This is a genomic window from Streptomyces sp. NPDC037100, assembly GCF_055606225.1.
In genome coordinates, this window is record NZ_JBVJSX010000002.1 from 730,371 (window position 1) to 784,195 (window position 53,825).

Genomic DNA, 53,825 nt, shown 5'->3' on the forward strand with positions numbered 1-53,825 from the left:
CGTGCAGATACGCCCCGACACTCCCCGCATCCACCGCGGACAGCCCCGCCGCCAGCAGCGATCCGCCGAGTCCCGACAGCACGTCCCCGCTCCCGGCGGTGGCCAGCCACCCCGTCCCCGTGGGGTTCACCCGCACCGCGCCGCCTCCCGAGTCGGCCACCAGCGTCGTGGATCCCTTCAGCAGCACGGTCGCCCCGTACCGCCGGGCCAGCTCCCGGACCGCCGTCAGCCGGCTGCCCTCGACCTCCTCCCGGTCCACACCCAGCAGGGCCGCCGCCTCCCCCGCGTGCGGCGTCATGAGCGTCGGCGCGCGCCGCCCCCGCACGACGTCCGCGTCCGCCAGCCGCAGCCCGTCCGCGTCGATCAGCACCGGCACGTCCGCCGCCAGCACCTCCGCCACCGTCACGGCGTCGTCCCCGGCTCCCGGTCCGACGACCCACGCCTGCACCCGCCCGGCGTGCTTCGGCCCCTGGTCCGACACGAGCGTCTCGGGAAACCGCGCGATGACCGCGTCCCCGGCGGGCCCGACGTACCGCACGGCCCCGGCTCCTCCCCGCAGCGCCCCGGAGACGGCGAGCACGGCGGCCCCCGGGTACCGCGCCGACCCCGCGGCGATCCCGACCACACCCCGCCGGTACTTGTCGCTCTCCGCCCGCGGCACCGGCAGCAGCCGGGCCGCGTCCAGGTGCTGCAACGCCTCCAGTTCCGGCTCGGCGGGCAGCTCCAGCCCGATGTCCACCAGCCGCACCGACCCCGCGTACTCCCGCGCGGGGTCGATCAGGAGCCCCGGCTTGTGCGTCCCGAAGGTGACGGTCAGATCGGCCCGCACGGCGATGCCGTGCACCTCCCCGGTGTCGGCGTCGACACCGCTCGGCAGATCGACGGCGACCACGGCTCCCCGCGACCGCCCGGCGGCAGCGGCCAACGGCACCGCGTCCGGCCGCAGCCCGCCCTTCCCCCCGATCCCGACGATCCCGTCGAGGACGAGGTCCGCGTCCTCGACGAGCGCCTCGCCCTGACCGGCCCCCGCGACCCGCCCCCCGGCCCGCCGCAACGCCGCGAGCCCCGCCGCATGCACCCGCTCCGGCGCGAGCAGCACCGCGGTGACCCCGGCCCCCCGCCGGGCCAGCCGGGCCCCCGCGTACAGGGCGTCACCCCCGTTGTCGCCACTGCCGACCAGCAGCGCGACCCTGCTCCCGTACACCCGCCCGAGCAGGTCGGCGCAGGCCGCGGCGAGCCCGGCGGCGGCGCGTTGCATCAGCGCCCCCTCCGGCAGCCGCGCCATCAGCTCCCGTTCGGCGTTCCGGACCGTCTCCACGCTGTACGCAGTACGCATGCGGTCGAGTTTCCCGCAGGACCGCCGGGCCACTCCCCCTCACACGCACCTCCCGCACCTCCCCGCTCTGCGATCCGTGTCGCGTCCATTGACGCTTTACCGGCCCTTTGCCAGACTCCCGGCCGCGCAGAAAGCGCTTGCGCACCCCCCACATCCGACGAAACCGAGGCCCCCATGGGACGCAGAGCCGCATTACTCGCCGCCGTCGCCGCCACCGCCCTCCTCACCGCGGCCGGCACCCTGACCGCCCCCGCCACGGCCGTCCCCACGCGCGCGCTGGCCTGCGGAGACGGCTCCTACCAGGCCGAGGCCGTGCAGAGCGGCGGCACCTGGACCGCCCGGCGCGGCGGCAGCACGGTCTACACCGGCACCGACATGCGCGCGGCCGTCCAGGCCGCGGTCAACAGCCTCACCTCCGGGCGCACGACGAAGGAACGGGTCGTGGTCCGCGGCTCGGGTTCGGTCTCCGCGGGCTCGCGCATCTCCCTGCCGAGTTACACGATCCTCGACGTCTGCGGCACGATCGACGTCACCGGCAGCGGCTCGGGCGACCAGGCGCCGGTCTACTCGCGCGGCACCCGCGACGTCGAGGTCCAGAACCTCAGGCTCACCGGCACCCCGCTGTACGGCATCTTCCTGCGCAACGTCCAGAACGTGGTGCTCGGCCGGATCGACATGCGCCTCTCCCGCGGCCTGGGCGTCCGCATCGACAACCGCGGCGACACCAGCCAGTGGACGCGCAACGTCCGCATCGACGATGTCTACGTCTCCGGCGCGTCCAGCCACGCGGTCGAGACCTACGGCGTCGACGGTCTCACCATCGGCACGGTGACGGCCCGCAACGTAGGCGAGTCGGGTCTGCTGCTCAACCAGACCGTCAACGCCAGTGTCACGAAGGTGGACGCCGAGAACGCCGGCACGGGCACCGGTTACGCCGCCTTCCGCATGGCCAACCGCAACGGCCGGATCGGCAGCGGCTACCCCACCAACATCCGCGTCGGCGAGGTCGTCGCGCGCGGCGGCGGACGCGGCGTGTTCTGCGTCTCGGAGAGCGGCGGGGCCGTCATCGAGAAGGTGACGCTCTCCCGGACCGGCAACAACTCGGTCCTGATCGAGAACTGCTACAACGTCAGCCTCGCGGCCCGGAGCGGCACGATCACGGGCGGCGGCGAGCTGCGCCTGGCCGCCCGCTCGGAGTTCCCCAACAACAGGGACATCACCATCCAGAACCTGACGGTCACCGATGCGGCCATCAGGGAGAGCCCGTGCGGCGAGAACACGACGTTCCGCAACATCACGCGGGTGAACAGCAGCCAGTCGATCTGCTGACCCGGCACCCCGAAGCCCCCGTCCGCACAGGCGGGGCTTCGGGGCACAGCCGGACCCCCCGTCCGCACAGGCGGGGCTTCGGGGCACAGCCGGACCCCCCGTCCGCACGGGCGGGGCTTCGGGGCACAGCCGGACCCTCCGTCCGCACAGGCGGGGCTTCGGGGTGCAGCCGGACCCGTATTCCCCCCGGACCGCGCCCGGGCGTATGATCGAGCCGTGTTTTGAACTCGTTCAAAAAGGGGGACCGGCGAGACATGACCAGTTCGACGACATCCAGGCAAACAGACAGCCCCGCCACCGCCCTGGGCCCCACGGCCCTGGTCCTCGGCACCGTCTCGGCCGTGGGCACCTGGGCGTTCCTGTTCCCGTGGACGGTCCTGGCCGGAGCGCTCGCGATGACGTTCGGCGCGATGGGCCTCCACCACGCCCGCAGGGGCATGGGCCGGATGTGGCCGGCGGCGGCCGGTGCGACCCTGGGCGCGATCGGCTTCATCGGCACGGTCACGCTGATCTGGTCCCTGTCCTAGAGGTGCTCTCACCCCTCCGCGATGACCACCGCGGAGGCGACGCCCGCATCGTGACTCAGCGACACGTGCCAGCTCCGCACGCCGAGTTCGGCGGCCCGGGCGGCCACCGTCCCGGTCACCCGCAGCCAGGGCCGCCCGGTGTCCTCGACACACACCTCGGCGTCGGTCCACAGCAGCCCCGGCGGAGCACCGAGCGCCTTGGCCAACGCCTCCTTGGCCGCGAACCGCGCGGCGAGCGAGGCAGCCCCCCGCCGCTCCCCGCTGGGCAGCAGCAACTCCCGCTCCAGGAACAGCCGCCCGGCCAGCGCGGGCGTGCGCTCCAGTGAAGCCGCGAACCGCTCGATCTCGGCAACGTCGATGCCGACCCCGATGATGCTCATGGGCAGCACCCTACGGTGACGGGCCGGATCCGGCGCGAACGGCTCCCGGGCACCGCCCGGTCGACCCTGTGATCCTCAACTCTACGCCCCCGCTACAGAGTTCGCGCTGACCGCGATGTGCAAACGGCATCGCACCAAACGGGAGGACACCGTCCATGAAGTTCAAGTCGCTGGGGACCGCGGCCAGTGCCATAGCTCTCCTCGCCACGGCCCTCACCGGCACCGTCGCCACCGCCGGGACCGCCGCCGCGGCGACGCGGCCCGACTGCAGCAGCGCGCTGACCAACGTGAAGCCCAAGGCGACCGTCAACCTCCGCAGCCAGCCCAAGACGAGCTCGACCGCTCTCGGCACCTGGGGCAAGGGCCAGAAGGGCGGCATCTGCTTCGGCGGCAGCAAGCCCGTCACGGGCGGCAGCTACACGGCGTGCGGCAAGACGAGCAACAAGTGGTACTTCGGCGGCCCCAACAGCACCAGCGTGGAAGGCTGGGTCCCGGCGACCTGCCTGCCTGTCTGAGCCGTGCGCCTGACGGCCTGACCGGCTGATCCGAGGGGCGAAGGGCATCCGGCCCTTCGCCCCTTCCGCTCACTCCGGCTGCCCGCTCACTCCGGCTACCCGCTCACTCCGGCGGCCCGCTCACTCCACCGTCACCGACTTGGCGAGGTTCCGGGGCTGGTCCACCTCGTTGCCGCGGGCCGTCGCCAGCTCACAGGCGAACACCTGCAGCGGCACCGTCGCGACGAGCGGCTGCAGCAGGGTCGGCGTGGCGGGAATCCGGACCAGGTGATCCGCGTACGGCACGACCGCCTCGTCGCCCTCCTCCGCGATCACGATCGTCCGCGCGCCGCGCGCCCGGATCTCCTGGATGTTGGACACGATCTTGTCGTGCAGCACCGACCGGCCGCGCGGCGAGGGCACCACCACGACCACCGGCAGGTCCTCCTCGATCAGGGCGATCGGCCCGTGCTTCAGCTCCCCTGCCGCGAACCCCTCCGCGTGCATGTAGGCGAGTTCCTTGAGTTTCAGCGCGCCTTCGAGCGCCACCGGATAGCCCACGTGCCGCCCGAGGAACAGCACCGTCTTCTTGGACGCCAGCGTGCGTGCCAGCTCCCGCACCGGCTCCATCGTGCCCAGCACCTCCTCCACCGCACCGGCGATGGATGACAGGTCGCGGATCACCGCCCGGACCTCGTCGCCCCACTTCGTGCCGCGCACCTGGCCCAGGTACAGGGCGACCAGGTAGCACGCCACGAGCTGCGTCAGGAACGCCTTGGTCGAGGCGACGGCCACCTCCGGCCCGGCGTGCGTGTACAGCACCGCGTCCGACTCGCGTGGGATCGTCGAACCGTTGGTGTTGCAGATCGCCAGCACCCTGGAGCCCTGCTCACGGGCGTGCCGCAGCGCCATCAGCGTGTCCATGGTCTCGCCCGACTGGGAGATGGCGATCACCAGCGTCTGCGCGTCGAGGATGGGGTCCCGGTAGCGGAACTCGCTCGCCAGCTCCACCTCGCAGGGCAGCCGCGTCCAGTGCTCGATCGCGTACTTGGCGATCATCCCGGCGTGGAAGGCCGTACCGCAGGCGACGATGACGACCTTGTCGATCTCCCGCAGCGCCCCCTGCGGGATCCGCACCTCGTCCAGCGTCAGCGACCCGGAACCGTCGACCCGGCCCAGGAGCGTGTCGGCGACCGCCTTGGGCTGCTCGGCGATCTCCTTGAGCATGAAGTAGTCGTAGCCGCCCTTCTCCGCGGCCGACGCGTCCCAGTCGACGTGGTACGACCGTACGTCGGCCGGGCGTCCGTCGAAGCCCGTCACGGTCACGCCGTCCCGGCGCAGCTCCACCACCTGGTCCTGCCCGAGCTCGATCGCCGAGCGCGTGTGGGCGATGAACGCGGCGACGTCCGACGCGAGGAAGGCCTCGCCGTCCCCGACACCGACCACCAGCGGCGAGTTACGCCGCGCGCCCACGACCACGTCCGGCTCGTCGGCATGCACGGCGACCAGCGTGAAGGCGCCCTCCAGCCGCCGGCACACCAGCCGCATCGCCTCGGTGAGATCCGCGCAGGCGGAGAACTCCTCGGCGAGCAGGTGCGCCACCACCTCGGTGTCCGTCTCGGAGGACAGCTCGTGGCCGCGCTCCGCCAGCTCGGCCCGCAGCAGGGCGAAGTTCTCGATGATGCCGTTGTGCACCACCGCGACCCGTCCCGCGTTGTCGATGTGCGGGTGGGCGTTGGTGTCCGTCGGCCCGCCGTGCGTGGCCCAACGGGTGTGCCCGATGCCCGTCGCGCCGGTCGGCAGCGGTCTGCCGTCCAGTTCCTTCTCCAGGTTGAGCAGCTTGCCGGCCTTCTTCGCCGTCGCCAGCCCCCCGTCGGCCAGGACGGCGACGCCCGCCGAGTCGTATCCCCGGTACTCCAGCCGCTTCAGACCGGCCATGACCACATCGAGCGCCGACTGCGGCCCCACGTATCCCACGATTCCGCACATGAGCCGCAGCCTACGGGCCGACGCTCTCGGAAAACCCCTTCAGCGTGCCCGGATTCGGAAATAATGCAGCCTTCCGTGACCCGTGCGACGGGGCTCAGACCTTCGCCCGGTAAGCCCCCATGGCCAGCGGATAGAACACCAGCGCGATACCCGCCGCCCACACCAGCGACCACATCACCGGCTCCGCGACCGCCCCGCCCAGCAACAGCCCCCGGAACGCGTCCGACAGATGCGTCACCGGATTGACGTCACTCCACGCCTGGAGCCACCCGGGCATCGTGTCGACGACGACGAACGCGCTGCTGGTGAAGGTGATCGGGAAGATGATCGTGAAGGCGAACGCCTGGACCTTCTCGGCGTCGCCGGCCAGCATCCCGATCAGCACCGCGCCCCAGGACACGGCCGCGGCGAACACCACCACCAGCAGCGTGCCGAGCAGGAATCCGCCGAATCCGCCGGTGATGCGGAAGCCGAGCGCCAAGCCGAGGCCGATCATCAGCAGCAGCGCCCACAGGTGCTTCGCGAGGTCTGCGGTGATCCGGCCGATGAGCGGGGCGGAGCGGGCGATGGGCAGGCTGCGCAGCCGGTCGAAGACGCCCTTGGTGAGGTCGGTGTTGAGTGCCATCGCCGTGTACATCGTCATGAACAGGGTGTTCTGCACGATGATCCCGGGCAGCGCGTACTTCAGATAGGCATCGGGCGAGCCCGCCATCTGCCCGCCCAGCACGTAGGTGAACAGGAACACGAACATGATCGGCGTGATGCTGTAGTCGACCAGTTCGAGCGGGTTGTGCTTGACGGCGACCAGGCTCCGCCAGGCCATCGTGAGGGTCTGCCGCACCCCCGCCAGGGGCGGCACCCGGCCCGACGCGGTGACCGGTGCGGTGAGGCTGGTGGCGGTGGCGGTCATGACCGGCTCACCGCCTTCTCCATCCCGTCGTCGTCACGGACGGAATCGTCGTCGCGGACGGAATCGTCGTCATGGACGGAATCGTCGTCGCGGACGGAATCGTCGTCATGGACGGAATCGTCGTCGCGGACGGAATCGTCGTCGTCACGGACGGCCGCACCCCCGTCCTCCTCGGCCTCGCCCGGCTCCGCACGGTGGCCGGTCAGGGAGAGGAAGACCTCGTCGAGCGAGGAGCGGCGCAGGGCCAGCTCACCGACCGCGATGCCCTCACGGTCCAGCGCGCGCACCACGGCCGGCATCAGCTCGGGGTCCTTCACCGGGGCGGTGACCGTCTCGCCCTCGATCCGGGCCTGAGGCCCCGCGGCCCCGACCACCAGCGCGTGTGCCCGCGCGAGGTCCTGCCCGACGATCGGCCTGAGCTCCAGCACCTGGCCTCCGACCTGTGCCTTCAACTGGTCCGGCGTGCCCTCGGCGATCACGCGGCCCTTGTCGATCACCACGATGTCGTCGGCGAGGACATCGGCCTCGTTCAGATACTGCGTGGTCAGCAAGGCGGTAGCACCGTCCGCGACCAGGCCGCGCAGCATGTCCCACAGCTCACCGCGGCTGTGCGGATCGAGACCGGTGGTCGGCTCGTCGAGGAAGAGGATGCTGGGCCGGCCGACGAGGCTGGCCGCGAGATCCAGGCGTCTGCGCATGCCGCCCGAGAAGGTCTTCGCCGCCCGCCCGGCCGCGTGGGTCAGCTGGAACCGCTCCAGCAGTTCACCGGCCCGCGCCTTCGCCTCCCGCCTCGGCAGACCCAGCAGCCTGCCGATGAGCAGCAGGTTCTCCGTACCGGTCAGGTTCTCGTCGACCGCGGCATACTGCCCGGTCAGCCCGACGAGGGAGCGTACGACTCCGGCCTCCCGGACCACGTCGTGGCCGGCCACCCGGGCCCTGCCCCGGTCCGGGCGCAGCAGTGTCGCGAAGATCCGCACCGCGGTCGTCTTTCCCGCGCCGTTGGGGCCCAGCAGCCCGAGCACCGTGCCCCTGCGGGCCGCCAGGTCGACACCGGCCAGCGCCTCGGTCTCCTTGAACCGCTTGACCAGACCTTCCGCCTCTATCGCGTACGTCATGGATACCCCCAGGCGTTCGTGGACCCCGGACCGGGCCCACTTCTCCCACAACTGTGACGCACACCACTGACATTCCACCGGTATCGGATTTCTCCGGGAGGAAGTGGGGCGAAAGGCTCGGGTGACGGATCCCACCTCACCATCCGTTCGTACGCCCGTAACAATGGACTGTGATCTCTCCGGTCTCCTCGATGCCCCGGAGCGCCCACCGGCCCCGCCCGGAGGCGACTCCCTACGTCGACCTCACCCGAGCCGAGTGGAGCGCGCTGCGTGACAAGACGCCGCTTCCGCTGACGGCCGAGGAGGTCGAGAAGCTGCGCGGTCTCGGCGACGTGATCGACCTCGACGAGGTGCGGGACATCTACCTCCCGCTGTCCAGACTTCTCAACCTCTACGTCGGTGCCACCGACGGCCTCAGAGGGGCGCTGAACACGTTCCTGGGCGAGCAGGGCTCCCAGTCGGGCACCCCGTTCGTCATAGGGGTCGCCGGTTCGGTCGCCGTGGGCAAGTCGACGGTCGCCCGCCTCCTGCAGGCCCTGCTCTCGCGCTGGCCGGAGCACCCGCGCGTCGAGCTGGTCACCACCGACGGTTTCCTGCTGCCCACAAAGGATCTCCAGGCCCGCGGCCTGATGTCCCGCAAGGGCTTCCCGGAGTCCTACGACCGCCGGGCCCTGACCCGTTTCGTCGCCGACATCAAGGCCGGCAAGAACGAGGTCACCGCGCCCGTCTACTCCCACCTGATCTACGACATCGTCCCCGACAAGAGGCTCACGGTCCGCCGCCCCGACATCCTGATCGTCGAGGGCCTGAACGTCCTCCAGCCGGCCCTGCCCGGCAAGGACGGCCGCACCCGCGTCGGTCTCGCCGACTACTTCGACTTCAGCGTGTACGTCGACGCCCGCGTCGAGGACATCGAGACCTGGTACCTCAACCGCTTCCGCAAGCTGCGCGCGACCGCCTTCCAGAACCCGTCCTCGTACTTCCGCAAATACACCCAGGTCTCGGAGGAGGAGGCCCTGGACTACGCCCGGACGATGTGGCGCACGATCAACCGGCCCAACCTGGTGGAGAACATCGCGCCCACCCGCGGCCGCGCCGCCCTCGTCGTGCGCAAGGGCCCGGACCACAAGGTGCAGCGGCTGAGTCTGCGCAAGCTGTGACGCCCGGGGGAAAGACCGGTTAGATGGGCGCCATGCTCCATCTGCGTCTGATCACACCGGCCGCCAGAACCGACGAGGTGGTCCTGCTGATCGAGAAGACGGTCGGCACCACCCACCTCGTCGTACTGCCGGGCGCCGCCCGCGACCCCGCCGGAGACGTGGTGATGTGCGACGTGGCCCGCGAGGCGGGCGACGAACTCGTCACCGGGCTGCGGGAACTGGGCATCGACACCACCGGTTCCATCGCCGTCGAGTCCATCGACCTGTCCCTGTCCGAGCGGGCCGACAAGGCGGAGGCGGATGCGCCGGGCGAGGGGTCCGACGCGGTCCTGTGGGAGCACCTGTCCGACGCGACGCACGAGGAGTCCACCCTCTCCGTCACGTACCTGGCCTTCATCACGCTCGCCACGATGATCGCGGCCTGCGGCGTGGTCCTGGACAACTCGATTCTGATCGTCGGAGCCATGGCGGTGGGCCCGGAGTTCGGCCCCCTCGCGGGAATCAGCACCTCGATGGTCCGCCGCCAGCCGCGCCTCGCCGCGCGCTCGCTCATCGCCCTGCTGGTGGGCTTCGCGGCGGCGATGGCGGTGACGGTCGCCTTCAGTCTCTTCATGGACGCCATCGGCCTCTTCACCGAGGCCCAGCTGGAGGCCGACCGCCCCAACACCGGCTTCATCTACGCCCCCGACCGGCTGTCCTTCGTCGTGGCGGTCCTGGCCGGCATCGCCGGCACCCTCTCCCTGACCTCGGCCAAATCGGGCGCCCTGGTGGGCGTGGCCATCTCGGTGACCACGATCCCGGCCGCGGCGAACGCCGCCGTGGCGCTGAGCTACGGCGACACGAAACAGACGTGGGGCTCCACGGAGCAGCTCCTGCTGAACCTGCTGGGCATCATCCTCGCGGGCACCCTGACACTGGCGGCCCAGAGATGGCTCTGGTCCAGGCAGCCCAAGAACACGCCCTAGGGGCAGCGCCCCCAGGGGCGCGGGGAACTGCGCGACGAGCCACGGACAACCTGCGGCTCACCGACGACCGCAGTCCCCACCCCCTGCCCGTTCACTAACCGAGCGCGGACTTCACCGCATCGGCAAGCCGCCCGGCCACGGACCGGGCCTGCTCGATGTCGGCCGCCTCCACCATCACCCGGACCAACGGCTCGGTCCCGGAGGGCCGCAGCAGCACGCGCCCGGTCGCCCCGAGCTCCCGCTCCGCGTCCGAAACCGCCACCGACAGCTCCGCGGACGTCGCCACCCGCGTCCGGTCGACGTCGGGCACATTGATCAGCACCTGCGGCAGCCGGTCCATGACGGCGGCGAGCTCGCGCAGCGTACGCCCGCTCTGCGCCACCCGAGCCGCCAGCAGCAGCCCGGTCAGCGTCCCGTCGCCGGTCGTCGCGTGGTCGAGGATGATCACGTGCCCGGACTGCTCGCCGCCGAGGGCGAACCCGTGCTCCTTCATCTCCTCGAGCACGTACCGGTCACCGACGCCGGTCTGCACCAGCCGGATGCCCTCGCGCTCCATGGCGAGCTTGAAGCCGAGGTTGGACATCACCGTGGCGACGACCGTCTCGGACCGCAGCGCGGAGCGCTCCCGCATCGCCAGCGCGAGCACGGCGAGGATCTGGTCCCCGTCCACCTCCGCACCGGTGTGGTCGACGGCGAGGCAGCGGTCGGCGTCGCCGTCGTGCGCGATACCGAGATCGGCTCCGTGCTCGACGACGGCGGCCTTGATCTTGTCCAGGTGAGTCGAGCCGCACCCGTCGTTGATGTTGAGCCCGTCGGGCTCGGCCCCGATGGTGACGACCTCGGCACCGGCCTGCTGGAACGCCTCGGGCGAGACCCGGGCGGCGGCGCCGTGCGCCTCGTCCAGGACGACCTTCAGCCCGTCGAGCCGGTTCGGCAGGGCACCCAGCAGATGCGCGACGTACCGGTCGGAGCCCTCTTCGTAGGCGCGTACGCGGCCCACGCCGGACCCGGTCGGCCGGTCCCACGGGGCACCGGTGCGGTGCTCCTCGTAGACGGACTCGATGCGGTCCTCCAGCTCGTCGGCGAGCTTGTGCCCGCCGCGGGCGAAGAACTTGATGCCGTTGTCCGGCATGGCGTTGTGGCTGGCGGAGAGCATCACACCGAGGTCGGCGCCGAGCTCCCCGGTCAGGTACGCCACGGCGGGCGTCGGCAGCATGCCGACCCGCAGGACGTCCACGCCGGCGCTGGCGAGGCCCGCGACCACGGCGGCTTCCAGGAACTCCCCGGACGCACGGGGGTCACGCCCGACCACGGCCTTCGGCCGGTGTCCCTCGAACGTGCCCGCCTCGGCCAGTACGTGTGCCGCGGCCACGGAGAGGCCCAGGGCCATTTCCGCCGTCAGATCCGCGTTGGCGACACCGCGCACGCCGTCCGTGCCGAAGAGTCGTCCCACAGTGGTGTCCTCCGAATTGCTGAAGAGAATGCGGCTCACATCCCCGAGTACACCCCCTGAGACTGTCCGGGGGCTGTAGGGGTTGTGTAAACGAAACCGCCCCGGCAGCACAACCGTGCCGCCGGGGCGATCGTTGCGAAGCCAGTCGCCAGGACGGGCGTCGCGTTTAGCGCTTGCTGTACTGCGGAGCCTTGCGGGCCTTCTTCAGACCGGCCTTCTTGCGCTCGACCGCACGGTCGTCGCGCTTGAGGAAGCCGGCCTTCTTCAGCGGGCCGCGGTTGTTGTCGACGTCCGCCTCGTTCAGCGCACGGGCGACACCGAGACGGAGCGCACCGGCCTGACCGGAGACACCGCCGCCGGAGATGCGGGCGACGACGTCGTAGCGGTCGTCGAGCTCGAGCACCTTGAAGGGCTCGTTGACTTCCTGCTGGTGCACCTTGTTCGGGAAGTAGTCCTCGAGGGTGCGACCGTTGATCTTCCACTTGCCGGTGCCCGGGACGATCCGGACGCGGGCGATGGCGTTCTTGCGACGGCCCAGGCCGGCGGCCGGCTGGGGCTCGCCGAAGCGGGAGGCCATGGACTCCGAGGTGTACTCGCCCTCGACGGGGACCTCGGACTCGGTGGTGTAGCTGTCGATGTCGATCTCTTCGAGCGGCTGCTCGGCAGTGGTCTCGGCCACGATGCTCCTCAGATTCTCTTCAGTCTTAGGGGGTGGCCGGACTTACTGCGCGACCTGGGTGATCTCGAACGGCTGCGGCTGCTGCGCGCCGTGCGGGTGCTGGTCACCCTTGTAGACCTTCAGCTTCGAGAGCATCTGACGGCCCAGCGTGTTCTTGGGGAGCATGCCCTTGACGGCCTTCTCGATGGCCTTCTCGGGGTTCTTGTCGAGCAGCTCGTCGTAACGGACGGAGCGCAGACCACCCGGGTAGCCGGAGTGGCGGTACGCCATCTTCTGGGTCCGCTTGTTGCCGGACAGGTGCACCTTGTCCGCGTTGATGATGATGACGAAGTCACCAGCGTCGACGTGGGGGGCATAGATCGGCTTGTGCTTGCCCCGGAGGAGCGTCGCGGCAGTGGTGGCGAGACGACCCAGGACAACGTCCTGAGCGTCGATGACGTGCCACTGGCGCGTCACATCGCCGGGCTTGGGGCTGTACGTACGCACGGTTCGTAGCCTTCGCTTCGAGTGAATGGTCCATAACTGGTCACCGAAACGATCACGACAGCCTGGACCGCACTGCGGCGACGCATACCGCGTACGTGGGGTCGCTGGTCATCGGCCCGGTGGACCGGTGTAAGGGCCCGTCCCGTGAGAATGAGCAAGCCAATACACAACGAACAAGCAGAATACCGGGGCACACCACAAGGGTCAAAACGCGGTATCACCGCAGCCGCTCGGTCACCGCAAGGTACAGGGCGGCACACAGCGTGACAACCCTGCGCACCGTCCGCCGTCGCGGCCGCCGTACATACGGAAACACCGACGAGACGACCGCGTCCACGGCGACCGCGGCGCACCACCGCAGCACGGACCCGCCTGCGCGCGGACGACGGACCGCCCCCAGCGCCCCCACCACGACCGACGGCCACACCCCGGCCGCGAGGGCCGGCCAGAACGGCAGACACCCCAGCAGCACCACGGTCGGCAGCAGTCGCCCCAACCACCCGCAGATGTCGCTTTTGCCCGTGCGCATAGGAGGAACGCTAGGGGTTCGGGAGCCCAACCGGGCGGACCAGCACACCCCTTGTCCCGTCTAAGATGCGCCCCATGAGCTTTGGGCAGGGGGGACCTCAGTCCCAGTGGGATCCCTGGAAACCGCAGTCGCAGCAGCCCTGGAACAGCGGGGGCGGCCAGTCTCCGGACTGGGCAGCGCTCGCTGAGGCCTCCGAGGCCCGCAACAAGCGACGACGGGTCCTGCTGATCGGCGGCGGCGCGTTCGCCACGGTGGCGATCGGCACCGCCGTCGCGGTGGCCGTCGTCTCGGCGGGCGGCGACAACCAGGGCACCCCGGCCTCGCTGCCCTCGTCCGACATCCCGAGCCAGTCCGCCTCGGCCCCGTCCTTCGCCCCGACCAGCGCCCCGCCGCCGCTGGACCCGAAGGACTTCATCGCCAGCGCGAAGAAGGACAAGGCCCCGCTCAGCCCGGACACTCTCTTCCCGGGCACCCAGCTCACCATGGGCGAGACGGTCTACAAGAAGGGCCCCACGGCGGACACGAGGAACTGCGCCTCGCCGGCCGGCGGCACCCTCCCCAAGATCCTCACCGGGAACGACTGCACCCGTCTGATGCGGGTGACCTACGTCAAGGACGGCATCGCGGTGACGATCGGCGTGGCCGTCTTCGACACCGAGGCACAGGCCGCCAAGGCAAGGAGCCAGAGCACCAAGAAGAGCTTCATCAAGTCGCTCTCCGGCGGCGGCGTGAAGCCCTTCTGCGAGTCCGGCTTCTGCCGCACGACCAGCAACTCCTACGGCCGCTACGCCTACTTCGGCATCACCGGCTTCACCAGCGGCAAGGACGTGACGCCCAAGGACACCGCGGTCTACCGCACCGGGGACGACCTGGCCCAGTTCACGTTCAACCAGATCCGCCGCCGCGGCGAGGCCCAGGCCTCGGCCGCGGCCGACGAGTGAGCCGACGTCAGCAGCATCCGGCCGACGGCAGCGACCGCTTGTTCCGCGCCTCCTTGCTGCGCGCGGCGAGCAGTTCGTCGGCCGGGTAGCCGACCTCCTCCAGCGTCAGCCCGTGCGGCCGTACGACGTGCACCGCCGAGTCCCGTACACCGGCCGCCAGCACTTTCCCCGGCCAGTCGGCCGGACGGTGCCCGTCGCCCACGAACAGCAGCGCCCCGATGAGCGAGCGCACCATGTTGTGGCAGAAGGCGTCGGCCCGCACGGTGGCCGTGATGATCCCGTCGTCACCGCGCACCAGGCTCAGCTCCTGGAGCGTGCGGATGGTGGTGGCGCCCTCGCGCTTCTTGCAGTAGGCGGCGAAGTCGTGCTCGCCCAGCAGCCCCCGGGCGGCCTCGTTCATGGCCGCGACGTCGAGGGGCCAGTCGTGCCACAGCACATGGCTGCGCAGCAGCGGGTCGACGCCCCCGGGGTTGTCGGTGACCCGGTAGGCGTACCGCCTCCAGACCGCCGAGAAACGGGCGTTGAAGCCGCTGGGCGCCTCCCTGAGGGCCCAGACCCGTACGTCCCGGGGCAGCCGGCCGGCCAGCCGCTTCAGCAGCTTCTGGTGGTGCTCGGCCCACACCTCACGCGGCAGATCCACATGCGCGACCTGCCCCCGCGCGTGCACCCCGGCATCGGTACGCCCCGCGACGGTCAGCTCGTACGTCTCACGCGACCGCGTCACGGTCCGCAGGGCGTCCTCGATCTCCCCCTGTACGGTCCGCCGCCCCCCGGCCTGCTTGGCCCATCCGGAGAACTCACTCCCGTCGTACGACAGATCGAGCCGGACCCGGACGTGGCCGGCCTCTACTTCGTCACTCACCCCAGGATCCTCTCACCAACACAAAGGCGGGCCCGCCCCCTGAAAAAGGGAACGGACCCGCCAACACGCCCTTCAGGGGCGCGGGGAACTGCGCGAACAGCCACGACGAACCGCAAGCCGCCTGCGGACAGCCCCCGGCAGAACGCTTACGCGTCCTTGGACTCCTCGGCGTCCTCGGCCTTGGTCGTGTCGACCTGAGCCTCAGTGGCCTCGGCGTCCTTCGCGGCGCGCTTCGTCGCGGCCTCGGCCTCGCCCGTCGCCTCCTGCGCCACCGTCAGCGCCTCGACCAGCTCGATGACGGCCATGGGCGCGTTGTCGCCACGGCGGTTACCGATCTTGGTGATGCGGGTGTAGCCACCCGGACGGTTCTCGTAGCGCGGGCCGATCTCGGTGAAGAGCGTGTGCACGATGCTCTTGTCCGTGATGACCTGGAGCACCTGACGGCGGTTGTGAAGGTCGCCCTTCTTCGCCTTGGTGACCAGACGCTCGGCGTACGGCCGCAGCTTGCGGGCCTTCGCCTCGGTGGTGGTGATACGACCGTGCTCGAAGAGCGACTTCGCGAGGTTCGCGAGGAGGAGCTTCTCGTGCGCGGCGCTGCCGCCCATACGGGCACCCTTGGTGGGCTTCGGCATGGTGTTTCTCCTAGGTGTCTGCCCCGGCCGTATCAGGTACCGGGGTCAGTATCCGAGCGAGCGGTTGCCCGTCGGAGATCCGGACGGAGCCCCGAAGGGGCCCGCCCGGAAGGGGCGCGGGGCGGCGTCGATATGCGACTCCGTCGCGTGGGCGCGACAAGCCACAGCGCACCCGCACCCGAGTACGGACCGTAAAAGCCCGAGCTCTTAGTACTGCTCGGTCTCGACGAACCCGGCGTCCGCGTCGTCGTCCGCACCGAAGGCGTCCGCGGCGGCGGTCGGGTCGAATCCGGGCGGGCTGTCCTTCAGGGCCAGGCCCATGCCGGCCAGCTTCGCCTTGACCTCGTCGATCGACTTCGCACCGAAGTTGCGGATGTCGAGCAGGTCCGCCTCGGAACGGGCGACGAGCTCACCCACGGAGTGGATGCCCTCGCGCTTGAGGCAGTTGTACGACCGAACGGTGAGCTCCAGCTCCTCGATCGGCAGCGCCAGATCGGCGGCCAGGGCGGCGTCCGTCGGGGACGGGCCCATGTCGATGCCCTCGGCGTCGATGTTGAGCTCGCGGGCCAGACCGAACAGCTCGACCAGGGTCTTGCCGGCCGACGCCATGGCGTCACGCGGGCGCATGGCCTGCTTGGTCTCGACGTCGACGATCAGCTTGTCGAAGTCGGTCCGCTGCTCGACACGCGTGGCCTCGACCTTGTACGTGACCTTCAGCACCGGCGAGTAGATCGAGTCGACCGGGATCCGGCCGATCTCCTGGCCGACCTGCTTGTTCTGCACGGCGGAGACGTAACCGCGGCCACGCTCGACCGTGAGCTCCATCTCCAGCTTGCCTTTGCCGTTGAGCGTGGCCAGGACCAGGTCGGGGTTGTGCACCTCGACACCGGCCGGGGGCGCGATGTCGGCAGCGGTGACCAGACCCGGACCCTGCTTGCGCAGGTACATCACGACCGGCTCGTCGTGCTCCGAGGAGACGACCAGCTGCTTGATGTTGAGGATCAGGTCGGTGACGTCCTCCTTGACGCCCGGCACGGTGGTGAACTCGTGCAGGACACCGTCGATGCGGATGCTGGTGACAGCGGCACCGGGGATCGACGACAGGAGGGTGCGGCGCAGGGAGTTGCCGAGGGTGTAACCGAAGCCCGGCTCCAGCGGCTCGATCACGAACCGGGAGCGGAACTCGTCGACGACCTCTTCGGTCAAAGACGGACGCTGAGCAATCAGCATGTGTGGATCAGATCCTTCTTTCGTGGACGCCCGCTATTTGACGCCCGACGGAAACCGCACCGGGAAAAGCGCGGGTACTGCAAGGGTACGGGCGATACGGCCCTTTTACGGAGCCGTACCGCCCGGAACCACGGTCTGCGTGCAGCAGCCTCGCGTCAGACGCGGCGGCGCTTCGGCGGACGGCAGCCGTTGTGCGGGGTCGGGGTGACGTCCTGGATGGAGCCGACCTCGAGGCCCGTGGCCTGCAGGGAGCGGATCGCGGTCTCACGACCGGAACCCGGGCCCTTCACGAACACGTCGACCTTGCGCATGCCGTGCTCCTGGGCGCGGCGGGCAGCCGACTCGGCGGCCATCTGCGCGGCGAACGGCGTGGACTTCCGGGAGCCCTTGAAGCCGACGTGGCCGGCGGAGGCCCAGGAGATCACGTTGCCGGACGGGTCCGTGATCGAGACGATCGTGTTGTTGAACGTGCTCTTGATGTGCGCGTGGCCGTGAGCGACGTTCTTCTTTTCCTTGCGGCGCACCTTCTTGGCAGCGCCCTGACGACCCTTGGGGGGCATCTATAACTCCTACGGGAGGTGGTCGGTCCTACAGCGAAGACCGTGGACAGGCGTCCGCTGTGGACTACTTCTTGCCCGGCTTCTTCTTGCCGGCGATGGCGCGACGCGGTCCCTTGCGGGTACGAGCGTTGGTGCTGGTGCGCTGACCGCGGACGGGCAGACCACGACGGTGACGCAGACCCTGGTAGGTACCGATCTCGACCTTGCGGCGGATGTCGGCCTGGATCTCGCGACGGAGGTCACCCTCGGTCTTGATGTTGTTGTCGACGTACTCGCGGATCGCGACCAGCTGCTCCTCGGAGAGGTCACGAACACGGGTGTTCGGGTCCACGCCGGTGGCGGCCAGCGTCTGCTGGGAGAGGGTCCGGCCGATGCCGAACACGTAGGTGAGGGCGATCTCCACGCGCTTTTCGCGCGGGATGTCAACACCGGAAACGCGTGCCATTCAATGGCTCCAGTTACTTGTCGGAGGTCTTCCGCAGAACCGACTCCCAGCCGCCGTACCAGGTACGAACTGGGTCCCCAGCCTCCGAACCGGGGGTGTCAGGCGAACGCTCGTTCCCCTGGGTCCTGCGTATGAACAAATTCAGCTTGCGTCGCGCGAAACCCTGCGATGAATGCAGAGGGATCGGTCGTGCGTCAGCCCTGGCGCTGCTTGTGGCGCGGGTTGTCGCAGATGACCATGACCCGGCCGTGACGGCGGATCACCCTGCACTTGTCGCAGATCTTCTTGACGCTCGGCTTGACCTTCATGTTGAGGTTCTCCGGGTCAGTGCCGGCAGTCCCACCGCACGCGGCGGCGGGACACAGGCAAGATCTACTTGTAGCGGTAGACGATCCGGCCACGCGTCAGGTCGTACGGAGACAGCTCCACCACGACCCGGTCGTCAGGGAGGATGCGGATGTAGTGCATGCGCATCTTGCCGCTGATGTGTGCCAGGACCTGGTGGCCGTTCTGGAGCTCGACCTTGAACATGGCGTTCGGAAGAGACTCGACGACAGTGCCCTCGATCTCGATGGCACCTTGCTTCTTGGCCACGCTTCGCCCTTCGAATCGACTACCTTGATCGACTCTGTGCGGGGCGCATGCAGGCATGCGGGTACACAAGAGCCGACGAGTCAGTCTACGACAGGGCCCTCAGAAACACGAATCGAGAGAGTCTGCCCCGGCGGGCAGCCCTTTAAGCGCCCCCGAAGGGGCGCGGGGAACTGCGCGAGAAGCCCCCACGCACCCGCAGCAGCCACCGGGCGGGACCACCCACCCGGCAAGGCGCTCAGCCCAGCGGATCAGGCGCGGCGACGATCCCCAGCTCGGCGAGCTTCGCCTTCCCCCCGTCGGGAGACGTGAGCACCAGCGGCCCCTCCTCCGTCAGAGCGACAGAGTGCTCCCAGTGCGAGGACCACGTACCGTCCGTCGTGATGACGGTCCAGTCGTCCTCGAGGACCTCCGTCTTCGGCGTCCCCAGGGACACCATCGGCTCGATCGCGAGGCAGAAGCCGGGCACCAGCTTCGGGCCCTTGCCGCGCCGCCGGTCGACGTAGTTCAGCAGGTGCGGGTCCATGTGCATCTCGGTGCCGATGCCGTGGCCGCCGTAGTCCTCGATGATCCCGTACTTGCCGCCGCCGGGCTTGGGCTGGCGGCGGATGTACGTCTCGATGGCCCGGGAGACGTCGACCAGGCGGTTGCCCTGCTTCATGGCGGCGATGCCGGCCCACATCGACTCCTCGGTCACCCGGGAGAGCTCCACGAGCTCCGGAGCGTGACCGGAGCCCACGAAGGCCGTGAAGGCCGCGTCGCCGTGCCAGCCGTCGATGATGGCGCCGCAGTCGATGGAGATGACGTCCCCGTCCTTGAGGACGACGTCGTCGGACGGGATGCCGTGGACGACGACCTCGTTCACGGACGTGCAGATCGTCGCCGGGAAGCCGCCGTAGCCGAGGAAGTTCGGCTTGGCGTTGTGCTCGGCGAGCACCTTGCGGGCGACCTGGTCCAGATCCTTCGTCGTGGCCCCGGGTACGGCGGCCTCACGGGTCGCCGCGTGAATGGCGGCGACGACCAGTCCCGCCTCACGCATCTTGGCGATCTGCTCGGGGCTCTTGATCTGCACCATGGGGGCTACGGCCTTTCTGGACCTTCGGCGACGACGAACGCCTTCAACGATACGGGGCCGGGCGACCGGCCCCACCCACACAGCAGCCGCGGCACCCCGAGGGGAACCGCGGCCGTAGCTGCGTACGGACGGCTACTTGCCGTCCTCGCCACGCTTCAGCGCCTCCATGGCGCGGGTCGTGACGTCCTCCACCTTGCCGAGCGCGGAGATCGTGACCACCAGGCCCTGGGCCTTGTAGTAGTCGATGATCGGCTCGGTCTGGGTGTGGTAGACCTCCAGCCGCGTGCGGACTGTCTCCTCGGAGTCGTCGTCCCGCTGGTACAGCTCGCCACCGCAGACGTCGCAGACGCCGTCCTTGGCCGGCTGCTTGTACGTCACGTGGAAGACGTGCGCGGAGTCGTTGCGGCAGATGCGCCGGCCGGCGATCCGCTTGACGACCTCGTCCTCGGGGACCTCCAGGTCCAGCACCGCGTCGAGCTGCATGGTCTCGGTCTCGAGGAGCTCGTCGAGCGCCTCGGCCTGGGAGACGTTGCGGGGGAAGCCGTCCAGCAGGAAACCGTTCTCGGCGTCCGGCTGCTCCATGCGGTCCTTCGCCATCGCGATGGTGACCTCGTCGGGCACGAGGTTGCCCGCGTCCATGTAGGACTTCGCCAGTTTGCCGAGTTCCGTCTGCCGGCTGATGTTGGCCCGGAACAGGTCGCCCGTGGAGATGTGCGGGATCGACAGGTTCTTGGCCAGGAACGCGGCCTGCGTTCCCTTACCGGCGCCCGGCGGCCCGACGAGGACGATACGCATCAGCGGAGGAACCCTTCGTAATTGCGCTGCTGGAGCTGGCTCTCGATCTGCTTCACGGTCTCGAGACCGACACCCACGATGATCAGGATGCTGGTCCCGCCGAACGGGAAGTTCTGGTTTGCCCCGAAACCTGCCAACGCCATCGTCGGCACGAGAGCGATCAGTCCCAAGTACAGCGAACCCGGCCAGGTGATCCGGTTGAGTACGTAGCTCAGGTACTCAGCGGTCGGTCGGCCAGCCCGGATGCCCGGGATGAAGCCACCATACTTCTTCATGTTGTCGGCGACTTCCTCGGGGTTGAAGGAGATCGCCACGTAGAAGAACGCGAAGAAAACGATCAGCAGGAAGTACGTAACGATGTAGTACGGGTGGTCGCCCTTCACGAAGTGTTGCTCGATCCAGGTCTTCCAGCCCGAAGTGCCTCCCGCGAACTGAGCGATCAGCGCCGGGATGTAGAGCAGCGACGAGGCGAAGATGACGGGGATCACACCCGCCTGGTTCACCTTGAGCGGGATGTAGGTGGACGTACCGCCGTAGGAACGACGGCCGATCATGCGCTTGGCGTACTGGACCGGGATGCGGCGCTGGGCCTGCTCGACGAAGACCACCAGGCCGACCATGGCGAAGCCGACCAGGATGACCGTGCCGAACTCGATCCAGCCGCCGGCCAGGGAGCCCTCCTGCTTGATGGCCCACAGGGCGGACGGGAAGGTGGCGGCGATCGAGATGAACATCAGGATCGACATGCCGTTGCCGATGCCGCGGTCGGTGATGAGCTCACCGAGCCACATGACGGCGGCCGTACCGGCGGTCATGGTGATGACCATGGTGATGGTGACGAAGATCGACTGGTCCGGGACGATCTGGCTCGCCACCGGGCAGCCACTGAAGAGAGCGCCGCTGCGGGCGGTGGCGACGAGGCCGGTGCCCTGGAGGATGGCGAGGGCGATCGTCAGGTAACGGGTGTACTGCGTGATCTTCGCCGTACCGGCCTGGCCCTCCTTCTTCAGGGCTTCCAGGCGCGGGATCACCACGGTCAGCAGCTGCAGAATGATGCTCGCCGTGATGTACGGCATGATGCCCAGCGCGAAGATCGTGATCTGCAGCAGCGCGCCACCGCTGAACATGTTGACCAGGCCGAAGATCCCCTGGTTGGCCTGGGCGTTGTCGATACAGGTCTGGACGTTCCGGTAGTCGACGCCGGGGATCGGGACGTGCGTACCGACCCGGTAGACCACGATGATGCCGAGCGTGAAGAGCAGCTTCTTGCGCAGGTCGGGCGTCTTGAACGCCCGGGCGAACGCGGTGAGCACGGTGCCTCCTGCGACCCCCGCGCAACTGCGTCAAGGGTGACGTCTTGAGAGTCCAATAGAACAACGACATGGATAACGGTCAACTGCCGCTCAGAGTGCCCGAAGTGAAGCACCCTGTGAAAAGTGGGCAGTGCAGGCCACCTTACCGGCGAGACTGCCGCCCTAGGAACGACCGACCGGGGATACCCCATATGTGGGGTATCCCCGGTCGGGATCGCTCAGGTCATCGAGACGCCTGTGGTGTTCAGACGAGCTCGGTGACAGAACCGCCGGCGGCGGTGATCTTCTCCTTGGCGGAGCCGGAGACGGCGTCGACCGTCACCTGCAGCGCCACGGAGATCTCGCCCTGGCCGAGGACCTTGACGAGGCTGTTCTTGCGAACGGCACCCTTGGCCACCAGACCCTCGACGGTGACCTCGCCACCCTCGGGGTAGAGCGCGGCCAGCTTGTCGAGGTTCACGACCTGGAACTCGGTCTTGAACGGGTTCTTGAAGCCCTTCAGCTTCGGGAGACGCATGTGGAGGGGCATCTGGCCACCCTCGAAGCGCTCCGGAACCTGGTAACGGGCCTTCGTGCCCTTGGTACCACGACCGGCCGTCTTACCCTTCGACGCCTCACCACGACCCACACGGGTCTTGGCGGTCTTGGCGCCCGGGGCGGGACGGAGGTTGTGGATCTTGAGCGGGTTGTTCTCCGCCATGATCAGTCGACCTCCTCGACCGTCACGAGGTGGCGGACGGTGTGCACCATGCCGCGGAACTCGGGGCGGTCCTCCTTGACGACCTGCGTGTTGATGCCCTTGAGACCAAGGGAACGCAGGGTGTCACGGTGGTTCTGCTTGCTGCCGATGTAGGACTTGACCTGCGTAATCTTGAGCTGCGCCATGATTACGCACCCGCCCCGGCACGCGCACGGAGAAGAGCCGCGGGGGCGACGTCCTCGAGGGGCAGACCACGGCGGGCCGCGATCTCCTCGGGACGCTGCAGACCCTTCAGGGCCTCCACGGTCGCGTGCACGATGTTGATCGCGTTGTCGGAGCCGAGCGACTTCGACAGCACGTCGTGGATACCGGCGCACTCGAGCACGGCACGCACCGGACCACCGGCGATAACACCGGTACCGGGCGACGCGGGCTTCAGGAGCACGACGCCGGCAGCCTTCTCACCCTGGATGGGGTGCGGGATGGTGCCCTGGATGCGGGGGACCTTGAAGAAGTGCTTCTTGGCCTCCTCAACGCCCTTGGCGATGGCGGCCGGCACCTCCTTGGCCTTGCCGTATCCGACACCCACGGTGCCGTCACCGTCGCCCACCACGACCAGCGCGGTGAAGCTGAAGCGACGACCACCCTTCACAACCTTGGCGACGCGGTTGATCGCGACGACGCGCTCAACGTACGCGGTCTTCTCGGCGGCAGCAGCGCCGCCGTCACGGCCCTTCCGGTCCCGCCGCTCGCCGCCACCGGCACCGCCACCGCGGCGCTGGGGTCCAGCCATTGGAATTACCTCTCTCTGTTTCCGCTAGCTACGGAACCGACTCAGAACTTGAGTCCGGCCTCGCGGGCGGCGTCCGCCAGGGCGGCGATGCGCCCCGCGTACTGGTTACCACCACGGTCGAACACGACGGCCTCGACACCGGCGGCCTTGGCGCGCTCGGCGACCAGGGCGCCGACCTGCTTGGCCTGCGCGGACTTGTCGCCCTCGCCACCGCGGATCGAGGTGTCCAGGGTGGACGCCGACGCAAGGGTGTGACCCTTGATGTCGTCGATCACCTGGGCCACGATGTGGCGGTTCGAGCGGGTAACGACCAGACGCGGACGCTCCGCCGTACCGTTGATGTGCTTACGGATACGAATGTGGCGGCGCTTGATCGCGGCGCGCTTGTAGGCGTCGCCCTTAAGGATCTTCTGCCCGTATGCCATGGCTTACTTACCCGCCTTTCCGACCTTGCGGCGGATGACTTCGCCCTCGTACTTGACGCCCTTGGCCTTGTACGGGTCGGGCTTGCGCAGCTTGCGGATGTTGGCCGCAACCTCGCCGACCTTCTGCTTGTCGATGCCCTCGACCGAGAAACGGGTCGGGGACTCCACCTTGAAGGTGATGCCCTCGGGGGCCTCGACCAGGATCGGGTGGCTGTAGCCCAGGGAGAACTCCAGGTTGGAGCCCTTGGCCAGGACACGGTAGCCGACACCGCTGATTTCGAGCTTCTTGACGTATCCCGTGGTCACACCGGTGATCATGTTCGCCACCAGCGTGCGGGACAGGCCGTGCAGGGCCTTGCTCTGCCGCTCGTCGTTCGGCCGCAGCACCTGAAGGGTGCCGTCCTCGGCCTTCGCGATGTCGATCGGCGCGATGACGGTGTGGGTCAGTTCGCCCTTGGGGCCCTTGACCGAGACCGTACGGCCGTCGATGGTGACGTCCACGCCGGCGGGAACCGGGATGGGGAGCTTGCCGATACGCGACATTGCTGTCTCTCCTCCGTTCCCGAATTACCAGACGTAGGCGAGGACTTCCCCACCCACGCCCTTCTTCTGCGCCTGCTTGTCGGTCAGGAGACCGTGGGACGTGGAGATGATGGCCACGCCCAGGCCGCCCAGAACCTTCGGCAGGTTGGTGGACTTCGCGTACACCCGGAGACCGGGCTTGGAGATCCGCTTGATGCCCGCGATGGAGCGCTCACGGTTGGGGCCGAACTTCAGCTCCAGGACGAGGTTCTTGCCGACCTCGGCGTCCTCGACCTTCCAGCCCGTGATGAAGCCCTCCTGCTGGAGGATCTCCGCGATGTGCGACTTGATCTTGGACGCCGGCATCGTCACGGAGTCGTGGTATGCCGAGTTCGCGTTCCGCAGACGCGTCAGCATGTCTGCGATCGGATCAGTCATGGTCATGAATTGGCCTTCGGCCTCTCTCGCCGGGGTTTCCTGGTGCGCCATCCCTCTCCCCGATCCGAGACGGGACGGGTGCGGCGCGGTGGACCTACGGCGTAGTAAGCATTCAATGAGCGGACAGGTGTCCGCGGCATAAGGGCGGCGGCAGACGCCCAACCCCACAAGCCTAAGCCATGCGGGCCGGGCGTCCTGCCACCCCTACGTGCTTACCGAGAGCCCTGCGAATCCCTTATTAGGGGGATTACCAGGAGCTCTTGGTCACGCCCGGCAGCTCGCCACGGTGAGCCATCTCACGAAGGCACACGCGGCAGAGGCCGAACTTGCGGTACACGGAGTGCGGGCGGCCGCAGCGCTGGCAACGGGTGTAGCCACGCACACCGAACTTGGGCTTGCGAGCAGCCTTAGCGATCAGAGCCTTCTTCGCCATCTCGCTCACGCCTCCTTGAAGGGGAAGCCGAGGTGACGAAGGAGCGCGCGGCCCTCAGCGTCGTTGGTCGCCGTGGTCACCACGGTGATGTCCATACCCCGGGTGCGGTCGATCTTGTCCTGGTCGATCTCGTGGAACATGACCTGCTCCGTGAGACCGAAGGTGTAGTTGCCACGGCCGTCGAACTGCTTGGGGGACAGGCCGCGGAAGTCGCGGATGCGCGGCAGCGCGAGCGACAGGGTGCGGTCCAGGAACTCCCACATGCGGTCGCCACGAAGCGTGACGTGGGCACCGATCGGCTGGCCCTCACGCAGCTTGAACTGCGCGATGGACTTGCGGGCCTTGGTGACGGCCGGCTTCTGACCGGTGATCGTGGTGAGGTCCTTGATGGCACCCTCGATCAGCTTGGAGTCGCGGGCGGCGTCGCCCACACCCATGTTGACCACGATCTTGACGAGACCGGGGATCTGCATGACGTTCTCGTACTTGAACTCGTCACGCAGCTTGCCCGTGATCTCCTCACGGTACTTCTGCTTCAGACGCGGGCTGGTGGTGGTCGTCATCAGATGTCCTCACCCGTCCGCTTGGCAACGCGGATCTTGTTGCCTTCGTCGTCGAAGCGGTAACCGACGCGGGTCACGACCTTGTTGCCGTCCTTCTCCACGACCAGCTGGACGTTGGAGACGTGGATCGGCGCCTCGGTGGTGACGATGCCGCCGGCCTGCGAACCGCGAGCCGTCGGACCGGCCTTGGTGTGCTTCTTGACCCGGTTGACACCCTCGACCAGGACGCGCTCGTCGCGCGGGTAAGCGGCAATGACCTTGCCCTGCTTGCCCTTGTCCTTACCGGTGATGACCTGGACCAGGTCGCCCTTCTTGATCTTCATGCTTACAGCACCTCCGGCGCGAGCGAGATGATCTTCATGAACTTCTTCTCGCGCAGCTCACGGCCGACCGGGCCGAAGATACGGGTGCCGCGAGGGTCGCCGTCGTTCTTGAGAATGACAGCGGCGTTCTCGTCGAAGCGGATGTACGAGCCGTCCGGACGGCGGCGCTCCTTGACGGTGCGAACGATGACCGCCTTGACGACGTCACCCTTCTTCACGTTGCCACCGGGGATCGCGTCCTTGACGGTGGCGACGATGACGTCACCGATACCCGCGTAGCGGCGACCGGAGCCACCGAGCACACGGATGCAAAGGATTTCCTTCGCACCAGTGTTGTCGGCGACACGCAGCCGCGACTCCTGCTGGATCACGTCTATCTCCTGATTGTCTGCCGGTTCCCGGGGCGGAGTGCGTGGCGCACCCCGCCCCGAGCCTGGCGGAACGATTCCTAGGGAGTCCCCCTAGGAGGGATGTGCTTGCCTTCGGAATTCCCTCGCGGGAATTACTTGGCCTTCTCGAGGATCTCGACGACGCGCCAGCGCTTCGTCGCGGACAGCGGCCGGGTCTCCATGAGGAGGACGCGGTCGCCGACGCCCGCGGCGTTCTGCTCGTCGTGGGCCTTGAGCTTGCTCGTACGGCGGATGACCTTGCCGTACAGCGCGTGCTTGACGCGGTCCTCGACGGCGACGACGACGGTCTTGTCCATCTTGTCGCTGACGACCAGACCCTCACGGGTCTTGCGGAAACCGCGGTCCGTCTTGGTCTCTTCAGTCACGTTGCTCTCGCTCATCAGGCGCTCTCCACCGTCTCGATGCCCAGCTCGCGCTCACGCATCAGGGTGTAGATCCGCGCGATGTCCTTACGGACGGCCTTGAGCCGGCCGTGGTTCTCGAGCTGGCCCGTCGCCGCCTGGAAGCGGAGGTTGAACAGCTCTTCCTTGGCCTCGCGGAGCTTGTTGAGGAGCTCCTCGTTGCCCAGCTCGCGCAGCTCGGACGCCTTGGTACCGGCCGACATCACGCTTCACCTGCCTCGCGCTTGACGATCTTGCACTTCATCGGCAGCTTGTGAGCCGCACGGGTCAGGGCCTCGCGCGCGATCTTCTCGTTGGGGTACGACAGCTCGAACATCACGCGTCCGGGCTTGACGTTGGCGATCCACCACTCAGGAGAACCCTTACCGGAACCCATGCGGGTCTCGGCGGGCTTCTTGGTGAGGGGGCGGTCCGGGTAGATGTTGATCCAGACCTTGCCGCCACGCTTGATGTGGCGGGTCATGGCGATACGAGCGGCCTCGATCTGGCGGTTCGTCACGTACGCCGGGGTCAGCGCCTGGATGCCGTACTCGCCGAACGCGACCTGCGTGCCACCCTTGGACATGCCGTTGCGCTTGGGGTGGTGCTGCTTGCGGTGCTTGACCCTACGGGGGATCAGCATGACGGTCAGGCCTCCGTTCCGGTGCTCTCAGCCGGAGCGGCGGACGCGGGAGCCTCGGCCTTGGGGGCCTCGGCGCCGGCAGCCTGCTGCGGCTTGCGACCGCGCCCGCCACGCTCGCCACCGCGGCCACCACGGGCCGGGCGGTCGGCGCCGCCGCGGGCCGGGCGGTTACCCGCACGGGCAGCGGCGTTCTCGGCGCGGACCTCGGCGATGTTCTTGACGTCGCCCTTGTAGATCCAGACCTTCACGCCGATGCGGCCGAAGGTCGTCTTGGCCTCGAAGAAGCCGTAGTCCACGTTCGCGCGGAGCGTGTGCAGGGGCACGCGGCCCTCGCGGTAGAACTCCGAGCGGGACATCTCGGCGCCACCGAGGCGGCCACCGCACTGGATCTTGATGCCCTTGGCGCCGGCCTTCATCGCCGACTGCATGCTCTTACGCATGGCGCGGCGGAAGGAGACGCGGGAGGAGAGCTGCTCGGCGACGGCCTGGGCAACCAGCTGAGCGTCGGTCTCGGGGTTCTTGACCTCGAGGATGTTCAGCTGGACCTGCTTGCCCGTGAGCTTCTCGAGGTCACCGCGGATGCGGTCGGCCTCGGCGCCACGGCGGCCGATGACGATGCCCGGACGAGCGGTGTGGATGTCCACACGCACGCGGTCACGGGTGCGCTCGATCTCGACCTTGGAGATGCCGGCGCGCTCCATGCCGGACGTCATCATCCGACGGATGGCGACGTCTTCCTTGACGTAGTCCTTGTACAGCTTGTCGGCGTACCAACGCGACTTGAAGTCGGTCGTGACACCGAGCCGGAACCCGTGCGGGTTTACCTTCTGGCCCATTACCGGGTTCCTTCCTTGCTGCTGACGACCACGGTGATGTGGCTGGTCCGCTTGCGGATCCGGTAGGCGCGGCCCTGGGCACGCGGACGGAACCGCTTCAGGGTCGGGCCCTCGTCGACGTAGGCCTCGGAGACGAAGAGGCTGTCGACATCGGTGTGGTCGTAGTTGTGCGCGGCGTTGGCGATGGCGCTGTCAAGCACCTTGCCGACCGGCTGGCTCGCGGCCTGCGGGGCGAAACGCAGGACCGCCTGAGCCTCCGTGGCGTCGAGGCCACGGATGAGGTCCACCACGCGGCGGGCCTTCATGGGCGTGACGCGGATGTACCGCGCCTGGGCCCTGGCTTCCATGGTTGTCCTTCCAGTGTCTGTCATGGTCATTCCACCCCGCGCTTAGCGGCGCTTCGACTTCCGGTCGTCCTTGACGTGACCCCGGAAGGTGCGCGTCGGCGAGAACTCGCCGAGCTTGTGGCCGACCATCGACTCGGTGACGAACACCGGAATGTGGGTCTTGCCGTTGTGCACCGCGAGCGTGTGGCCGAGCATGGCCGGCACGATCATGGAGCGACGGGACCAGGTCTTGATGACGTTCTTGGTGCCGGCTTCGTTCTGTGCGTCCACCTTCTTGATCAGGTGGTCGTCGACGAAGGGCCCCTTCTTCAAGCTACGAGGCATCTCAACCCGTCCTTAGCGCTTCTTGTTCGTCTTGCGGCGGCGGACGATGTACTTGTTCGACGCCTTCTTGGGCGAACGAGTACGGCCTTCCTTCTTGCCCCAGGGGGACACCGGGTGGCGACCACCCGAGGTACGGCCTTCGCCACCACCGTGCGGGTGGTCCACCGGGTTCATGACCACACCACGCACGGTCGGGCGAACGCCCAGCCAGCGCTTACGGCCCGCCTTACCCCAGTTGATGTTGCTCTGCTCGGCGTTGCCCACCTCGCCGACCGTGGCGCGGCAGCGCTGGTCGACCAGGCGGATCTCACCGGACGGCATGCGGAGGTGGGCCATCGAGCCCTCCTTCGCGAGCAGCTGCACCGAGGCGCCGGCGGAGCGGGCGAACTTCGCGCCGCCGCCCGGACGCAGCTCGATGGCGTGCAGCGTGGTACCGACCGGGATGTTGCGCAGGGCAAGGTTGTTGCCCGGCTTGATGTCGGCCCCGGGACCGTTCTCGACGCGGTCGCCCTGGCTCAGGCCACGCGGCGCGAGGATGTAGCGCTTCTCGCCGTCCGCGTAGTGCAGGAGCGCGATGCGCGCGGTGCGGTTGGGGTCGTACTCGATGTGCGCGACCTTCGCCGGCACGCCGTCCTTGTCGTGACGACGGAAGTCGATCACGCGGTAGGCGCGCTTGTGGCCACCGCCCTGGTGGCGGACGGTCACACGACCGGAGTTGTTACGGCCACCCTTGCTGTGCAGGGGGCGGACCAACGACTTCTCCGGCGTGGACCGCGTGACCTCGACGAAGTCGGCGACGCTGGAGCCACGACGGCCCGGCGTAGTCGGCTTGTACTTGCGGATTCCCATTTCTCAGTCCTCGTCCGATATCGGACGATCCGGACCGCCCTTAGGCGGTCGGACCGCCGAAGATGTCGATACGGTCGCCCTCAGCGAGGGTCACGATCGCGCGCTTGGTGGACGCGCGCTGGCCGAAGCCGGTGCGGGTCCGCTTGCGCTTGCCCTGGCGGTTGATCGTGTTGACCCCGGTGACCTTGACCGAGAAGACCGCCTGGACGGCCTGCTTGATCTGGGTCTTGTTGGCGCTCGGGTCCACGACGAACGTGTACTTGCCCTCGTCGAGGAGCGCGTAGCTCTTCTCGGAGACGACCGGCTTGAGCAGCACGTCACGGGGGTCCGTGAAGGACTTGCTCAGCGGGGTCTCGACGGTGTTCTTGCCCTCGGCGGCGTGGCGGCGCGCCTTGGCGACGCGCGCGGCCTTGGCCTTCTTCGCCGCCTTGGAGGCGATAGCGGGGTGACGGATGGCCATCAGACCTCGCTCCCTTCGGTGTCATTGATCCGCTCGGCACTAGGCGTGCCGGACACGAAGGACTCGAAGGCGGCCTGGGTGAAGACCACGTCGTCCGAGACGAGAACGTCGTACGTGTTCAGCTGGCCCGGCTCCAGGATGTGGATCTGGGGCAGGTTGCGTGCGGACAGCCACGCGGCCTCGTCGGCGCGGTCGACGACCAGGAGCAGGTTCTTGCGCTCCGAGATCTTGCCGAACAGCGTCTTGGCGGCCTTCGTCGACGGGTTGTCACCCTCGACGACGCCGGAGACGACGTGGATGCGGTTGTGGCGGGCCCGGTCGGTGAGGGCGTGGCGCAGAGCCGCGGCCTTCATCTTCTTCGGGGTCCGCTGCGAGTAGTCACGCGGCACGGGACCGTGCACGACGCCACCACCGGCGAACTGCGGCGCGCGGGTCGAACCCTGACGGGCGCGACCGGTGCCCTTCTGGCGGTACGGCTTCTTGCCACCGCCGCGGACCTCGCCACGGGTCTTGGTCTTGTGCGTGCCCTGACGGGCAGCGGCCAGCTGCGCGACGACGACCTGGTGGATCAGCGGGATGCTGACCTTCTCGACGTCGAAGATCTCCGCGGGGAGTTCGACGGAACCGGCCTTGTCGCCCGCCGGCGAAAGGATGTCAACAGTGCTCATTACCTCAGGCCCCCTTGGCCGCGGTGCGGACCAGGACGAGGCCGCCGTTCGGACCAGGAACCGCGCCCTTGATGAGCAGCAGACCCTTCTCCGCGTCAACGGCGTGGACGGTCAGGTTCTGGGTGGTGACCCGCTCGTTGCCCATACGACCCGCCATGCGGAGGCCCTTGAACACACGGCCCGGGGTGGCGCAGCCACCGATGGAACCGGGGGAGCGGTGCTTGCGCTGGGTGCCGTGTCCGGCGCCGAGGCCCTTGAAGTTGTGACGCTTCATGACACCGGCGAAGCCCTTGCCCTTGCTCTTGCCGGTCACGTCGACCTTGAGGCCGGCCTCGAACACCTCAGCGGTGATCTCCTGGCCGAGGGTGTACTCGCTGGCGTCAGCGGTACGGATCTCGACGAGGTGGCGGCGGGGAGTGACGTCGGCCTTGGCGAAGTGGCCCTTGAGGGGCTTGTTCACCTTGCGCGGGTCGATCTCGCCGAACGCGATCTGGACGGACTCGTAGCCGTCGACGTCGTTCGTGCGGACCTGGGTGACGACGTTGGGGCCGGCCTTGACGACGGTGACCGGAACAACACGGTTGTTCGCGTCCCACACCTGCGTCATGCCGAGCTTCTCGCCCAGGATGCCCTTGATCTGCTTAGCCATTCTCAGATCACCAGCCCTCAGAGCTTGATCTCGATGTCGACACCGGCCGGGAGGTCGAGTCGCATCAGAGAGTCAACGGTCTTGGGGGTCGGGTCGAGGATGTCGATCAGGCGCTTGTGCGTGCGCATCTCGAAGTGCTCGCGCGAGTCCTTGTACTTGTGCGGCGACTTGATGACGCAGTACACGTTCTTCTCAGTGGGCAGCGGCACCGGGCCTGCGACCGACGCACCAGTGCGCGTCACCGTCTCGACGATCTTCTTCGCCGAAGAGTCGATGACCTCGTGGTCGTAGGCCTTGAGCCGGATGCGGATCTTCTGTCCCGCCATGGCTACTCAGTAGTCCTGTCTCTCTAACGCTCTGGAACCCGGTGGATTCCTTCTGCTGCCTTCGTTCCTCCGACCCACGCGGTCGGGCGTGTCGCACTTCCGCTGACACAGATGTCCCTTGGTTCGAACATCCCTGCCGGGAATGCACACGGCCCTTCCGGAACCGCGGGCCGGGGGCGAAGGCCCACCGGGTGCCTGGCCGGTGCCGCACTGACACTTCCCGAAAGATTCCCGTACGTCCGCCCCAGCGCTGCCGTGGTGGCAGTTAGGGCGACGAGTACTGTGGGACTCGCTTCCGGTCCTCCCGGCGGGAGGCGCGCAGCATCAACACTCGACCGAGCAACTCGGACAGTCTGCCATATGGGGCAGGGCCGACGCCAATCGAGCCGAGGAGAATACCCCGGGCGTGACGTAGGTCAAACACAAGGCCGGACGGGCCCGGGCCCCTGCCCCTCCAGGAGCCGCTCCAGCTCTGCGTCGTAGGCCCGGTAGCCGGCCTTCCCCCAGTCGGGTGCGTCGGACGCCGGGCGGAGGATGGCGGGGACGTGGGCGACGCGCCACATGCGGTGGACGTCGGAGGGCGTGATCCCGGCACGGCCCGGATCGGCGGAGGTGACCCCGGCACGGCCCGGTTCGGCCAGGCCGCATGCGACACGGAGGATCTCCGCGATCCCGACGGCTCCCTCCCCCGGCTCGGTGCCGGCGGCGAGGGCGGCGGTGACGAGGGCCTGAAGCAGCCGGGTCAGCTGGAGATCGGCGCCGATACGGGGTTGTTCACCACTGCCGCTCAGGCCTCTCTCCGCATCCGGCCGGTGAGCCTCTGCAATGCCTCGTCGCCGCTGGGGGCCAGCAGCCAAACGCTGTCCATGCCTGCGTACACCGAGCCGTCCGCCGCCATGGCCAGGTGCTGGTTCCCGCAATCGCGCATGCCGATCGGGTACAGGTTGCTCGGGGCAAGCCGTTCCACACGATCCCTCATGAGGTGGAGAGCTCCGTCCTCGGCGAGCCCCCGGAAACTGGCACCTTCGTCCGCGGTGCCCACGGGGTAGAGGAGGGCCCCGGCTTCTCGGCTCGCCTTCGCGAACCGCTCGTGCTGCCACTGCGCGCGATGGGGATCGAACCGGATAGCAGACGAAGTGGTGATCGAATCAGCAGGCCAGCCGTAGGTCACCAGCCCGCCGAACTCGGAGAGGAACCGGCGTGCTGCCTCGTGGGCCACGAAGGAGCCGCGTTCGCCAAGGATCGCCTCCCAGGTGTCGGTCGGCACCGAACGACCGGGCCGCCAGCCTGCGCGCCGCAGCACTTCCTTGGTCTGCCGGGACCAGTCACATGTCCGACCGGCCCCTGGCCGTGTTCCGCATCCATCCCCGCCTGAGCGACTGGGAGCTCTCTGCACCCCCGACTGGTTCGGTCCGCGGCAATTCAGGGTGCGGAAGCCTGGGCCGCATCTCAGTCCTTGATCGTCCAGGCGGGCGAGCCCGGTTCGGGAGCGGGGCGTACCTTCAGGGCAGAGAAGTCGATGGACTCATCGTCGTCCTCGTCGCCGGTCGGCAGTCGGCCCGAGTCATCCGGGTGGTAGTACAGGCCATAAGCCCAGTACTCCGGAAACTCATGGCACATGAGATCCGGATACGAAGAAATTTCGGAGTCTTGGTACCGCTCGTTGATCCTTGCCACGGCCTCGGCTCGGGAGATGCCGAACCTCGACACCATTTCGTCCGCCATGTCTCGGAAATACTCGAGCATGCCCTCGTCGAGGCGCATAAGGAATTCTGCGGTCATGATGTAGGCGGCCCTACTCGTCGATGAATGGAATTGGAGAACAGCTCGGCGGCCCGGTCACCGAAGATGGCGATCTGGTGCCCCTCGAGGACGGGCGGCTTACCGCCACGCAGGAACCCCTTGAGGTTGAGGAGCATCGGCCCCTCCACCAGCTCATGGTTGTGCATGGCACCGCCATTGCGGTGATGGCGGATGAAGTCCGCCACATCGTCACCCGGCCCATTGAATATCTTGCTGCTCAGACTGTCCAACTCGGCCTTCGGAACCTTGAAATGGATGACGGCAGGTACACCGCCGTTCCGCTCCGCCAGCTTCTTGGCCCAGTCCAGTGCCTGCTTCGGATCGTTGGTGACGTAGAAGCCACCACGCCCGAAGTCCATCTTGCGGGTCGACGCGTGAATGTCGATACCATTCGCCAAGATATTGTCTGCGTGATTCCCGAGCGTGCCGTGGTAGAGGTCCACCATGCACGGAGCCTTCAGCCCCAGCGGATCCTTCCACTGCAGCGGGTTCTTCACATAGGCATGGTGGTTCGGTGCCGGAGTCCGTCCCAGCGGATCCGGACTGATGTAACGCGCCGTGCCGGGCTCGTAATAGCGGTGATGGTTGTAATGCAGCCCGGTTTCCGCGTCGAAGTACTGCCCGGGGAATCGGAGCGGGCAGTCGACCCGTCCCTCGCCGGGCAGGTCGACGGGGACACCCCAAAGTGTTGATGTCTGGGTCCAGACGACGTTCCCGTCGGCGTCGATGAGTTCCGTCGGTGTGCCCAGCAGGTCGGTGACAATGGCATAGAAACGCTCGTCGATCTCGTCCTGCGGCGTGTCCGGTTCGACGGGGCCGGTCGCGCGTACCCGCTGGCTGATCGGAGACGACCCGTCGAGCCAGTCCCACGACGTGCTGACCGTGCCGTCCGTCTGTTCCGCAAGGTCGTCGCCGTCCCAGAAGAACGACACCTGCTCGAGCACCGTTGTCTCGTCGTCCGCCAGCAACTGCTTTCCGACTCGCCGACCGACCGGGTCATAGACGTAGCGCCAGTGACGGCCGTCCGGAGTCAGGACGTCCGTGAGCTGGTCCTCGGCGTTCCAGTGGTAGCGCCACTCCCGTCTGCCGCCGCTCAGCAGGCGGGTGATACGCCGTACCACCCGTCCCTGCCCGTCGTGACGGTAGGACGTGCGGCCCGCTCGCTCGATGAGGGTGCCGGAGTAGGTGCGGTTTCCGGAATCGGTCTCCTCATCCCGCACCGGTCCCGTGGTGCGGGATGAGGTCAGGTTGCCCAGTACGTCGTACTCGTACGCCTCGTCCCACTCGGCCCCGCCCCGTGCGGCGGTCACTCGTCCAGCACGGTCGAGAATGAAGGCGCGCTCGCCGCGGCGGGAGTCCGTCACCGCCGTCAGCGCGCCATCGGGCCGGTGCTGGAATACGCGCTGCCGAGCCTCCCCACCAGCCGTGACGACGCTCTGCTTCGTGCGCAGCCGCTCCGCGTCCCACTCATGGGTCAGCCTCGCGGCGTCGCCCAGCACTCGTGCGATCTCGCGGCCTGCGACGTCGTACTGGAAGTCGATGTCATGGCTGCCGACCTGCTGCACCAACGCGCGGCGCTCCGGCTCGTACGTCCACCTGGTGAGCGCGCCGCTCGGTGTCCTGCGTGCGGTGCGACGCCCGGTGAGGTCGTATTCGGACCGTACTTCCCGACCGTTCCACGACTCGGCGAGCAGCCGGCCGGCCCCGTCGTGTTCCCGGCTGAGATCGATGTCCGCGTTACGGGCCCGGACCAGCCTGCCGAGCAGGTCGTACTCATACGTCGTGGTACTGCCGCCCGTCTCCATGCTGACGACGTTGCCGAGCAGGTCGTGGCTGAACCGGGTGGTCTCGCCCGCGCCGTTGGTCCGTTCCACCAACTGACCCGCCGCGTCGTAGCGGTAGGTCAGAGTGCGGCCGTTGACATCGGTCTCGGAGACGAGCCGGCCGACACCGTCGTACGCGTAGACCCAGGTCTGGCCTGCCGCATTGGTGACGCTGCGCAGTCTCAGTTCCGTGTCGTACTCAAAGCGTTCCGAACTCCCGTCCCCGTGCTCCCGCAAGGTGCACAGGTCGAAGTGGGTGTTCTCGTACGTGGTGCGGCGGCCGTTCGAGGACCGGTACTCCAGTGGGTTGCCTTCAGCGTCGTACGACCAGCGCTCCGTGGTCCCGTTGGGGAGATGCCGCCATGAGATCTGGCCCTCGATGGTCCAGCCGACGCGCGTGGTCTGCCCGAAAGTGTCGGTGAGTTCGGTGATGCGTCCGAAGGCGTCGCGCGTGAAGGTACTGCTCGCGCCCAGCGCGTCCGTAGTGCCGACAAGGAGGCCGGCTTCGTCGTTGACCATGGTCTGCTGACGGCAGCCCAGGGCGTCTGTGATGCCGGTGAGTCCCCCGCATTCGTCGAAGGTGAAGGACGTGGTCGCACCCAGTGGGTCGATCACGGCGACCCGGTTGCCCTTCGCGTCGTAGGCCGCTTCCCATGCGCTGCCGTCGGGCTGGGTCACCTTCGTGACGTAGCCGTGCTCGTCGTACTCCTTACGGACCACCCCGCCGTCCGGGCGAACGATCTCCGTGACGTCGCCCTCGGGGCCGTAGTGGAAGTTCGTGGTGCGGCCAAGCTGATCGGTGAGCTTCACGAGACGCCCGTGATCGTCCCAACTCCGGGTGACCGTATGCCCCAGCGGATCGGTCTCTCGGACGGGCCGGAGGTCTTCGGTGAACGTGTACGTGACGGAGTGACCGAGAGAGTCCGTCGCCACAGTGGTGCGCGTGTCGTCGTCATACGCGTATGAGTAGGCGAGGACCCCGGTGTCACCGCCGGTGCGGACACAGCGGCCGATGTCGTCGTAGGCGTAGCGGTACCAGTGACCGTCCCTGCTCTGCCAGCCGGTGACTCGCTGCTCGTCGTCGTAGCTGTAGCGCTGGGGAACCGAGGAGGAGTCGACCACGCCGGCGAGGCGGCCGAGCTCGTCGTATTCGTAAGAAAGGAGCCTGGGCTCGGCAGGGTCGCTGAGGAGGTCGAGCGCGGTCACACGGCCCGATGCGGTGGTGATGCCGATGCGGTATCCGCCGTGGTGGACAAGCTCGCGCGGAGTCCCGTCCGCGTCGTAGTGGACGGCGATGGCGTTGCCGTTGCGGTCCACTATGCCGACCAACGGGAGTACTGAGTCAGCTCCGCCTTGCACACGACTGAAGTTGAGTGTCGTTCCGGTCTCGGGCTGTCTCACGGTGATGTGGGCGTCGGGCGCACCGTCCCAGCTGAGCGGCCAGTGGGGGCCGATCAACGGCCTCATCGACTCACCCGGCTCGGGGACCGTGTAGTAGAGCACCGTCCCGTCTGCTCCGACGAACCGGATGCCGCCCTCTTCGAGCAGCAGTCTCTGGTCCAGGGTGGAGGTCCAACTGGTCCCGAACCAGCCACCCGCTCTCACCCCGGTGCGGTGACTGCGCTCGAGCACCAGGGGCAGGACGCCGGGCAGGTGTACGTCGGTGATCGACATGACCATCTGACCAGTGGCCATGTCAATGGGATCACCGCAGGTGAAGAGGTTCTTCATCTGTCGGCCGAGGCCTTTCAGGCGTGGCCCCATGCCCTTGAGGCCCATGGCCATTCCCTTGAGACCCGTCTTGCCCAGAGCCTTGAGGCCTTTGGCGAGTCCGCCGAGCGTGGTCAGCCCCTTCATACCCGGGATGCAGTCCAGCGCGGCGAACCCCACGTCCCATAGGGATGCTTGGCCCTTGGAGTATTTATAGAGCGTGTCGGCGAGCACGACCGCGGCGGCGATCAGCACGATCGCGCCCAGGATCGGACCACCGATGATCATCGCGACGATACCGACCACCGTCACAACGACCTTGCAGACCGCGACGATGGTGTCCCAGTTGTCTACGAACCAGTCGCCGACCTCCTCCCACCACGACCGGTTCTGGATGCCGGCGTCCGAGGCCTCGTCGATCTTCGACTTCGCCTCGCGGGCGGCCTCCTCGCGCATCTTGCGCGCGTCCTCGGCCATCTTCTTCGCCGCGGCAAGGGCGTCCTGCGCGTCGGAGACGTCCGACTGGGCCTTGGTCTGGGCGGACTTGGCGTGCTGGACGTCCCGGGTCGCCGCCCGCACTTTCGCCTCGTCCGGCTTGTCCGCGTCCGACTTGCTGCCCGTCGGGTCGTCTTTGTACTTGTCCGCCTCCTTGCCCGCCCTCGTCACCCACGAGTCGGCCGAGGTGAGGCGGGACTGGGCCGAGGAGAGGCTGTCCCGCGCCTCGCGGCCCTTGCGCAGGGCCTTGTCCGCCAGCGACTGCGCGCGCTCCAGCTTCGGCCAGAAGTCCGCCAGCGCGTCGCCGCACATCTCATAGGACTTCTTCAGCTTCTTGAGGTTCTTCGGGACATCCGCGAAGTCCTCCTTGAAGACGTCGGCCGACTTGCCCGCCCACTCCAGGAGCGTGCCCTCGCCCGCCATCCCCTTGACCAAGCGCAGCGCGTCGGAGACGTCGTCGGCGAAGTCGTGCAGGTGCTTCGCGAGTGTGCGTACCCGTTGGGGGTCGCCAGGGGTCGGATCCTTGTCCAGATCCAGGACATGCCAGTCCGAAGGCCTGTGCCCTGCCATACCGCAACCCCCGTCACGCGCGCATCCACGTCAACAACCGTATGCACACGTGAACTTACAAGGCACAGCCGTTCGACGAAAAGGCAGGGCCCGGATCGTGAGCCGTGCAGGGCGGCATCAGGCACCACGGCCGCGCACGGCCCGCCAAGCATCCCCGACGGCGTACACACACCCCAGCCACCACGCTTCCAGCCTGTCCCGCACCGCCACGTACACCCACCGCCGCTTGAACCACGGCGGCAGCTTCCGGAAGGGTACGAAGGTCAAGGTGTCCCTGATGGGGTGCTCGGCAACTCCGCCGGGCCCCTCCGCGCGCAGGGCCGCGTAGAGCTCCGGGGTCAACTCCCGGTTCAGCCGGGCCGCGTGACCCGCCGCCGTGAAGGCGTACCCCCGCTGACCGGTGTCCGGCGGTCGCATCGCCCGGGCGATCCGCGGAGACACCTCCGCCGGCGAGCAGTGGAACGCCAAGCCGATCACCGCCCCGAGACGCTCTTCACCACGCTCGAAGGCCGCGTCCCACTCCCCCCGGGTCGTCCAGCCTCAGCAGGCTCTCACCGCTCTCCCAGTCCCACCCACGAGACACCGCCACATCAGCCCGTGAACCGGAACGTAGACGTGATCGCGTCGAAGATGTCGAAGAAGGAGTCCGCGAGGTCGAGGACCTGGCTGCTGCCGGCGACCAGGGCCACCTTGCCCTCCTGCCCCGGCACGGGGATGTACGTCTGCATCAGCACGGCCCGGATCGTGCGGTTGAGCGCGTCACCCGGTACGGCGATGTCCTCGATGCCCTGCGTGCGTGCGGCCGGACCGACACCGGGGATGTCGACCGTCGTGACCTTCCGCCAGGAGTCGCCCTCCCGCTTGGCCTCCTTGACCGCGAGCTGGCCCGCGATGACGGCAGGGTCGTTCGACAGCGGTTCGCCCCGCTCGTTGCGGCCGCCCACCAGCGACACGGTCACCGAACCCGTGATCGGCGTGTCCCCGCCGAAGTTCTCCGCCATGCAGCCGCAGTACATCGCGCCCGACTTCCAGGCGTCCGCGGCGGCCTTCTGGAGGAAGTCGATGTAGGTGCCGCGGTGCTGCTCCAACTCCGGGCGCTGCCGCACCCGTTCGCTCACCATCCGGCGGATCGAGTCGTCCCGCGAGTCCGGCCGCACGTCGAACTCCCACCAGGACTCCGGCACCTTGATCCGGAAACCGCCGCGCTCGACGGTCAGTGTCTCCATGTAGCGGGCCATGACGCCGGCCTCCCGTTCACTCGATCACAAGTCCGGCCATCGTCCCATCGTGCGAGGGCCGGGTGCGACCACGGCCAACGGCGTGAGACGGACGGACGAGACAGGCGACAGCCATGGGCGAGGCCGGTGCAGAGCTCATGGGCTCTCGGCCGGCTCACCGACCACCTTGAGCTCCTGCTCCTGCACCGTCCAGAAGGGCGAGTCCCTCGGCGGTGCCGGGCGTACGGGGAGCGTGGCGAAGTCGATGTCCGCGTCCGCGACCGGGTCCCCGACCGGGCTGCGGCCCCGGCCGTCCTGGCCGTAGTACAGACCGTAGGCCCAGTACTCGGGCAGCTCATGCCCCATGAGCTGGAGGTCCAGGGCGACCCACTGCCGCGTCCCGTACGCCGCGTTGACTCTGGCGACCGCCTCCGCAGGGGGGACACCGAGGCGCTCCACCAGCACGTCCACCATCTCGCGGAAGTAGCCGAGCGTCTCCTCGTCGAGGGGGAGCACGAACTCCGTCCCCGTGGTGCCCGCCGTTGGGCACGCCCCGTACTCGACGAGCCACCGCAGGCGCCTGACCTCCGCCACGAGTCGTGGCACCGTCTCCCTCGCCCTGGCGGTTAGTACGGCGTCCGGGATCGAGCCCGAGCACAGCTCCTCGATCGCGTCCAGGTCGGGGTGGTCACCGATCGTGTCGGCGCCGGGATCGAGGTGGTCGTCGCGCGCCGGTTCCGAAGTCATGCTCCAGTGTTACGACCTGGCAGGGCGGCACAAGTCGGGGGGGTAGCCCCCATCCCCGTCCACCAGCCCGCCGGATGGCCGGCCCTCCCCTCCCCCAGCCACCGTGGTGGCACTCGACCACACCACGGGGGAACCCACCATGCGCACCATCACAGCCACCGCCATCACCCTGGCCCTCGCCGCGGCAGCGGCAGCACCGGCCACCGCGGCCACCCCCGGCAAACCGAGCACCGACGGCCTCTGGCGCATGGACGGCTACGGCACCGTCCTCTCCCTCGACGGCGACACCCTCCAGGAGTTCCAGACGACATCCGTCAGCTGCCTCAAGGGTGACAGTGCCCGGCGGAGCGGCCCCGGCACGTACGCGACCGCCGACGGCGCCACACTGACCGTCCGGCCCGGCCCCGGCGGGAACCGCGCCACCCTGGGCTACGACACCTCGGTCGGACACCGCTCGCTGCGGCGGATCCAGGAACTGCCGACCGGATGCACCCGCCCCACCCCGCAGGACCCCCGCACCGCCTTCGACGTCTTCTGGCACTCCTTCGCCGAGAACTACCCCTTCTTCGCCGCGAAGGGCGTCGACTGGCAGGACATGAGGGACCGGTACCGGCCGAAGGTGCACCAGGACACCACCAGCAAGGAACTCTTCGGCATCTTCAGCGACATGGTGCGGCCCCTCTACGACGCCCATGTCGCCGTCCGGGACGGGGATCAGGTCTTCGCCCAGGTCCGCCCGGGCACCCAACCGCCCGGCGAGGAACTGGACACCAAGGTCAAGAAGTTCATCACCGAACGCGACCTCGAGAACGCCCCGTACCGCCAGGACTTCGCCAACGGCCGCATCACCTTCGCCGACCTGGCCGGCCGCGCCGCCGGCCAGGGCTACCTCCGCATCTCCGGCTTCGGCGGTTACGCCCCTGACGGCGCCCCCTATCTCGTCCACCTCGCCGAACTCGACAAGGCCCTGGACACGATCCTCACCACCGAGCGCATCCAACGGCTCAAGGGCCTGATCATCGACCTGCGCATCAACGGCGGCGGCTCCGACGCCCTCGGCATCCACATCGCCGAACGCCTCACGGACAAGTCCTACGTCGCCTACGCCAAGCGCGCCCGGAACCACCCGACCGACCCTGGCCGGCACACCCGCCCCGAGCCCATCCGGGTCGTACCGGCCGACGGGCCCCGCTACACCGGGCCCATCGCCGTACTGACCTCGGGCACGACCGTCAGCGCGGGTGAGACCTTCACGCAGGCCCTGATCGACCGTCCGGGCGGAACGGTTCGCGTCGGGCAGCCGACCCAGGGTGTGTTCTCCGACGTCATGCAGCGCAACCTGCCGAACGGGATGACGGCGATCCTCCCGAACGAGGAGTTCCTGAACCGGTCGGGCCGGACCTACGACGGCACGGGCATCCCGCCCCACCTGACCGAACCGGTCTTCACGAAGGAGGAGTTCGACAAGAAGCGGGACTCGGCGTTCGACCGCGCGGTGAGCGTCCTTCGGAACGACAGCTAAACAGAGGCCACGAAGTCCGACCAGGCCTCCGGCGTGAGCGCGAGCCGGGGGCCCTGGGCGGCGTGTTTGGAGTCCCGGACGTGGATGGTGTGGGGTGCTATCGCGATCTCGACGCAGGAGTTGCCGTCAGGGCCGTCGCTGTGACTGCTTTTGAACCAGCCCAGTTCAGAGACGTCCTCGGCAGAAGCCTTGCGGATCATGTTTCTCCCAGCGCTTGCTCGATGAAGGCCAGCGACTCCCCCGGCGTAAGAGCCTGCGCCCGGATGGTGCCATACCGCAGCTCAAGGGTCCGCAGGTGCTTCGGATCGGATGTTGGCCGACCACTGAACGCGCCCTCGGAGCGACCGACCGCAGCGCCGTCCGGCCAGTCACCGTACGCACCCGCTGAGTCACTGTTCAGCCTCCAGCTCTCCCCCACCCCACGCGGCGCCCGCCTGGCACGCCTCCTCGCCACCGAACAACTGCGCTCCTGGGGACTGCCACTGGACCCGGCGCGGCAAGTCGTCGCGGAGCTGTCGGTCAACGCGGCGACACACGGCCGCACCCCCGGCCGCGACTTCCGCCTGCTCCTCTACGTCGTCGCCGACACTCTCCGTATCGAGGTGACGGACACCCGCGCCGATCGGCTGCCGACGGCCCGGCTCGGCCTGGGCCTCCTCCTGGTCGACACACTCGCCGATCGCTGGGGCGTCACCCGGGGACTGCCGCCCCGCAAGACCGTCTGGGCCGAAATCGACTTCTCACCGGAGCCCGAAAGTCCGTGCTCCGGCGGTACAGGCGCCCTCCTCCAAGGACCACAAGGGTGAAAGAACCCGACCAAACCCCACCCCTCCTCCCAGCCGCCGGGCTGCCTCACCCTCGCGAGTGAACATCGCCAACTCAGCTGGATTCGGGGGTCCTTGCCTGCCCTACGCTCAGCGCAACACAACCGCAGACATGCGACGGCCCCCGCCGGGACGGGCAATCCCAGGGCGAGGGCCTGACCACCGAGGAAGAAGAGACCTTCCTGATGGATACGCAGAACCCTAACGTGCCCTCGCACGCCCGCACCGGGGTTGCCCGAAAGAAACACCCGAACCGGCGGCACCCCCACTCCGGCCTGGTCCACGACAACACCCGCCACACCACCCGCTTCACGGTGATCGGCAACCACCTGGCCCAGCACCCGGAGCTGTCCCTGCTCGCGATCGGGCTGTCGGTGCACATCCAGTCGCTCCCGGCGGGCGCCCGTATCGACATCAAGTCCCTTGCCGCCCGCTTCCCGGAGGGCACGACCCGCATCGCCGCGGCCCTGCGCGAGCTGGAGACGCACGGCTACCTGCGCCGCACCCGCGAGCGCGTCCCGGACGGCCGGATCATCACCCGCACGACCTCCTGCAATCAGCCGGGCCACAGCCGTACGGACCTCCCGCGCCCGGCCCCGAGGAAGCGGACGAGGCAGCCCGGCGGCACACCCCTCCCCGCGGTACCGCGCCCGGCCTGCCCCGCCCCCGACCTCCTTCAACAGGCCACGGACCTCCTCAGCCGACTCCGCCGCGACGACCCCCGCCTCCTCCTGTCCACGAGCGACACCGCCCACCTCGCCCCGGGGGTCGCCGCCTGGCTCGAACGAGACGTCACCCCGGCCGCCGTACGGCACGCCCTGACGACGGACCTCCCACCGGAGCCCCTGCACCGCCCGGCCGCCCTCCTCGCCCACCGCCTCACGGCCCAGCTGCCGCCACCGCCGCCCTTCGGGGCACGGCAGGCGCCGCCGCCCACCCGGCACCCCCTCCAGACCTGCGACGGCTGCGACCGCGCCTTCCGCGCCCCGAAACCCGGCCACTGCCGCGACTGCCGCGCCAGTCGAACCGAACTCCTGGAGGCCGCATGAGGAGAGCACCTGCCGCTCACGCTGCCGCGCTCCCCCGCCATCCGGGCGGGATAGCCTGGCCGGGGCACTCCTTGGAGGTGGACACGATGAGCACTCAGGCTGACCACGGACATGAGCTGGCCCCCCGCCCTCAGCACACTCCGGACGCCCTGCGTGCGGCCCTCGCCGCTGTCGATCCGGCTCGCCTGGAAGAGATGCAGGCCACGAAGGACGACGCCTTCGCCAAGGCGGTCGAGTGGCAGTCTCTCAGCCCTGTGCAGAGCTGGGTGCTGACCTGGGCCCGGGACATCGAGATCGCCCGGCGTCCCGACCTGTCCACCCGCTACACCCGCGCGAAGGGCAACCTGGAGCACGAGGACCCCGCCATCGCCCAAGAGGCCCTGCGCGAACTGAGCGCTGTCCTGGACGAAGCCATGAACGCGGTCCGCGAGTGAGCTGGAAATGGGAGTACGCCTTCGGCGCGGAGGAAGTGGCCCGAACCGCTCCCACCGGCTTCCTCGCGGAGGTGGAACGCAAGGCGGATGAGCTGGTCAGGGCCGCCGAAGCCCTGCACATCCACGGACAGACGCATGAGAGCGTCGACCCGAAGGGCGGCGACGTCATCGTCCCCGGCGGCATGTTCACGTATCAGGTCGTCGTCCGCCGCGAGCGGATCTACGTCGTCCAGATCACGTACCTGGGCTTCTGACCGACCGCAGGAAACGCACCCAGGCCTTGGCGCGCCCGCGCGCCGACCTGCCGCAGTGACCACCCTGGGCACGGCAAAGGGGCCCGCACGACCGAAGTCGTACGGGCCCCTTCGAGCCACTCAGGTCAGTAGACCCTCAAGCCAGTCCGAAGACTCACTTGTTGATCTTGGTGACCTGGCCGGCGCCCACGGTCCGGCCACCCTCACGGATGGCGAACTTCAGGCCCTCTTCCATGGCGACGGGCTGGATGAGCTCCACCTTCATCTCGGTGTTGTCACCCGGCATGACCATCTCGGTGCCCTCGGGGAGGGTCACCACGCCGGTCACGTCCGTCGTACGGAAGTAGAACTGCGGGCGGTAGTTGTTGAAGAACGGCGTGTGGCGGCCACCCTCGTCCTTGGACAGGATGTAGGCCTGCGCCTCGAACTCGGTGTGCGGGGTGACCGAGCCCGGCTTGATGATGACCTGGCCGCGCTCGACGTCCTCGCGCTTGATGCCACGGAGGAGCAGACCGACGTTCTCACCGGCCTGGCCCTCGTCGAGGAGCTTCCGGAACATCTCGATGCCGGTGACCGTGGTGGTGGTCTTCTCGGTCTTGATGCCGATGATGTCGACGGTCTCGTTGACCTTCAGGACACCACGCTCGATACGGCCGGTGACGACCGTACCGCGACCGGTGATCGTGAAGACGTCCTCGATCGGCATGAGGAACGGCTTGTCGACGTCGCGCTCCGGCTCCGGAATCGCGGTGTCGACGGCGTTCATGAGCTCGAGGACGGAGTTGCCCCACTCCTTGTCGCCCTCGAGGGCCTTCAGAGCGGAGACCTTGACGACGGGAACGTCGTCGCCCGGGAACTCGTACTCGGAAAGGAGCTCACGGACCTCGAGCTCGACGAGCTCCAGGATCTCCTCGTCGTCCACCATGTCGGCCTTGTTCAGGGCGACGACGATGTACGGAACGCCGACCTGGCGGGCCAGGAGCACGTGCTCCTTGGTCTGCGGCATCGGGCCGTCGGTGGCGGCGACCACGAGGATGGCGCCGTCCATCTGCGCCGCACCCGTGATCATGTTCTTGATGTAGTCCGCGTGACCGGGGCAGTCGACGTGGGCGTAGTGACGCGTCTCGGTCTGGTACTCGACGTGCGCGATGGAGATGGTGATACCGCGCTGGCGCTCCTCAGGAGCCTTGTCGATCTGGTCGAAGGCCGAGGCCTCGTTCAGGTCCGGGTACGCGTCGTGCAGCACCTTGGTAATGGCGGCCGTGAGGGTCGTCTTACCGTGGTCGATGTGACCGATGGTGCCGATGTTGACGTGCGGCTTAGTCCGCTCGAACTTCGCCTTCGCCACTGGGGTCCTCCTGGGAGTGGTTCTGGTACGCCTTACTTCATCGGCGCCAGGTGATCTTTGCTGGAAAGCCCGGGCCCCGGGGCACTCTCACCGCGATTGCGGTGGAATGCCCCTCAAGGCTCCGGAGTCAAGCCTACGGCGTGTAGACGCGGTGCGTTACTCGCCCTTGGCCTTCGCGATGATCTCCTCGGCGACGTTCCGGGGAACCTCGGCGTAGGAGTCGAACTGCATGGAGTAGCTCGCACGGCCGGACGTCTTGCTGCGCAGGTCGCCGACGTAGCCGAACATCTCCGAAAGGGGCACGAGGCCCTTCACGACGCGGGCACCGGCCCGCTCCTCCATGGCCTGGATCTGACCACGGCGGGAGTTGATGTCGCCGATGACCTCACCCATGTAGTCCTCGGGCGTGGTGACCTCGACGGCCATCATCGGCTCGAGCAGCACAGGGCTGGCCTTGCGCGCGGCCTCCTTGAAGGCCTGCGAACCGGCGATCTTGAACGCGAGCTCGGAGGAGTCCACCTCGTGGTAGGCACCGTCGAGCAGCGTCACGCGCACACCGGTCATCTCGTAACCGGCGAGGATGCCGAACTGCATGGCCTCCTGCGCACCGGCGTCCACCGAAGGGATGTACTCCTTCGGCACACGGCCACCGGTCACCTTGTTGATGAACTCGTACGAGGCGTCGCCACCCTCGATCGGCTCGATCGCGATGATGACGCGAGCGAACTGGCCGGTACCACCCGTCTGCTTCTTGTGGGTGAACTCGACCTTCTCGACGGCCTTGCGGATCGTCTCACGGTACGCGACCTGCGGCTTGCCGACGTTGGCCTCGACCTTGAACTCGCGCTTCATGCGGTCCACGAGCACCTCGAGGTGAAGCTCGCCCATACCGCCGATGACGGTCTGGCCGGTCTCCTCGTTGGTGTGCACCTGGAAGGAGGGGTCCTCCTCGGCCAGGCGCTGGATCGCGACGCCGAGCTTCTCCTGGTCGCCCTTCGACTTGGGCTCGATGGCGACCTCGATGACCGGCGCCGGGAAGTCCATGGACTCCAGGATGACCGGGTTCTTCTCGTCCGCCAGCGTCTCACCGGTGGTGGTCTGCTTCAGGCCCATGACGGCGACGATGTCGCCGGCGCCCACCGACTCGATCTCCTCACGCTTGTTGGCGTGCATGCGGTAGATCTTGCCGATGCGCTCCTTGCGGCCCTTCACCGAGTTCAGCACGGCCGTGCCGGAGTGAAGGCGCCCGGAGTACACGCGGACGAAGGTGAGCTTACCGAGGTGCGGGTCGCTCATGATCTTGAACGCGAGCGCGGCGAGGGGCTCCTCGTCCGACGGCTTGCGCGAGATGACCTGCTCCGGGTCCTTGACGTCGTGACCCTCGATGGCCTCGACGTCGAGCGGGGTGGGCAGGTAACGCACGACCGCGTCGAGCAGGGGCTGAACGCCCTTGTTCTTGAACGCGGTGCCGCAGAACACGGGGGTGACGGTGGTGCCGCCGCCCTTGCCGGACGCGATGGTGATACGACGGATCGCGGCGTAGAGCTGCTCCACGGTGGGCTCGGTGCCCTCCAGGTACAGCTCCATCAGCTCTTCGTCGTTCTCGGCGACGGCCTCGAGCAGCTTGCCGCGGTACTCCTCGGCAGCCTCGGCGTGGGTGTCCGGGATGTCGACGGTGTCGTACATCTCGCCCTTGGTCGCCTCGGCCGACCAGACCAGGGCCTTCATCGTCACGAGGTCGATGACGCCCTTGAAGTCCGCCTCCGCACCGATCGGCAGCTGCATGACCAGCGGCTGCGCGCCCAGGCGGTCCGAGATCATGTCCACGCAGCGGTGGAACTCGGCGCCGGTACGGTCCAGCTTGTTGACGAAGCAGATACGCGGCACGCCGTAACGGTCGGCCTGACGCCACACCGTCTCGGACTGCGGCTCGACACCGGCGACACCGTCGAACACCGTCACGGCACCGTCGAGCACGCGCAGGGAGCGCTCCACCTCGACGGTGAAGTCGACGTGACCCGGGGTGTCGATGATGTTGATGGTGTAGTCGTTGTCCTCGAGCGGCCAGTGACAGGTGGTCGCAGCAGACGTGATCGTGATGCCACGCTCCTGCTCCTGCTCCATCCAGTCCATGGTGGCAGCGCCGTCGTGGACCTCACCGATCTTGTACGACACGCCGGTGTAGAACAGGATCCGCTCGGTGGTGGTCGTCTTGCCCGCGTCGATGTGGGCCATGATCCCGATGTTGCGGACCTTGGCCAGGTCAAGTGAAGTGGTAGCCATAAGGCTTCAGTCTTCTCTCGGTCTCGATGTGGGTAGCGACTACCAGCGGTAGTGCGCGAAGGCCTTGTTGGACTCGGCCATCTTGTGGGTGTCCTCGCGCTTCTTCACAGCGGCACCGAGGCCGTTGGAGGCGTCGAGAAGCTCGTTGAGCAGACGCTCGGTCATGGTCTTCTCGCGACGGGCGCGGGAGTAACCGACCAGCCAGCGCAGCGCGAGCGTGTTGGCGCGACCGGGCTTGACCTCGATCGGAACCTGGTACGTCGCACCACCGACACGGCGGGACTTGACCTCGAGGGTCGGCTTGATGTTCTCCAGCGCGCGCTTCAGCGTGATGATCGGGTCGTTGCCCGTCTTCTCACGCAGACCTTCCATGGCGCCGTAGACGATGCGCTCGGCGGTGGAGCGCTTGCCGTTCAGCAGCACCTTGTTGATGAGCGACGTGACCAGAGGAGAACCGTAGACCGGGTCGATGATGACCGGGCGCTTCGGGGCGGGGCCCTTACGAGGCATTCTTACTTCTCCTTCTTGGCGCCGTAGCGGGAACGGGCCTGCTTGCGGTTCTTGACACCCTGGGTGTCGAGGGAGCCACGGATGATCTTGTAGCGAACACCCGGCAGGTCCTTCACACGGCCGCCACGCACGAGCACGATGGAGTGCTCCTGCAGGTTGTGTCCCTCACCCGGAATGTAAGCGGTGACCTCGATCCCGCTGGTCAGACGCACACGCGCGACCTTACGCAGGGCCGAGTTCGGCTTCTTCGGGGTGGTCGTGAACACACGCGTGCAGACGCCCCGGCGCTGAGGGGAACCCTCGAGTGCGGGCGTCTTGTTCTTCTCGACCTTGTCCTGCCGGCCCTTGCGGACCAGCTGCTGGATCGTAGGCACTACTTCTCCGGTTTCTGTGTGCCGAATGGTGAAGCTAACCTGGAACATCTCCGACCCACGCGGTCGGGTGTGTCGAACCCGCGGACTCCCGCCGCGAGGCAGAAACAGCGCAGATTACGGTGGCCGGTGTCAACTCGCCGTGTGGTTCATGGCACACACGCGAGCCAGGGCACACCCCAGGCACAAGGTCTGAGCGTACCTACCGCATTCGCTGCGGTCAAAACAAATGGGCACCGCCCGCATCGGCATGCGGGACATGTCAAGCCCCCCGGCCGTTGTCGATCTTCAATTCGACGGCGACTGTCCGTTTTGCATACCTTCACGATGCTACGACGGACACCACCGTGAGCAACACCAGGACGAGTGCCCAGCCCGCCGTGGACAACCACCCGAGCACGAGGCCGGTCAGCGCGAGTCCGTCCCCCAGCTCTCCCCGGCTGCGGATCTCGGCCCGGGCCACATGCCCCAGCACGACGGCCGGGATCCCGGTCATCCCCATGGTCGGCACGCACAGCAGCCCGCACACCCCGGCCGCGACGGCCTTGCCGTTGGTCCGCGCCCGCGGCACCGGCATGAACGTCGCCGGCACGGGCACGAGCGAGGCCGGCTGCGGCAACGGCCCCTGCGGCAGATCCGCGACGAGCAGCGCCAGCTCCCCCACGGTCCGCGCCGCGTAAGCCCGCCCGACCCGCTTCTCGAACTCGCCCTGCTCCATCCGCCCCTCGCCGTACCCGGCTCTGAGCACATCCACGGCCCGCTCCCGATCGGCGTGCGACGCCAGCATCGAGGAAGCACCAGGACCCTGCCAGGGCTGCCAGGGCTGCCAGGACGGATAGTGCGGCTGCGACACGGAGCACCTCCCCGGAAGCGGAGTCCTTCCATAATGCGCCGCAGCGGGGGTTCCGGCACGGGTGCGTCGACGACATGCGCCGCATGTCGGCCAGGCGGCCGACACAGGCGCTCGCGCACGCAGACGCGTCTCGGCGTCGCCGCCGTGTCCGCGTGCCCGCAGACGCCCCGGTGAGACGGCGTCGAGGCCCTTCCGGCCCGGGCCCTCGGCACCGGGAACGCCGAAGGGCGGCCACCCCGCAGGATGACCGCCCCTCGGCTCAAGCGACTCGCTTACTGGTTGTACGGACCGTAGTCGTAGTCCTCCAGCGGAACGGCCTGGCCGGAGCCCGTGCCGAACGGCGAGTAGTCGATGTCGTCGTAGCCGACGGCCGAGTACATCGCGGCCTTGGCCTCCTCGGTCGGCTCGACCCGGATGTTGCGGTAGCGGGACAGACCCGTACCGGCCGGGATGAGCTTACCGATGATGACGTTCTCCTTGAGGCCGATGAGGCTGTCGGACTTGGCGTTGATCGCCGCGTCCGTCAGGACTCGGGTCGTCTCCTGGAAGGAGGCGGCCGACAGCCAGGATTCCGTCGCCAGCGAGGCCTTGGTGATACCCATGAGCTGCGGACGGCCCGAAGCCGGGTGACCGCCCTCCTGGACCACACGACGGTTCTCGTGCTCGAACTTCGAGCGCTCGACCAGCTCACCGGGCAGCAGCTCGGCGTCGCCGGACTCGATGATCGTCACGCGGCGGAGCATCTGCCGGATGATGATCTCGATGTGCTTGTCGTGGATCGACACACCCTGCGAGTTGTAGACCTTCTGGACCTCGCCGACCAGGTGGACCTGGACGGCACGCTGGCCCAGGATGCGCAGCACGTCGTGCGGGTTGGTGGCACCCACGGTGAGCTTCTGGCCCACCTCGACGTGCTCGCCCTCGCTGACCAGGAGACGGGCACGCTTCGAGATCGGGAACGCCGTCTCGTCGCTGCCGTCGTCCGGGGTGACGACGATCTTCTTGGTCTTCTCGGTCTCCTCGATCCGCACGCGGCCCTGGGCCTCGGAGATCGGGGCGACACCCTTCGGGGTACGGGCCTCGAAGAGCTCGACGACACGCGGCAGACCCTGGGTGATGTCGTCACCGGCCACACCACCGGTGTGGAAGGTACGCATCGTCAGCTGGGTGCCGGGCTCACCGATGGACTGGGCGGCGATGATGCCGACCGCCTCACCGATGTCGACCAGCTTGCCGGTGGCGAGCGAACGGCCGTAGCACATCGCGCAGGTGCCGACGGCGGACTCGCAGGTCAGGACCGAGCGGGTCTTGACCTCCTCGACGCCACGCTGCACGAGCTCCTCGATGAGGACGTCGCCCAGGTCGGTACCGGCCGGGGCCAGCACCTGCCCGTCGACGACGATGTCCTCGGCGAGGCAGCGCGCGTACACGGAGGTCTCGACGTCCTCCGTCTTGACCAGCGTGCCCTCGGCGTTCCGGTCGGCGATCTTCAGACGCAGACCGCGCTCGGTGCCGCAGTCCTCCTCGCGAATGATGACGTCCTGGGAGACGTCGACCAGACGACGCGTGAGGTAACCCGAGTCGGCGGTACGCAGAGCGGTGTCCGCCAGACCCTTACGGGCACCGTGCGTGGAGATGAAGTACTCCAGCACGGACAGGCCCTCACGGAAGGAGGCCTTGATGGGACGCGGGATCGTCTCGTTCTTCGCGTTCGACACCAGACCACGCATACCGGCGATCTGACGCATCTGCATCATGTTGCCTCGTGCACCCGAGTTCACCATCATGAAGATCGGGTTGGTCTTCGGGAAGTTGTCGTTCATCGCCTCGGCGACCTCGTTGGTCGCCTTGGTCCAGATCGCGATGAGCTCCTGCGTGCGCTCGTCCTTGGTGATCAGACCGCGCTCGTACTGCTTCTGGACCTTCTCGTCCTGCGCCTCGTAGCCCTTGACGATCTCCTTCTTCGCCTCGGGAACGACGACGTCGGAGATGGCCACGGTGACGCCGGAACGGGTGGCCCAGTAGAAGCCGGCCGCCTTCAGGTTGTCGAGCGTCGCCGCCACGATGACCTTGGGGTAGCGCTCGGCGAGGTCGTTGACGATCTCGGAGAGCTGCTTCTTGCCGACCTCGTAGTCGACGAACGGGTAGTCCTCGGGCAGCAGCTCGTTGAAGAGCGCGCGGCCCAGCGTGGTGTTCAGCCGGAAGCTGTCACCCTGCTGCCACTCGGGCTCGCCCTCCTCGCGCGCCGGCGGGGTCCAGCCACGCGGCGGGATGGTGCCGACCGGGAAGCGGACGTCGATCTTCGACTGGAGCGACAGCTCGCCCGCGTCGAAGGCCATGATCGCCTCGGCGACCGAGGCGAAGGAACGGCCCTCGCCCTTGAGGTCGCGCATCTCGCCGTCGGTGGTGAGGAAGAACAGACCGAGGACCATGTCCTGGGTCGGCATCGTCACCGGGCGGCCGTCGGCCGGCTTGAGGATGTTGTTCGAGGACAGCATCAGGATGCGGGCCTCGGCCTGCGCCTCCGCGGACAGCGGCAGGTGCACGGCCATCTGGTCACCGTCGAAGTCCGCGTTGAACGCGGTGCAGACGAGCGGGTGGATCTGGATGGCCTTGCCCTCGACCAGCTGCGGCTCGAAGGCCTGGATGCCGAGGCGGTGCAGCGTGGGCGCACGGTTCAGCAGAACCGGGTGCTCCGCGATGACCTCTTCCAGCACGTCGTACACGACCGTGCGGCCGCGCTCGACCATGCGCTTGGCGCTCTTGATGTTCTGCGCGTGGTTCAGGTCGACCAGGCGCTTCATCACGAACGGCTTGAAGAGCTCCAGCGCCATCGCCTTCGGCAGACCGCACTGGTGCAGCTTCAGCTGCGGACCGACGACGATCACGGAACGCGCGGAGTAGTCCACACGCTTACCGAGCAGGTTCTGACGGAAGCGACCCTGCTTACCCTTCAGCATGTCGCTGAGGGACTTCAGCGGGCGGTTACCGGGACCGGTGACCGGACGGCCACGGCGGCCGTTGTCGAACAGCGCGTCGACGGCCTCCTGGAGCATGCGCTTCTCGTTGTTCACGATGATCTCGGGCGCACCGAGGTCGAGAAGGCGCTTCAGTCGGTTGTTCCGGTTGATCACACGGCGGTACAGGTCGTTCAGGTCGGAGGTCGCGAAGCGGCCACCGTCCAGCTGCACCATCGGACGCAGGTCCGGCGGGATGACCGGCACGCAGTCGAGCACCATGCCCTTGGGGCTGTTGCTGGTCTGCAGGAACGCGGAGACGACCTTCAGGCGCTTGAGCGCACGGGTCTTCTTCTGGCCCTTGCCGGTACGGATGATCTCGCGGAGGCGCTCGGCCTCCTCGTCGAGGTCGAAGGACTCCAGGCGCTTCTGCAGCGCCGCGGCACCCATCGAGCCGTCGAAGTACGTGCCGAAGCGGTCACGCAGCTCGCGGTAGAGCAGCTCGTCGCCCTCGAGGTCCTGGACCTTGAGGTTCTTGAAACGGTTCCACACCTCGTCGAGGCGGTCGATCTCGCGCTGCGCGCGGTCACGCAGCTGCTTCATCTCACGCTCGGCACCCTCGCGCACCTTGCGGCGCACGTCGGCCTTGGCGCCCTCGGCCTCCAGCTCGGCCAGGTCGGTCTCGAGCTTCTTGGCGCGGGCCTCCAGGTCGGCGTCGCGGCGCTGCTCGATCTGCTGGCGCTCGACGGAGACGTGGGCCTCCAGCGAGGGCAGGTCGCGCGTACGGCGCTCCTCGTCGACGTACGTGATCATGTACGCCGCGAAGTAGATGACCTTCTCGAGGTCCTTCGGCGCCAGGTCGAGCAGGTAGCCCAGGCGCGACGGAACACCCTTGAAGTACCAGATGTGCGTGACGGGCGCGGCCAGCTCGATGTGGCCCATCCGCTCACGGCGCACCTTGGCGCGGGTGACCTCGACGCCACACCGCTCACAGATGATGCCCTTGAAGCGGACACGCTTGTACTTGCCGCAGTAGCACTCCCAGTCCCGGGTCGGACCGAAGATCTTCTCGCAGAAGAGTCCGTCCTTTTCGGGCTTGAGCGTGCGGTAGTTGATCGTCTCGGGCTTCTTGACCTCGCCGTGGCTCCACTGACGGATGTCGTCAGCGGT

65 protein-coding genes and 1 pseudogene (1 of these 66 only partly in view) are annotated in these 53,825 nt (G+C 68.1%); 11 read left to right on the forward strand and 55 right to left on the reverse strand.

Annotated elements, in window-relative coordinates; genetic code table 11:
* A partial coding sequence (locus tag ACZ7EG_RS08415; RefSeq protein WP_471074122.1) for an NAD(P)H-hydrate dehydratase occupies window positions 1–1,336 on the reverse strand: 1,336 nt, incomplete at its 3' end.
* 174 nt (window positions 1,337–1,510) lie between these two features.
* Between ACZ7EG_RS08415 and ACZ7EG_RS08420 the strand changes: the two genes are divergently transcribed.
* The gene (locus tag ACZ7EG_RS08420) at window positions 1,511–2,665 is read left to right on the forward strand and encodes a hypothetical protein (RefSeq protein ID WP_471074125.1); all 1,155 of its coding nucleotides are present in this window, start codon (window positions 1,511–1,513) and stop codon (window positions 2,663–2,665) included.
* Between the two features lie 254 nt (window positions 2,666–2,919).
* Window positions 2,920–3,192 (forward strand): hypothetical protein, encoded by a 273-nt coding sequence (locus ACZ7EG_RS08425; protein WP_471074129.1) that lies wholly within the window; start codon window positions 2,920–2,922, stop codon window positions 3,190–3,192.
* 8 nt (window positions 3,193–3,200) lie between these two features.
* Here ACZ7EG_RS08425 and ACZ7EG_RS08430 read toward each other — a convergent pair whose 3' ends face one another.
* Window positions 3,201–3,572, reverse strand: a complete 372-nt coding sequence (locus ACZ7EG_RS08430) for a holo-ACP synthase (protein ID WP_351634246.1) — start codon at window positions 3,570–3,572, stop codon at window positions 3,201–3,203.
* A gap of 155 nt (window positions 3,573–3,727) precedes the next feature.
* Here ACZ7EG_RS08430 and ACZ7EG_RS08435 point away from each other — a divergent pair, with 155 nt between their 5' ends.
* A complete protein-coding gene (locus tag ACZ7EG_RS08435; RefSeq protein ID WP_471074132.1) occupies window positions 3,728–4,087 on the forward strand; it encodes a hypothetical protein in 360 nt (119 codons plus the stop codon).
* Between the two features lie 120 nt (window positions 4,088–4,207).
* Here the strand turns inward: ACZ7EG_RS08435 and glmS are convergent, their stop codons facing one another.
* The 3 genes from glmS to ACZ7EG_RS08450 form a co-directional block, all read right to left on the reverse strand.
* On the reverse strand, window positions 4,208–6,055 hold the full coding sequence (glmS, locus tag ACZ7EG_RS08440; RefSeq protein ID WP_471074135.1) for a glutamine--fructose-6-phosphate transaminase (isomerizing): 1,848 nt from the start codon (window positions 6,053–6,055) through the stop codon (window positions 4,208–4,210).
* A 94-nt stretch (window positions 6,056–6,149) separates the two neighbouring features.
* Window positions 6,150–6,965, reverse strand: coding sequence for an ABC transporter permease (locus tag ACZ7EG_RS08445; protein ID WP_471074137.1), 816 nt, complete (start codon window positions 6,963–6,965; stop codon window positions 6,150–6,152).
* Window positions 6,962–8,080, reverse strand: coding sequence for an ATP-binding cassette domain-containing protein (locus tag ACZ7EG_RS08450; RefSeq protein ID WP_471074139.1), 1,119 nt, complete (start codon window positions 8,078–8,080; stop codon window positions 6,962–6,964). The genes ACZ7EG_RS08445 and ACZ7EG_RS08450 overlap by 4 nt, the downstream gene beginning before the upstream one ends.
* Window positions 8,081–8,271: 191 nt before the next feature.
* Here ACZ7EG_RS08450 and coaA point away from each other — a divergent pair, with 191 nt between their 5' ends.
* Window positions 8,272–9,240, forward strand: coding sequence for a type I pantothenate kinase (coaA, locus tag ACZ7EG_RS08455; protein WP_471074874.1), 969 nt, complete (start codon window positions 8,272–8,274; stop codon window positions 9,238–9,240).
* 32 nt (window positions 9,241–9,272) lie between these two features.
* Window positions 9,273–10,205: a DUF389 domain-containing protein gene (locus ACZ7EG_RS08460; RefSeq protein WP_471074142.1), complete on the forward strand. Its 933-nt coding sequence runs from the start codon at window positions 9,273–9,275 to the stop codon at window positions 10,203–10,205.
* A gap of 94 nt (window positions 10,206–10,299) precedes the next feature.
* On the opposite strand, the gene glmM is transcribed toward ACZ7EG_RS08460, so the two are convergent.
* The 4 genes from glmM to ACZ7EG_RS08480 form a co-directional block, all read right to left on the reverse strand.
* Window positions 10,300–11,658, reverse strand: a complete 1,359-nt coding sequence (gene glmM, locus ACZ7EG_RS08465) for a phosphoglucosamine mutase (RefSeq protein WP_471074145.1) — start codon at window positions 11,656–11,658, stop codon at window positions 10,300–10,302.
* A 166-nt stretch (window positions 11,659–11,824) separates the two neighbouring features.
* Window positions 11,825–12,337 carry a 30S ribosomal protein S9 gene (gene rpsI, locus ACZ7EG_RS08470; protein ID WP_062928598.1) on the reverse strand — a complete coding sequence of 171 codons (513 nt, stop codon included), beginning with the start codon at window positions 12,335–12,337 and terminating at the stop codon, window positions 11,825–11,827.
* A 42-nt stretch (window positions 12,338–12,379) separates the two neighbouring features.
* Complete coding sequence (gene rplM / locus ACZ7EG_RS08475; protein WP_033308956.1) at window positions 12,380–12,823, reverse strand: 50S ribosomal protein L13; 444 nt, start codon at window positions 12,821–12,823, stop codon at window positions 12,380–12,382.
* A 217-nt stretch (window positions 12,824–13,040) separates the two neighbouring features.
* Window positions 13,041–13,352 (reverse strand): hypothetical protein, encoded by a 312-nt coding sequence (locus ACZ7EG_RS08480; protein ID WP_471074148.1) that lies wholly within the window; start codon window positions 13,350–13,352, stop codon window positions 13,041–13,043.
* A gap of 74 nt (window positions 13,353–13,426) precedes the next feature.
* Here ACZ7EG_RS08480 and ACZ7EG_RS08485 point away from each other — a divergent pair, with 74 nt between their 5' ends.
* On the forward strand, window positions 13,427–14,293 hold the full coding sequence (locus ACZ7EG_RS08485; RefSeq protein WP_471074151.1) for a hypothetical protein: 867 nt from the start codon (window positions 13,427–13,429) through the stop codon (window positions 14,291–14,293).
* Between the two features lie 7 nt (window positions 14,294–14,300).
* On the opposite strand, the gene truA is transcribed toward ACZ7EG_RS08485, so the two are convergent.
* The 38 genes from truA to ACZ7EG_RS08675 all read right to left on the reverse strand — a co-directional run bounded on the left by truA (window position 14,301) and on the right by ACZ7EG_RS08675 (window position 40,250).
* Window positions 14,301–15,155 (reverse strand): tRNA pseudouridine(38-40) synthase TruA, encoded by an 855-nt coding sequence (gene truA, locus ACZ7EG_RS08490; protein ID WP_392363763.1) that lies wholly within the window; start codon window positions 15,153–15,155, stop codon window positions 14,301–14,303.
* Window positions 15,156–15,301: 146 nt separating this feature from the next.
* Window positions 15,302–15,787, reverse strand: a complete 486-nt coding sequence (gene rplQ / locus ACZ7EG_RS08495; RefSeq protein ID WP_471074155.1) for a 50S ribosomal protein L17 — start codon at window positions 15,785–15,787, stop codon at window positions 15,302–15,304.
* A gap of 207 nt (window positions 15,788–15,994) precedes the next feature.
* Window positions 15,995–17,017, reverse strand: a complete 1,023-nt coding sequence (locus ACZ7EG_RS08500) for a DNA-directed RNA polymerase subunit alpha (protein WP_003966937.1) — start codon at window positions 17,015–17,017, stop codon at window positions 15,995–15,997.
* Between the two features lie 155 nt (window positions 17,018–17,172).
* Window positions 17,173–17,577, reverse strand: coding sequence for a 30S ribosomal protein S11 (gene rpsK, locus ACZ7EG_RS08505; RefSeq protein WP_003956432.1), 405 nt, complete (start codon window positions 17,575–17,577; stop codon window positions 17,173–17,175).
* Window positions 17,578–17,641: 64 nt separating this feature from the next.
* Window positions 17,642–18,022: a 30S ribosomal protein S13 gene (gene rpsM, locus ACZ7EG_RS08510; RefSeq protein ID WP_004984507.1), complete on the reverse strand. Its 381-nt coding sequence runs from the start codon at window positions 18,020–18,022 to the stop codon at window positions 17,642–17,644.
* Window positions 18,023–18,216: 194 nt separating this feature from the next.
* Window positions 18,217–18,330: a 50S ribosomal protein L36 gene (rpmJ, locus tag ACZ7EG_RS08515; RefSeq protein WP_003974245.1), complete on the reverse strand. Its 114-nt coding sequence runs from the start codon at window positions 18,328–18,330 to the stop codon at window positions 18,217–18,219.
* 64 nt (window positions 18,331–18,394) lie between these two features.
* Window positions 18,395–18,616, reverse strand: a complete 222-nt coding sequence (gene infA, locus ACZ7EG_RS08520; protein WP_003948620.1) for a translation initiation factor IF-1 — start codon at window positions 18,614–18,616, stop codon at window positions 18,395–18,397.
* Between the two features lie 235 nt (window positions 18,617–18,851).
* Entirely contained in the window at window positions 18,852–19,688 is an 837-nt protein-coding gene (gene map, locus ACZ7EG_RS08525; protein ID WP_352101247.1) for a type I methionyl aminopeptidase, read from the reverse strand.
* Between the two features lie 132 nt (window positions 19,689–19,820).
* Window positions 19,821–20,483: an adenylate kinase gene (locus tag ACZ7EG_RS08530; RefSeq protein ID WP_471074158.1), complete on the reverse strand. Its 663-nt coding sequence runs from the start codon at window positions 20,481–20,483 to the stop codon at window positions 19,821–19,823.
* On the reverse strand, window positions 20,483–21,796 hold the full coding sequence (gene secY / locus ACZ7EG_RS08535; protein WP_471074161.1) for a preprotein translocase subunit SecY: 1,314 nt from the start codon (window positions 21,794–21,796) through the stop codon (window positions 20,483–20,485). The genes ACZ7EG_RS08530 and secY overlap by 1 nt, the downstream gene beginning before the upstream one ends.
* Before the next feature lie 244 nt (window positions 21,797–22,040).
* Window positions 22,041–22,496, reverse strand: coding sequence for a 50S ribosomal protein L15 (rplO, locus tag ACZ7EG_RS08540; RefSeq protein ID WP_031141307.1), 456 nt, complete (start codon window positions 22,494–22,496; stop codon window positions 22,041–22,043).
* Between the two features lie 2 nt (window positions 22,497–22,498).
* On the reverse strand, window positions 22,499–22,681 hold the full coding sequence (gene rpmD, locus ACZ7EG_RS08545; protein ID WP_003974250.1) for a 50S ribosomal protein L30: 183 nt from the start codon (window positions 22,679–22,681) through the stop codon (window positions 22,499–22,501).
* A gap of 2 nt (window positions 22,682–22,683) precedes the next feature.
* The gene (rpsE, locus tag ACZ7EG_RS08550; protein WP_009190144.1) at window positions 22,684–23,289 is read right to left on the reverse strand and encodes a 30S ribosomal protein S5; all 606 of its coding nucleotides are present in this window, start codon (window positions 23,287–23,289) and stop codon (window positions 22,684–22,686) included.
* A gap of 41 nt (window positions 23,290–23,330) precedes the next feature.
* Window positions 23,331–23,714: a 50S ribosomal protein L18 gene (gene rplR, locus ACZ7EG_RS08555; RefSeq protein WP_007494754.1), complete on the reverse strand. Its 384-nt coding sequence runs from the start codon at window positions 23,712–23,714 to the stop codon at window positions 23,331–23,333.
* Between the two features lie 3 nt (window positions 23,715–23,717).
* Window positions 23,718–24,257: a 50S ribosomal protein L6 gene (gene rplF / locus ACZ7EG_RS08560; protein ID WP_053674524.1), complete on the reverse strand. Its 540-nt coding sequence runs from the start codon at window positions 24,255–24,257 to the stop codon at window positions 23,718–23,720.
* Between the two features lie 24 nt (window positions 24,258–24,281).
* Complete coding sequence (gene rpsH / locus ACZ7EG_RS08565; RefSeq protein WP_030839654.1) at window positions 24,282–24,680, reverse strand: 30S ribosomal protein S8; 399 nt, start codon at window positions 24,678–24,680, stop codon at window positions 24,282–24,284.
* A gap of 241 nt (window positions 24,681–24,921) precedes the next feature.
* Window positions 24,922–25,107, reverse strand: coding sequence for a type Z 30S ribosomal protein S14 (locus ACZ7EG_RS08570; RefSeq protein ID WP_003948630.1), 186 nt, complete (start codon window positions 25,105–25,107; stop codon window positions 24,922–24,924).
* Between the two features lie 5 nt (window positions 25,108–25,112).
* Window positions 25,113–25,670 carry a 50S ribosomal protein L5 gene (gene rplE / locus ACZ7EG_RS08575; RefSeq protein ID WP_003992366.1) on the reverse strand — a complete coding sequence of 186 codons (558 nt, stop codon included), beginning with the start codon at window positions 25,668–25,670 and terminating at the stop codon, window positions 25,113–25,115.
* Entirely contained in the window at window positions 25,670–25,993 is a 324-nt protein-coding gene (gene rplX, locus ACZ7EG_RS08580) for a 50S ribosomal protein L24 (RefSeq protein ID WP_053674523.1), read from the reverse strand. Before rplX ends, rplE begins: the two co-directional genes overlap by 1 nt.
* A 2-nt stretch (window positions 25,994–25,995) precedes the next feature.
* Entirely contained in the window at window positions 25,996–26,364 is a 369-nt protein-coding gene (gene rplN / locus ACZ7EG_RS08585; RefSeq protein WP_003998823.1) for a 50S ribosomal protein L14, read from the reverse strand.
* A gap of 131 nt (window positions 26,365–26,495) precedes the next feature.
* The gene (rpsQ, locus tag ACZ7EG_RS08590) at window positions 26,496–26,783 is read right to left on the reverse strand and encodes a 30S ribosomal protein S17 (protein ID WP_030839660.1); all 288 of its coding nucleotides are present in this window, start codon (window positions 26,781–26,783) and stop codon (window positions 26,496–26,498) included.
* Window positions 26,783–27,007, reverse strand: coding sequence for a 50S ribosomal protein L29 (rpmC, locus tag ACZ7EG_RS08595; RefSeq protein WP_010036720.1), 225 nt, complete (start codon window positions 27,005–27,007; stop codon window positions 26,783–26,785). The genes rpsQ and rpmC overlap by 1 nt, the downstream gene beginning before the upstream one ends.
* A complete protein-coding gene (rplP, locus tag ACZ7EG_RS08600; protein WP_003992362.1) occupies window positions 27,007–27,426 on the reverse strand; it encodes a 50S ribosomal protein L16 in 420 nt (139 codons plus the stop codon). Before rplP ends, rpmC begins: the two co-directional genes overlap by 1 nt.
* Before the next feature lie 5 nt (window positions 27,427–27,431).
* Window positions 27,432–28,262 (reverse strand): 30S ribosomal protein S3, encoded by an 831-nt coding sequence (rpsC, locus tag ACZ7EG_RS08605; protein WP_059424834.1) that lies wholly within the window; start codon window positions 28,260–28,262, stop codon window positions 27,432–27,434.
* On the reverse strand, window positions 28,262–28,609 hold the full coding sequence (gene rplV, locus ACZ7EG_RS08610; protein WP_053674521.1) for a 50S ribosomal protein L22: 348 nt from the start codon (window positions 28,607–28,609) through the stop codon (window positions 28,262–28,264). The genes rpsC and rplV overlap by 1 nt, the downstream gene beginning before the upstream one ends.
* A gap of 42 nt (window positions 28,610–28,651) precedes the next feature.
* Window positions 28,652–28,933, reverse strand: a complete 282-nt coding sequence (gene rpsS / locus ACZ7EG_RS08615) for a 30S ribosomal protein S19 (protein ID WP_003992359.1) — start codon at window positions 28,931–28,933, stop codon at window positions 28,652–28,654.
* Between the two features lie 12 nt (window positions 28,934–28,945).
* Entirely contained in the window at window positions 28,946–29,782 is an 837-nt protein-coding gene (gene rplB / locus ACZ7EG_RS08620) for a 50S ribosomal protein L2 (RefSeq protein ID WP_031141294.1), read from the reverse strand.
* Window positions 29,783–29,822: 40 nt separating this feature from the next.
* Complete coding sequence (gene rplW, locus ACZ7EG_RS08625) at window positions 29,823–30,242, reverse strand: 50S ribosomal protein L23 (protein ID WP_031105224.1); 420 nt, start codon at window positions 30,240–30,242, stop codon at window positions 29,823–29,825.
* On the reverse strand, window positions 30,242–30,910 hold the full coding sequence (rplD, locus tag ACZ7EG_RS08630) for a 50S ribosomal protein L4 (RefSeq protein ID WP_471074166.1): 669 nt from the start codon (window positions 30,908–30,910) through the stop codon (window positions 30,242–30,244). The genes rplW and rplD overlap by 1 nt, the downstream gene beginning before the upstream one ends.
* A gap of 4 nt (window positions 30,911–30,914) precedes the next feature.
* Window positions 30,915–31,559: a 50S ribosomal protein L3 gene (gene rplC, locus ACZ7EG_RS08635; protein WP_030839681.1), complete on the reverse strand. Its 645-nt coding sequence runs from the start codon at window positions 31,557–31,559 to the stop codon at window positions 30,915–30,917.
* 17 nt (window positions 31,560–31,576) lie between these two features.
* Window positions 31,577–31,885, reverse strand: coding sequence for a 30S ribosomal protein S10 (rpsJ, locus tag ACZ7EG_RS08640; RefSeq protein WP_003948644.1), 309 nt, complete (start codon window positions 31,883–31,885; stop codon window positions 31,577–31,579).
* A 416-nt stretch (window positions 31,886–32,301) separates the two neighbouring features.
* Window positions 32,302–32,742: a hypothetical protein gene (locus ACZ7EG_RS08645; protein ID WP_471074169.1), complete on the reverse strand. Its 441-nt coding sequence runs from the start codon at window positions 32,740–32,742 to the stop codon at window positions 32,302–32,304.
* Window positions 32,673–33,152: an SUKH-3 domain-containing protein gene (locus ACZ7EG_RS08650; RefSeq protein ID WP_471074172.1), complete on the reverse strand. Its 480-nt coding sequence runs from the start codon at window positions 33,150–33,152 to the stop codon at window positions 32,673–32,675. Before ACZ7EG_RS08650 ends, ACZ7EG_RS08645 begins: the two co-directional genes overlap by 70 nt.
* Window positions 33,153–33,334: 182 nt before the next feature.
* Window positions 33,335–33,667, reverse strand: a complete 333-nt coding sequence (locus ACZ7EG_RS08655; protein WP_471074175.1) for a hypothetical protein — start codon at window positions 33,665–33,667, stop codon at window positions 33,335–33,337.
* A complete protein-coding gene (locus ACZ7EG_RS08660; protein WP_471074178.1) occupies window positions 33,664–38,286 on the reverse strand; it encodes a DUF6531 domain-containing protein in 4,623 nt (1,540 codons plus the stop codon). Before ACZ7EG_RS08660 ends, ACZ7EG_RS08655 begins: the two co-directional genes overlap by 4 nt.
* Window positions 38,287–38,403: 117 nt before the next feature.
* Window positions 38,404–38,703, reverse strand: coding sequence for a hypothetical protein (locus ACZ7EG_RS08665; RefSeq protein ID WP_471074181.1), 300 nt, complete (start codon window positions 38,701–38,703; stop codon window positions 38,404–38,406).
* A gap of 173 nt (window positions 38,704–38,876) precedes the next feature.
* A complete protein-coding gene (locus tag ACZ7EG_RS08670; RefSeq protein ID WP_471074184.1) occupies window positions 38,877–39,524 on the reverse strand; it encodes a hypothetical protein in 648 nt (215 codons plus the stop codon).
* A gap of 135 nt (window positions 39,525–39,659) precedes the next feature.
* Window positions 39,660–40,250: a hypothetical protein gene (locus tag ACZ7EG_RS08675; RefSeq protein ID WP_471074187.1), complete on the reverse strand. Its 591-nt coding sequence runs from the start codon at window positions 40,248–40,250 to the stop codon at window positions 39,660–39,662.
* A gap of 139 nt (window positions 40,251–40,389) precedes the next feature.
* Here ACZ7EG_RS08675 and ACZ7EG_RS08680 point away from each other — a divergent pair, with 139 nt between their 5' ends.
* Window positions 40,390–41,772, forward strand: coding sequence for a S41 family peptidase (locus ACZ7EG_RS08680; protein WP_471074190.1), 1,383 nt, complete (start codon window positions 40,390–40,392; stop codon window positions 41,770–41,772).
* Here the strand turns inward: ACZ7EG_RS08680 and ACZ7EG_RS08685 are convergent.
* Complete coding sequence (locus ACZ7EG_RS08685) at window positions 41,769–41,972, reverse strand: DUF397 domain-containing protein (RefSeq protein WP_471074193.1); 204 nt, start codon at window positions 41,970–41,972, stop codon at window positions 41,769–41,771. The two genes, ACZ7EG_RS08680 and ACZ7EG_RS08685, sit on opposite strands and share 4 nt — an antisense overlap.
* Window positions 41,969–42,139, reverse strand: a pseudogene (locus ACZ7EG_RS08690) (Scr1 family TA system antitoxin-like transcriptional regulator); the annotation flags it as partial. The gene ACZ7EG_RS08685 and the pseudogene ACZ7EG_RS08690, both read right to left, overlap by 4 nt.
* Before the next feature lie 25 nt (window positions 42,140–42,164).
* Between ACZ7EG_RS08690 and ACZ7EG_RS08695 the strand changes: the two are divergent.
* The 4 genes from ACZ7EG_RS08695 to ACZ7EG_RS08710 all read left to right on the forward strand — a co-directional run bounded on the left by ACZ7EG_RS08695 (window position 42,165) and on the right by ACZ7EG_RS08710 (window position 44,333).
* A complete protein-coding gene (locus ACZ7EG_RS08695) occupies window positions 42,165–42,578 on the forward strand; it encodes an ATP-binding protein (RefSeq protein WP_471074878.1) in 414 nt (137 codons plus the stop codon).
* A gap of 203 nt (window positions 42,579–42,781) precedes the next feature.
* Complete coding sequence (locus tag ACZ7EG_RS08700; RefSeq protein WP_471074195.1) at window positions 42,782–43,645, forward strand: helix-turn-helix domain-containing protein; 864 nt, start codon at window positions 42,782–42,784, stop codon at window positions 43,643–43,645.
* An 86-nt stretch (window positions 43,646–43,731) separates the two neighbouring features.
* Window positions 43,732–44,079 carry a hypothetical protein gene (locus tag ACZ7EG_RS08705; RefSeq protein ID WP_471074198.1) on the forward strand — a complete coding sequence of 116 codons (348 nt, stop codon included), beginning with the start codon at window positions 43,732–43,734 and terminating at the stop codon, window positions 44,077–44,079.
* Entirely contained in the window at window positions 44,076–44,333 is a 258-nt protein-coding gene (locus ACZ7EG_RS08710) for a hypothetical protein (RefSeq protein ID WP_471074201.1), read from the forward strand. The genes ACZ7EG_RS08705 and ACZ7EG_RS08710 overlap by 4 nt, the downstream gene beginning before the upstream one ends.
* A gap of 154 nt (window positions 44,334–44,487) precedes the next feature.
* On the opposite strand, the gene tuf is transcribed toward ACZ7EG_RS08710, so the two are convergent.
* The 6 genes from tuf to ACZ7EG_RS08740 form a co-directional block, all read right to left on the reverse strand.
* Complete coding sequence (gene tuf, locus ACZ7EG_RS08715) at window positions 44,488–45,681, reverse strand: elongation factor Tu (RefSeq protein WP_033308978.1); 1,194 nt, start codon at window positions 45,679–45,681, stop codon at window positions 44,488–44,490.
* 156 nt (window positions 45,682–45,837) lie between these two features.
* Entirely contained in the window at window positions 45,838–47,964 is a 2,127-nt protein-coding gene (gene fusA, locus ACZ7EG_RS08720; protein ID WP_471074204.1) for an elongation factor G, read from the reverse strand.
* Window positions 47,965–48,003: 39 nt separating this feature from the next.
* The gene (gene rpsG / locus ACZ7EG_RS08725) at window positions 48,004–48,474 is read right to left on the reverse strand and encodes a 30S ribosomal protein S7 (protein WP_003992340.1); all 471 of its coding nucleotides are present in this window, start codon (window positions 48,472–48,474) and stop codon (window positions 48,004–48,006) included.
* Window positions 48,475–48,476: 2 nt separating this feature from the next.
* Complete coding sequence (gene rpsL, locus ACZ7EG_RS08730; RefSeq protein WP_003948652.1) at window positions 48,477–48,848, reverse strand: 30S ribosomal protein S12; 372 nt, start codon at window positions 48,846–48,848, stop codon at window positions 48,477–48,479.
* A gap of 319 nt (window positions 48,849–49,167) precedes the next feature.
* Window positions 49,168–49,698 carry a DUF1707 and DUF4190 domain-containing protein gene (locus ACZ7EG_RS08735; protein WP_471074207.1) on the reverse strand — a complete coding sequence of 177 codons (531 nt, stop codon included), beginning with the start codon at window positions 49,696–49,698 and terminating at the stop codon, window positions 49,168–49,170.
* 272 nt (window positions 49,699–49,970) lie between these two features.
* A protein-coding gene (locus ACZ7EG_RS08740) for a DNA-directed RNA polymerase subunit beta' (protein WP_471074210.1) crosses the window boundary here: on the reverse strand, window positions 49,971–53,825 show its 3' portion. The gene runs 45 nt beyond the window's last position; 3,855 of the gene's 3,900 nt are visible here — the last part of the coding sequence; its start codon lies off the right edge, out of view; its stop codon occupies window positions 49,971–49,973.

Excerpts from the sequence above, each read along its gene's own strand:
- ACZ7EG_RS08420 (WP_471074125.1), top strand. The coding sequence starts at position 1,511 with ATGGGACGCAGAGCCGCATTACTCGCCGCCGTCGCCGCCACCGCCCTC.
- ACZ7EG_RS08425 (WP_471074129.1), top strand. The coding sequence starts at position 2,920 with ATGACCAGTTCGACGACATCCAGGCAAACAGACAGCCCCGCCACCGCC.
- ACZ7EG_RS08430 (WP_351634246.1), bottom strand. The coding sequence starts at position 3,572 with ATGAGCATCATCGGGGTCGGCATCGACGTTGCCGAGATCGAGCGGTTC.
- ACZ7EG_RS08435 (WP_471074132.1), top strand. The coding sequence starts at position 3,728 with ATGAAGTTCAAGTCGCTGGGGACCGCGGCCAGTGCCATAGCTCTCCTC.
- glmS (WP_471074135.1), bottom strand. The coding sequence starts at position 6,055 with ATGTGCGGAATCGTGGGATACGTGGGGCCGCAGTCGGCGCTCGATGTG.
- ACZ7EG_RS08445 (WP_471074137.1), bottom strand. The coding sequence starts at position 6,965 with ATGACCGCCACCGCCACCAGCCTCACCGCACCGGTCACCGCGTCGGGC.
- ACZ7EG_RS08450 (WP_471074139.1), bottom strand. The coding sequence starts at position 8,080 with ATGACGTACGCGATAGAGGCGGAAGGTCTGGTCAAGCGGTTCAAGGAG.
- coaA (WP_471074874.1), top strand. The coding sequence starts at position 8,272 with ATGCCCCGGAGCGCCCACCGGCCCCGCCCGGAGGCGACTCCCTACGTC.
- ACZ7EG_RS08460 (WP_471074142.1), top strand. The coding sequence starts at position 9,273 with ATGCTCCATCTGCGTCTGATCACACCGGCCGCCAGAACCGACGAGGTG.
- ACZ7EG_RS08480 (WP_471074148.1), bottom strand. The coding sequence starts at position 13,352 with ATGCGCACGGGCAAAAGCGACATCTGCGGGTGGTTGGGGCGACTGCTG.
- ACZ7EG_RS08485 (WP_471074151.1), top strand. The coding sequence starts at position 13,427 with ATGAGCTTTGGGCAGGGGGGACCTCAGTCCCAGTGGGATCCCTGGAAA.
- rplQ (WP_471074155.1), bottom strand. The coding sequence starts at position 15,787 with ATGCCGAAGCCCACCAAGGGTGCCCGTATGGGCGGCAGCGCCGCGCAC.
- ACZ7EG_RS08500 (WP_003966937.1), bottom strand. The coding sequence starts at position 17,017 with ATGCTGATTGCTCAGCGTCCGTCTTTGACCGAAGAGGTCGTCGACGAG.
- rpsK (WP_003956432.1), bottom strand. The coding sequence starts at position 17,577 with ATGCCCCCCAAGGGTCGTCAGGGCGCTGCCAAGAAGGTGCGCCGCAAG.
- rpsM (WP_004984507.1), bottom strand. The coding sequence starts at position 18,022 with ATGGCACGCGTTTCCGGTGTTGACATCCCGCGCGAAAAGCGCGTGGAG.
- rpmJ (WP_003974245.1), bottom strand. The coding sequence starts at position 18,330 with ATGAAGGTCAAGCCGAGCGTCAAGAAGATCTGCGACAAGTGCAGGGTG.
- map (WP_352101247.1), bottom strand. The coding sequence starts at position 19,688 with ATGGTGCAGATCAAGAGCCCCGAGCAGATCGCCAAGATGCGTGAGGCG.
- ACZ7EG_RS08530 (WP_471074158.1), bottom strand. The coding sequence starts at position 20,483 with ATGCGTATCGTCCTCGTCGGGCCGCCGGGCGCCGGTAAGGGAACGCAG.
- rplO (WP_031141307.1), bottom strand. The coding sequence starts at position 22,496 with ATGGCGGAGAACAACCCGCTCAAGATCCACAACCTCCGTCCCGCCCCG.
- rpmD (WP_003974250.1), bottom strand. The coding sequence starts at position 22,681 with ATGGCGCAGCTCAAGATTACGCAGGTCAAGTCCTACATCGGCAGCAAG.
- rpsE (WP_009190144.1), bottom strand. The coding sequence starts at position 23,289 with ATGGCTGGACCCCAGCGCCGCGGTGGCGGTGCCGGTGGCGGCGAGCGG.
- rplR (WP_007494754.1), bottom strand. The coding sequence starts at position 23,714 with ATGGCATACGGGCAGAAGATCCTTAAGGGCGACGCCTACAAGCGCGCC.
- rplF (WP_053674524.1), bottom strand. The coding sequence starts at position 24,257 with ATGTCGCGTATCGGCAAGCTCCCCATCCCGGTTCCCGCCGGCGTGGAC.
- rpsH (WP_030839654.1), bottom strand. The coding sequence starts at position 24,680 with ATGACCATGACTGATCCGATCGCAGACATGCTGACGCGTCTGCGGAAC.
- ACZ7EG_RS08570 (WP_003948630.1), bottom strand. The coding sequence starts at position 25,107 with ATGGCGAAGAAGGCTCTGATCGCTAAGGCTGCTCGCAAGCCCAAGTTC.
- rplE (WP_003992366.1), bottom strand. The coding sequence starts at position 25,670 with ATGACGACCACCACCAGCCCGCGTCTGAAGCAGAAGTACCGTGAGGAG.
- rplX (WP_053674523.1), bottom strand. The coding sequence starts at position 25,993 with ATGAAGATCAAGAAGGGCGACCTGGTCCAGGTCATCACCGGTAAGGAC.
- rpsQ (WP_030839660.1), bottom strand. The coding sequence starts at position 26,783 with ATGAGCGAGAGCAACGTGACTGAAGAGACCAAGACGGACCGCGGTTTC.
- rpmC (WP_010036720.1), bottom strand. The coding sequence starts at position 27,007 with ATGTCGGCCGGTACCAAGGCGTCCGAGCTGCGCGAGCTGGGCAACGAG.
- rplP (WP_003992362.1), bottom strand. The coding sequence starts at position 27,426 with ATGCTGATCCCCCGTAGGGTCAAGCACCGCAAGCAGCACCACCCCAAG.
- rpsC (WP_059424834.1), bottom strand. The coding sequence starts at position 28,262 with ATGGGCCAGAAGGTAAACCCGCACGGGTTCCGGCTCGGTGTCACGACC.
- rplV (WP_053674521.1), bottom strand. The coding sequence starts at position 28,609 with ATGGAAGCCAGGGCCCAGGCGCGGTACATCCGCGTCACGCCCATGAAG.
- rpsS (WP_003992359.1), bottom strand. The coding sequence starts at position 28,933 with ATGCCTCGTAGCTTGAAGAAGGGGCCCTTCGTCGACGACCACCTGATC.
- rplB (WP_031141294.1), bottom strand. The coding sequence starts at position 29,782 with ATGGGAATCCGCAAGTACAAGCCGACTACGCCGGGCCGTCGTGGCTCC.
- rplW (WP_031105224.1), bottom strand. The coding sequence starts at position 30,242 with ATGGCCATCCGTCACCCCGCTATCGCCTCCAAGGCGGCGAAGAAGGCC.
- rplD (WP_471074166.1), bottom strand. The coding sequence starts at position 30,910 with ATGAGCACTGTTGACATCCTTTCGCCGGCGGGCGACAAGGCCGGTTCC.
- rplC (WP_030839681.1), bottom strand. The coding sequence starts at position 31,559 with ATGGCTAAGCAGATCAAGGGCATCCTGGGCGAGAAGCTCGGCATGACG.
- rpsJ (WP_003948644.1), bottom strand. The coding sequence starts at position 31,885 with ATGGCGGGACAGAAGATCCGCATCCGGCTCAAGGCCTACGACCACGAG.
- ACZ7EG_RS08655 (WP_471074175.1), bottom strand. The coding sequence starts at position 33,667 with ATGACCGCAGAATTCCTTATGCGCCTCGACGAGGGCATGCTCGAGTAT.
- ACZ7EG_RS08660 (WP_471074178.1), bottom strand. The coding sequence starts at position 38,286 with ATGGCAGGGCACAGGCCTTCGGACTGGCATGTCCTGGATCTGGACAAG.
- ACZ7EG_RS08665 (WP_471074181.1), bottom strand. The coding sequence starts at position 38,703 with ATGCGACCGCCGGACACCGGTCAGCGGGGGTACGCCTTCACGGCGGCG.
- ACZ7EG_RS08670 (WP_471074184.1), bottom strand. The coding sequence starts at position 39,524 with ATGGCCCGCTACATGGAGACACTGACCGTCGAGCGCGGCGGTTTCCGG.
- ACZ7EG_RS08675 (WP_471074187.1), bottom strand. The coding sequence starts at position 40,250 with ATGACTTCGGAACCGGCGCGCGACGACCACCTCGATCCCGGCGCCGAC.
- ACZ7EG_RS08680 (WP_471074190.1), top strand. The coding sequence starts at position 40,390 with ATGCGCACCATCACAGCCACCGCCATCACCCTGGCCCTCGCCGCGGCA.
- ACZ7EG_RS08685 (WP_471074193.1), bottom strand. The coding sequence starts at position 41,972 with ATGATCCGCAAGGCTTCTGCCGAGGACGTCTCTGAACTGGGCTGGTTC.
- ACZ7EG_RS08700 (WP_471074195.1), top strand. The coding sequence starts at position 42,782 with ATGGATACGCAGAACCCTAACGTGCCCTCGCACGCCCGCACCGGGGTT.
- ACZ7EG_RS08705 (WP_471074198.1), top strand. The coding sequence starts at position 43,732 with ATGAGCACTCAGGCTGACCACGGACATGAGCTGGCCCCCCGCCCTCAG.
- fusA (WP_471074204.1), bottom strand. The coding sequence starts at position 47,964 with ATGGCTACCACTTCACTTGACCTGGCCAAGGTCCGCAACATCGGGATC.
- rpsG (WP_003992340.1), bottom strand. The coding sequence starts at position 48,474 with ATGCCTCGTAAGGGCCCCGCCCCGAAGCGCCCGGTCATCATCGACCCG.